This is a genomic window from Mesorhizobium sp. USDA 3734 (assembly GCF_056279665.1).
Window position 1 is genome coordinate 3827224 of sequence record NZ_JBWCCW010000001.1, and the last position, 56841, is coordinate 3884064.

A 56841-nucleotide genomic window follows, 5' to 3' on the forward strand; every position below is an offset into this window, starting at 1 on the left:
TTCGTGCTGTTCACCAACTACCAGTTCTACATCGACGAGTTCGTCGCCCGAGCCCGTGACCTGATGGCAAATGGCGGCGGCGGATATTCCGAGTTCGTCGAGCCCGGCAATGTCATCACCAAGGCCGGGCAAAGCGCGCCCGGTGAAGGCGTCGCGGTCCCCCGCCTGCCACAGATGCCGGCCTATCATCTGAAGAAGCCCGGACATGGCGGCATTACCATGGTCAATATCGGCGTCGGGCCCTCCAACGCCAAGACGATCACCGACCACATCGCGGTGCTGAGGCCGCATGCCTGGGTGATGCTTGGTCACTGCGCCGGCCTGCGCAACACCCAGGCGCTGGGCGACTATGTGCTGGCGCATGCCTATGTGCGCGAGGACCATGTGCTTGACGACGATCTTCCGGTCTGGGTGCCGATCCCGCCGCTGGCCGAGATCCAGGTCGCGTTGCAGGAAGCCGTCGCCGAAGTCACCGGCCTGTCCGGCTATGACTTGAAACGCATCATGCGCACCGGCACCGTCGCCACCATCGACAACCGCAACTGGGAACTGCGCGACCAGCGCGGGCCGGTACAGCGGTTGTCGCAGTCGCGGGCGATCGCGCTCGACATGGAATCGGCGACCATCGCCGCCAATGGCTTCCGCTTCCGCGTACCCTACGGCACGCTGCTGTGCGTTTCGGACAAACCACTGCATGGCGAGTTGAAGCTGCCCGGCATGGCGACCGAATTCTACAAGCGCCAGGTGGCGCAGCACCTGACCATCGGCATCAGGGCTATGGAGAAGCTTGCGGAAATGCCGATGGAGCGGCTGCATTCGCGCAAGCTCAGGAGTTTTTCGGAGACGGCGTTCCAATAGGCCGGTTCCACGCATCGCATGGGCATTTCGTCATCTTGATTGAGCCGCATTTCTGCCGATAAGCAGGCGGCATGGAGAGAGCGAGCTTCGGGACATTGCTGATGTCGGTTGCATTCCTGGCAATGCTCGCCTGTTCGATCGCGCTGGTGGCCGGGTTTTTCGGAACGCTGCATCCAGCCTTCGATTCTTTCTCGCATTTTCGCGTCCATCTTGCCGTGCTGATGGCGCTTTGCGCGCTGCCGCTGCTGGCCACGACATTTCGCCTGCAAGCGGCCGTGGCGCTGCTTTTTGCCGTGGCGGCCTTTGCCACGACCTTGAACACTTTGCCCAGTCCATGGCCGGTTCAGGCTGCCTATGAAGCCAAGAACGAAAATCGTGCGACCTACACGCTGCTGCAGATGAACCTGCGCTACGACAATCCGACGCCGAAGAAGGTGCTGTCCCTGATCGGCCGGACCAATCCCGACGTGATCACCCTAGACGAGGTGTCGGCGATGTGGGCGACCGAGCTTGGCTATATCAGCAGCGCATATCCTTACCGAATCCTCTGCCCTTATCCGAACGGCATATTCGGCGTCGCGCTGCTCTCGCGGCGGCCCTTTGCCGCCGGCACCGAGGCGCGTTGCGAACGGCGCGGCGCCATGGCGACAGCGACCTTCGACTTCGGCGGCATCGACGTCGATGTCGCGGCCATCCATCTCAGCTGGCCGTGGCCACGCGAGCAGTACTGGCAGATCGGCGAACTGACGCAATCGCTCTCCGCGCTCGGGGAGACGGCGATCATGGCGGGAGACTGCAACGCCGTGCCGTGGAGTGCCGCCGTGCGGCGCGTCGCCTCGCTCGGCGGGCTGACCGTCATGCCGTCCGCCGGCCCGACCTGGATCCACATCAAGCTGCCGGATTTCCTGCGGCGCTTCGCCGGCCTGCCGATCGACCAGGTTTTCAGCAAGGGCGGCGTGGCCATTCATTCCGCGACACGGCTGGAAGACACCGGCTCGGACCATCTGCCGGTCATGGTGGAATTCTCGCTCAGGCTGAACCAGCAGAAGCCGGCGGACGAGCATGAGACCGCGACCGTGTCGCTGACACCGGCTGGAAACACGCCAGGCTAGAAGATCAAGGCTTTATCAAAGCGGTGACGAGATGCTCGACATGGCCACCGTCGCGATGCTCGCTGGCGTCGAAAGCGATCTGCTTCGCCTCATATGCGGCATAGGTGGCCCTGATACGCCGCTGCGCTTCGCGACGCGTCTTGTAGCAGGACTGGTCGTCGGCAATCCTGAGGCCGGAGATCGATCTTTCGGTGGCGCGCATCATCTCCCTGGCGAGGCGGCCATGGGTTTCTTCGTGAGCGCGGACGCCGGCGAAGAACCGCGTCCAGCGCTTCTGGAGCGCCGGCGTGGTGATCGAGGCGACATGCGGAAACGTATAGAAGAGATTGAGCGTGCCATTGGCCCGCCGCAGGCGGCAGACGCCATTGTCCTGACCAGCGTCAAGGTCCCAATCCACGGTGTAGCCGGTCTGGGCGATGGCATGCGTCATGAAGCCGTGCTTCGGCCCCTTGCGGTCCATCGCCTGCATCAGCGCCAGACCCGTGGTCCCGGTGATGTCATAGGTCCGCGTCTTGACCAGCACCCTGGTGCCGGCCGAGGCCGCCGGAGCGGAACAGAACAGCGCGCCGATCGCCAAAAGACATGCCAGAACCGCCAAACGCATTGGCCATCTCCGTATCGTCAGGGGATGGAACCATAAGCGCGCGGCAGTTTCAACAGTCCTAATATTCGTCGATCCCCGGCAGACCGGGCCTTCGCCGACATTTTGCTTGCGGCGGCCGAGACGGCCCGATCGGTGCGTGGCTTACATGCCCTGGTAGACCGGGCCTTCGCCGCCTTGCGGCGGCACCCAGTTGATGTTCTGGTTCGGGTCCTTGATGTCGCATGTCTTGCAGTGAACGCAGTTCTGCGCGTTGATGACGAAGCGCACGTCCTTGGCCGCGGGATCGGCGGCGGCGTTGCCGTCCTTGTCCACCCACTCGTAGACGCCGGCGGGACAATAGCGCGTCGAGGGTCCCGCAAAGACGTCGTGCTCGGAACGTTTCTGCAACTCCATGTCGCCGACAAGCAGATGGACCGGCTCGTTTTCCTCATGGTTGGTGTTGGACAGGAACACCGAGGACAGCCGGTCGAAGGTCAGCACACCATCGGGCTTCGGATAGGCGATCTTCTTGTGCTGGGCGGCAGGCTCGAGCGTGGCAAAGTCGGCCTTGCCATGCTTCAGCGTGCCAAAAGGCGAGATCCCGAACAGCGTGTTCAGCCACATGTCGAGGCCGCCGAGACCGACACCGACGATGGTGCCGAAGCGCGACCATAGCGGCTTGACGTTGCGCACCCTCTTCAGATCCTTGCCGATGTCGGTCGCCCGCCAGGCCGCCTCATAGGAGGAAAGCTCGTCATTGGCACGACCGGCGCCGATCGCCTCGGCGACATGCTCGGCCGCCAGCATGCCCGACAGCACGGCGTTGTGCGAACCCTTGATGCGCGGCACGTTGACGAAGCCCGCCGCACAGCCCATCAGCGCGCCACCGGGGAAGGACAGGTTCGGCACCGACTGCCAGCCACCCTCGGTGATGGCGCGCGCGCCGTAGCCGAGCCGCTTGGCGCCCGCGAAGGTGCCTGCGATCGCCGGATGGGTCTTGAAGCGCTGGAATTCCTCGAACGGCGACAGATACGGGTTCTTGTAGTTGAGATGGAGGACGAAGCCGACCGCCACCTGATTGTCCTCGAGGTGGTAGAGGAAGGATCCGCCGCCGGTCTTCATGTCGAGTGGCCAGCCGAAAGAGTGCTGGACCAGGCCCGGCTTGTGGTTCTCCGGCTTGACCTGCCAGAGCTCCTTGAGGCCGATGCCGTATTTGCCGGGCTCACGGCCATCGGAAAGCTTGTATTTGGCGATCAATTGCTTGGCGAGTGAACCGCGCGCGCCCTCGCCGATCAGCACATATTTGCCCATCAGCGCCATGCCGGGTGCGAAACCCGGGCCGTGTGTGCCGTCCTTCTCGACGCCCATGTCGCCGGTGACGACGCCGGTGACGGCGCCTTCTTCATTGTAAAGCAGGCCGGCCGCGGCAAAGCCTGGATAGATCTCGACGCCGAGCGCCTCGGCTTTACCAGCCAGCCAGCGGCAGACATTGCCGAGCGAAACGATGTAATTGCCGTGATTGTTCATCAGCGGCGGCATCAGGATGTTGGGCAGACGGAACGAGCCGGCAGGGCCAAGGACGAGGAAATGGTCTGCCGTGACCGGCGTCTTGAAGGGATGGCCTTCTTCGTCACGCCAGCCCGGCAGCAGTCGGTCGATGCCGATCGGATCGACGACGGCGCCGGAGAGGATATGAGCGCCGACCTCGCCGCCCTTTTCCAGGACGACGACCGAGAGCTCGGGATTGACCTGCTTGAGGCGGATGGCGGCGGCGAGGCCGGCCGGGCCGGCGCCGACGATAACCACGTCGAATTCCATGCTTTCGCGTTCGATGTCGCTCATCAACCCCTCCGCACTGGCTTATCCCATTCGGGTATCTTGCTGGCTCCTGCGCTGCATAGCGCATCAATTGGCGACAGGAAACCGGCGCATACGTGACAATGCGGTTTTGGCCAAAAAGTCGCGCATCGCAAGGCCGGGCGCGTGCTTTTCGTCCGGCATTGCACCGGGCGCTTGCGTTTTTAATTGTTCGACGGCTTGCTTATCGGCCATACTTCACGCCATGCGCATTCCTGGGCCAGCCGGCTTTTCACCGACGCGCTTTCTTTTCCCGCCCGGCCGGACCCGCCGGGCGCTCCTTTTGGCCCTTCTGATGTTGGCGCCGGGTCCCGCCGCCGCTGACGAAGTGAAAGTCTGGGCGGCGGGCGCCTACTCCTTCTCCGACGAACTTGGCGGCTTTCACATCACCGGCGCTTCGGGTATCGGAACGAAGGATGATCCGCTGGTCATCACCGAGGAGCTGAATTCGTCAACGCCGGTGACGCTGACCATCCGCACCACGAAACCCATCCAGACTTTCGGTCCGGCCGGCGAATTCGCCAACGGCATCATGTATATGCGCATCGACGTGCTCAACAACAGCGGCCAGGCCTGGATCGAATTCCAGTTCGAGCTGCAGGAGATTCTGAACCAGCCGAGCGTGTTCGGCGACGGGCTTTCGTTCGACCAGCGCAACAAGACACCGGACAACATCTGGTCGAGCAATTTTGCCGATTTCGATCGCGATTTCGAACCCTATGACCGGCTGCTGTTCAGGAACGGCAAGGTCGACCCGCTGAAAACCGCCAGGTTCGAATTCCTGATAACCGACTACACGCCGCGCTGGACCTTCTATCTGGTGCAGGATCCCCGCATACCGACGGGATAGAGCACGCGGCCAGCCTTGCAAATTGCCGTCATGCGAACGAATGTGCCGGCATGACTGCCGCTTCCCCAAACAACAGACCCGATATCGCCGACCTGCTGGCCTTTTATGCCAGCGTGGGCGTCGACGAGGCGCTTGAAGACCAGCCGGTGAACCGGTTTGCCGAAGTTGCGCCAAAGCCTATGGAGCGCGCGCCGACTGCGGCGCCTTCGGGCGACACCGCTGTACCGCAGCGCTCGACGAATATGTCTCGCCCTGAAGCAGGTGACAGACCAAATGCGCCGCCGATTGCGCGCGCAACATCGGCCACCGTTCCCGACGAGGCGCAAGCGGCGTTGGCGCGTCAATTGGCGACGACGGCAACGACGCTGGACGAGCTTCGCCAGCATATGGCGGCGTTCGAGGGCTGCAATCTCAAGGCCACCGCCAAGAGCCTGGTATTCGCCGACGGCAACCCGGAAGCCGCCGTCATGCTGGTTGGCGAAGCACCTGGCCGCGACGAGGACATAGAGGGCCTGCCCTTCGTCGGCCGTTCGGGCCGGCTGCTCGATCGCATGCTGGCAGCGATCGGGCTCGACCGCACTTCAGTCTATATCGCCAACGTCATTCCGTGGCGGCCGCCGGGCAATCGCACGCCGACGCCGCACGAAACCGAGATCTGCCGGCCGTTCATCGAGCGACAGATCGAGCTGGTCAATCCGAAGGTGCTGATCAACCTTGGCGGGCCCTCAGCCAAGACCTTGCTCAACACCACGGAAGGCATCCTGCGACTGCGCGGCAACTGGCGCGTCCACACGACAGCGTCCGGCATCGCCATTCCGGCCATGCCGACGCTGCACCCGGCCTACCTCCTGCGAACGCCCGCGCACAAGAAGCTGGCGTGGCGGGATTTCCTCGAAGTGAAGGCGAAGCTGCGGGAGGTTGGCTGAGCTTGGAGAGTGGCCAACCTCCGACATGGATGCGGTATCGATAACCTCCGAGGTAATTGAAATACGTCACCTCTCGGCCTAACCATGCCCTCATGACAACAGCCCAAGCCTCCGCCGGTAGCCTCATTCGCGAATGGCGCACGCGCCGGCGCATGTCACAGCTCGACCTCGCGATGGAAGCCGAGATATCGCAGCGGCATCTCTCCTTCGTCGAGAGCGGACGCGCGGCACCCTCGCGGGACATGGTGCTGCATCTGGCCGAGCAGCTGTCGATCCCGCTCAGGCAACGCAACCAGTTGCTGCTCGCCGCCGGCTTTGCCCCCAGCTTCGGCGAGCGCTCGCTCACCGACGCGACGCTAGCGCCTGCGATGGCGGCGGTCGAGATCGTGCTCAAGGGGCACGAGCCTTTCCCGGCACTCGCTGTCGACCGCCACTGGAACCTGGTTTCGGCCAACGCCGCCATCGCTCCCTTCCTTGCCGATGTCAGCGAGGCTTCGCTGCTGACGCCGCCGGTCAACGTGCTTCGCCTCAGCCTGCATCCCGGCGGCATCGCGCCACGCATCGTCAATCTTCAGGAATGGCGAACGCATCTGCTTGAGCGCCTGAAACACCAGAACGACGCGAGCGGCGACCCGGTGCTGGTCGAGTTGGAGCGTGAGCTGAGGACTTATCCGTCCGGCTTGAAAGGCAGCCGGCCGGCGCCGGTCGAGCCGAATGCCATCGTCCACCCGCTCAGGCTGGCGCATGGCGATCAGGTGCTGTCCTTCATCAGCACCATCACCGTGTTCGGCACGCCGCTCGACGTGACGCTGTCGGAACTGGCGATCGAATCGTTTTTCCCGGCCGATGAGCCAACCAGGACGATGCTGGTGCGATTGGCGAAGGAGCGGGCCGAACGGTCGTAATCACCCTTCAGGCAAGGATGCCTTGCGCGTGCGGGTGCGCTCCAGGCCAAGCTGGCGCTCGCGCCAGATGATGAAAATCCCGGCGGCAACGACGATCAGGCCGCCAACAAGCATGTTAATCGTGGCAACATCGCCAAAGACGAGATAACCGACGACGACGCCGAGGATCATCGACGTGTACTCGAACGGCGCTACGACCGAGGCCTCGGCATGGCGATAGGCCGCTGTCATCAGGATCTGGCCGAGGCCGCCGCAGAAACCGGCGGCAACCAGAAGAGCCGCCTGGCGCGGCGTCAGCGCCTGCCAGCCGAATGGCAGCGACAACAGCGACATGACGCTCGCCGTCACCGAAAACCACAGCACTATGGTCGCGGTGCGCTCGCTTTGCACGAGATTGCGCACCAAAAGCATGGCGACGGCCGAGATCGCCGCCGCGACAAGAGCGGCAACAACGCCAAGAACCTCCTGATCGTCGAGCGCCTCGTCGGAACTCAGCAGCGTCAGCTCCGGCCAGGAGATGATCAGCACGCCGACCAGGCCGACCGCGACCGCGCTCCAGCGATAGACGCGGATGGCCTCGCCAAGGAAGATCGAGCTGAACACGACCACCAGCAAAGGCTGTGCATAGTTCAGCGTGATCGCTTCCGGCAGCGGCAGCCGGGTCAGCGCGAAAAAGCCAAGTCCCATGGCGCAGACACCGACAAGGCCACGCGCGATGTGATTGAACGGACGCCTGGTGGTGAACGCAGTGCCGAGTTTTCCCTTGAAGGCCAGAAACGCGATGATCGGGAAGATGGCGAAGAAGGAGCGGAAGAAGACGATCTCGCCCGCCGGAATGGTGCCCGCCGCCTTGATACAGGTCTGCATGCCGACGAAGACCGCCACCGACACGATCTTGAGCGTGATGCCGGTGAGCGTGTTGTGCCCGCCGGCATGGCCACCGGCTGTAACAGCGTCGGGGGCCGGCCCGGCCGTCACTTCGAGTCCAATTTATCCCGACAAAGTCGGGATAGGACTCTAATTTTTTGTTTGACCATGATCTTTTCTGAAAACCGGTTCCCACTTTTCAGGATCATGGTTTAGCCGCTTCCCGGATCGTTGCCCAGATGCGCGCCGGCGTTGCTGGCATGTCGATGTGCCTGACGCCGTAGGCACGCCAGAGCGCGTCGGTCACCGCATTGAGTGCCGCAGGTGTCGAGCCGATGGTGCCGGCCTCGCCTGCCCCCTTGATGCCGAGCGCGTTGGTGGTCGACGGCACGTTGCGGGTCTCGAAATGGAAGAACGGGAAATTGTCGGCGCGCGGCATGGCGTAGTCCATGAAGCTCGCCGTCAGCAGCTGCCCGTCCTCGCCATAGATCGTCTCCTCGGTCAGCGCCTGGCCGATGCCTTGCACGACGCCGCCATGCACCTGGCCGGCGAGCAGCATCGGATTCACGGTGACGCCGAAATCATCGACGATGGTGTAGCGGACGATCTCGGTGGCGCCGGTGTCGGGATCGATCTCGACCTCGCAGATATGGGTGCCGTTGGGATAGGTGCACTCGTCCTGCACGAACTCGCCGAAGCCCTTGAGATCATCTGATGTCTTGGCGGCCTTGGCGATGGCGGAAAAATCGATCGTGCGATCGGTGCCGACGATGCGGGCAACACCATCAGACAGCTCGATGTCGCCGGCTGAGGCCTCCAGCTCGTCGGCGGCGATGCGCCTGATCTTGTTGGCCAGATCCTCGCCCGCGCGGGAGGCCGATACACCCCCCAGCGGAATGGAACGCGAGCCCCCGGTGCCGCCGCCGGCCTTCAGCTCGTCGGTGTCGCCCTGGCGGACATGAATCTTGTCGATGTCGAGATTGAGCTTTTCCGACAGGAACTGCGCATAGGCGGTGGCATGCCCCTGCCCGTTGGTCTGGGTGCCGATCTTCAGCGTCACCGTGCCGTCGCCGTTGAGTTCGACAAAGGCCGGCTCCGAGCCCGGAAAGGCGCAGGCCTCGATATAGGTCGCCATGCCGAGGCCGCGGATTCTTCCGCCGGCTTTCGACTGCGCCAGCCGGGCCGGGAACGCTTTCCATTCGGACCGTTCAATCGCGCGCTCCATATGGCCTTCGAATTCACCATTGTCGTAGAGGCGGCCGGTCTGCGTCCGGTAGGGAAACTGCTCCGGCCGGATGAAGTTGCGGCGGCGGATCTCCTCCACCGGCAGGCCGAGATCATGGGCGCAGGCATCGACAAGCTTTTCCAGCAGGAACGCCGCTTCCGGCCGGCCGGCGCCGCGATAGGCATCGACCGGACAAGTGTTGGTGTAGAGGCCGGTGACCGAGACGTCGAGCGCCTGGATATCATAGACACCGGTCGACATGGTGACACCGATATAGGGAATGAACGGACCATATTGCGAGATATAGGCGCCGATATTGGCGAGCAGGTCCACCTTCATGCCGAGGAAGCGGCCATCCTTGTCCAGCGCCATCTCGGCCGTTACGAAATTGTCGCGCCCTTGCGCATCGGTCAGGAAGTGCTCGGTGCGGTCGCCGGCCCATTTCACCGGGCGGCCAAGCCGCTTTGCCGCCTCCAGCACCAGCGGATATTCGCGGTAGACGAAGCTCTTGGGCCCGAAACCGCCGCCGACGTCAGGCGTGATGACGCGCAACTGATCCTTCTTGATCTTGAACAGGCCGGCCAGGATGTACTGCATGGAATGCACGCCCTGCGACCCCGTGGTCAGCACGAAGCGGTTCTCCTCACCGTTCCACTCGCCGATAGCCGAGCGCGGCTCCATGTAGTTGCAGACCAGCCGGTTGTTGACGAATTCGATGCGGGTGACATGGGCGGCCTTGGCGAAAGCGGCCTTGGTCTTTTTCTTGTCACCCATGTGGTAGGTGAAGGCGCGGTTGGAACCAAGCTCCGGCCAGACCAGCGGCGTGCCTTCGGCAAGTGCCGTTGCCGTCCCGGAGGCCGCATCTTCGCCGTCATAGTCGACGTCGATCAGTTCGGCGGCATCCTGCGCCAAGGCACGGCTGTCGGCGACGACGAAGGCAACGGCATCGCCGACATAGTTGACCCGGTCGCGGCACAGAATCGGGATGTCGCGCGTCGGCGCCTTGGTGCCGTCCGGCTGTTCCTGCATGACGCCGGACTTGAGATCGCCGAGATGAGCCAGGTCCTTGCCGGTCAGCACCAGATGCACGCCGGGTGCCGCCTTCGCCGCCTCGGTCGAACCGATGGTGAAGCTGGCCTTGGCGACGGGCGAGCGCAGGACATAGCCATGCAGGACGCCAGCCGGCTGGATGTCGTCGGTATAGCGGCCCTGCCCCTGGATGAAAGCAGCATCCTCGCGCCGCAGCACGGATGCGCCCATGCCGAATTTCGGTGTGACGACGGTCAATGGGTGCCTCGCGGTGATGACGGGAAAAGGAAGGCCTGAAATAGGCATTGCCTCAGTTTTGTCGAGGGGCTGTTTCGTGTAAAGAGCGCGGACTTCAAATTTCTTGGACCGGCGGAAACAATCCGCCGCCAAGGCTATCGACAGGAAAACCCACGGAATGCGCACGGACACCGGCCAGGTCTTCAAGCTCGAAGACTATCGCCCCAACGACTACCTCATTCCGCAAACCAACCTCACTTTCCGCCTTTCGCCAGACGCAACGCACGTCACCGCCTTGCTCACGGTCGAGCGCCGTGACGGCGTATCCGCGTCGGCTCCGTTGGTGCTCGACGGCGACGGGCTGACGCTCAAGCGCATCGAGATCGACGGCAAGAAGGTAAAACCGGCGGATCTGCTGGCGAGCCCGGACCAGTTGACCATCCTCAAGCCGCCGGCCGCGCGCCGCTTCCAACTGCTGATCGAGACCGAGCTGGCGCCGGCAGGCAACGAAGCGCTGATGGGTCTCTACCGCTCGAGCCATGTCTACTGCACGCAATGCGAGGCCGAGGGCTTTCGCCGCATCACCTATTTCCTCGATCGACCCGACATCCTGTCCGTCTACACGGTGCGCATAGAAGCAATGCGCGACGAGGCGCCGCTGCTCCTGTCCAACGGCAACCCGGTCGACAAGGGCGACCTTGGCGACGGCTGGCACTATGCAGTGTGGCACGACCCCTTCCCCAAGCCGTCCTATCTGTTCGCATTGGTGGCCGGCAATCTCGGCCAGCTCGCCGACAGTTTCGTCACCCTGTCCGGCCGCACGGTCGAGCTCGGCATCTATGTCGAGCCCGGCAAGGAGAAGCTGGCCGGCTACGCGATGGACGCCTTGAAGCGGTCGATGAAATGGGACGAGGAGGCGTTCGGCCGGGAATACGATCTCGACGTCTTCAACATCGTCGCCGTGTCCGATTTCAACATGGGCGCGATGGAGAACAAGGGCCTCAACATCTTCAACGACAAATATGTTCTGGCCGACCAAGAGACCGCGACGGACGCCGATTTCGCCAATATCGAGGCGATCATCGCGCATGAGTATTTCCACAATTGGACAGGCAACAGAATCACTTGCCGCGACTGGTTCCAGCTCTGCCTGAAGGAAGGCCTGACGGTCTTCCGCGACCACGAATTCTCCGCCGACCAGCGCTCGCGCTCGGTCAAGCGCATCGCCGAAGTGCGCACGCTGCGCGCCCACCAATTTCCCGAGGACCAGGGCCCGCTGGCGCATCCGGTGCGGCCGCGCCGCTACCGCGAGATCAACAATTTCTACACGGCGACGGTCTACGAGAAGGGCTCCGAAGTGGTGCGCATGATCCGCACAATTCTCGGGGCCGACGTCTTTCGCGCCGGCATGGACCTCTATTTCGAGCGGCACGACGGTGACGCGGCGACGATCGAGGATTTCATCAAGGTGTTCGAGGATGCGTCCGGCCGCGACCTGTCGCAGTTCGCGCTCTGGTATCATCAGGCGGGAACGCCCAATTTGACGATCAGTTCGACGCACAATCCGGCCGCGCGGGAATTCACGCTCGAAATCGAGCAGTCGGTGCCGCCGACACCCTCCGAAAGCCGCAAGAGGCTGATGCACATCCCCCTCGCTTTCGGCCTGATCGGCGCCGGCGGCAAGCCTGTGGAGTATAGCGGCGTCGAGGGCGCCAGCGTCGAGGACGGCGTCATCCATGTCCGCAAGCGCCGCCACATGGTGCGGTTTTCAGGCGTGACTGAGCGCCCGGCCGTGTCACTCAACCGCGGCTTTTCGGCCCCTGTGACACTGTCCGTCGAGCAGAAAGCCGACGACCAGTTCTTCCTCGCCCGCCATGACAGCGACGCCTTCTCGCGCTGGCAGGCCTTCAACACATTGCTGACCGACGCACTGATCGCCGCCTTCCGAGAAATCCTCGGCGGCAAGCAGCCGGCCTTTGCGCCACGGCTGACCGAACTCGCCGGCGGCATTGCCGGCGACGAGACGCTGGAGCCGGCCTATCGGGCGCTGGCGCTGGCATTGCCCGGCGAAGCCGACATCGCACGCGACATCGGCAGGAATATCGACCCAGATGCCATCTATGCGGCTCGCGAAGCGCTGGCGCTGGCGATCGGCACCGCAAACCGCGATGCTTTTTCGGGCCTCTACGAGGGCCTTGCCGACAAGGCAGCGTTCAGCCCTGACGCGGCGAGCGCCGGACGACGCGCCTTGCGCAACACCCTGCTGGATTATCTGTCGCTGCAGCCGGGTGGAGCGGCACTCGCCGCCGGGCATTTCCAGCCGGCGACCAACATGACCGACCGCGCGGCAGCACTTGCCGTGCTCGCGCATCGTCACCACGGTTCGCCAGAGGCGATCAAGGCGCTGGCGGCCTTCGAGACGGTCTATGGGTCCGACCCGCTGGCCATGGACAAATGGTTCCAGATCCAGGCCAGCGTTCCGGGGCCGCAAACCGTCGACACAGTGAAGGCCCTGACCGGCCACCCGGCCTTCTCGATGGGCAATCCGAACCGGGTGCGCTCGCTGATCGGCACGTTCTCCAGTGCCAACCAGACCGGCTTCCATCGTGCCGACGGCGAAGGCTACTGGTTCTTTGCTCAGACTGTGCTCGAGGTCGAAAGACGCAACCCGCAAGTGGCGGCAAGGCTGGCGACGGCGCTCAGATCCTGGCGTTCGCTCGAACCTGGCCGCCAAGCCAAGGCCCGGGAAGCGCTGCTCTCGATCGCCGGCGCCGAAAACCTGTCGGCGGATCTTCGGGATATAGTGGAGCGCACGCTGGCGTAAGCGTGCGCTCGAGAAGGGGCGTTGAGCCGTTTCGGCGTTATTTTAGTCGATTTTTAATCTTTTTTCGCCGGAGCACTGGACAAGGCGAATCACCTTTGATTCTTTACTGACGATTCGGATGTGCGGCGTTTGCCGGATCAACAAGCAGCATAGGCAAATTCGGGGAGTGCCATTTATGGCGAAGGCGGACGCGTGGGGCGCGCCCGGAGGGACGGCTTTTGCGCATCGTGAGGCGCGAAGCGACGGCCTTGCCGGGAATACGCGGCTCATCGCCGAACCGGCCTACCGGCGGCTTCTGGCCGCCGAGCCGCTGCTGCGCCGATCGATACCCGTCCTCATCATCACCTTCCTGATCGTCATCGCGGCGTTGCGCGTGCTGTCGCTGATGAACGAGCGCGACGATGTCGAGCGCAATGCCAAGGCGATCCTGACGCTGGCGGCGGGCCAGCTGGCCAGTTCGCTCGCCACCACCTCGGATACGGTGCCTGGCGCCATCCAGGACCTGCTGGAGACCACCAGTCGTCAGGGCGCGATGGGTCGCAGCCATGTGCTCGTCATCACCGACAGTGCTTTCAAGATCGTAGCGGTGACACCGCGCTCGGTGCCATGGCAAGGCCATTCGCTCGACGGCCTCGTCGAGGGCGGCCAGCCCTTGTTCATGTTCGGCGATCGCGCCGGCGTCATGGACGTCAACATCGACGGACGCGACTGGTATGCGGCGGTCAGCCTGGCGAATGGCCGAAAGGGTGCGTCGGCGGCCCTGGTGCCGCAGGACGCGGTTTTCGATACCTGGCGCAAGACTGTTTCGCTGAACGTCACCCTGTTCGTACTGACGGCCGGCGTGTTGATCGTCATCCTCTACGCCTATTTCGGCCAGGCGGCGCGCGCACAGGCGGCTGACCGCATCTACCTCGAAGCGCATCAGCGCATCGACATGGCACTGGTTCGTGGCCGCTGCGGCCTGTGGGACTGGGACATGGTGCGCGGCAAGATGTACTGGTCACGCTCGATGTACGATATGCTCGGCTACAAGCCCTGCGACACGATGCTGTCCTTCGGCGAGGTCGATCAGATCATCCATCCCGAGGACGGCGACCTGTTCGAGCTCGCCAACAGGATTGTCGCACGCGAGATCGACCATATCGACCAGGTGTTCCGGATGCGGCATTCCGACGGCCAATGGGTATGGATGCGCGCTCGCGCACAAGTCATCGATCCGGAAGCCCCGGAGATCCAACTGATCGGCATCGCCGTCGATGTCACCGAACAGCGTCATCTGGCGCTGCGTTCCGAGGCGGCCGACCTTCGCCTCAGAACGGCGATCGAGAACATCAACGAATCCTTCGTGCTGTGGGATTCGGCGCAGCGCCTCATCATGTGCAATTCCAAGTACCAGCAGGACAACGGGCTTTCAGACCGCGACGTGATGCCGGGCGTCACGCGTGCGGCATTGGAAGAAAGCATGCTGGCCTTTGCTTCCGAACGGCGGCTTGCCAACACCAGCGGACTGCAAGGCGGCGCCACTTTCGAGCGCCAGCTGGCGGATGGCCGCTGGCTACAGGTCAACGAATTGAAGACCAGGGACGGCGGCATCGTCTCGGTCGGTTCCGACATCACCCAGATCAAGCTGCACCAGGAGAAGCTGGTCGACAGCGAGCGCCGACTGATGGCGACGATCCATGATCTCAGCCTCGCCCGCCGGGCGGAAGAGGAGCGTTCGCGCGAACTGGTCGACCTCAACCGCAAATACATGAAGGAAACCGAACGGGCCGAAGCGGCGAACCGGGCCAAATCCGAATTCCTGGCCAACATGTCGCATGAGTTGCGCACGCCGCTGAACGCCATCATCGGCTTCTCCGAGCTGATGGAACAGGGGCTGTTCGGCCCGCTCGGATCGGAGCGCTACGAGGAATATGCCACCGACATCAACAGCAGCGGCAAATATCTGCTGGGCGTCATCAACGACATTCTCGACATGTCCAAGATCGAGGCCGGCCAGTTCTCGCTGGACCGGGAAGAGATCGACCTTGGCCCGCTGATCAGCGAAACGGTTCGCGTCGTTTCGCTGCAAGCGGCGCAAAAGGCCATCACCGTGGAAACACGCATCGCCGACGCGCTGACGCTGGTCGCCGATCGCCGGGCGATCAAGCAGATCATCATCAACCTTTTGTCCAACGCGGTGAAATTCACCGGCCAGGGCGGCCACATATCGGTCAGGGCCCGCAACACATCCGGCGCCCTGGTGCTGACCATCGAAGACAATGGCTGCGGCATCCCCAAGGATGCGCTCGGCAAGCTCGGACGGCCGTTCGAGCAGGTGCAGAACCAGTTCTCCAAGAGCCACGCCGGGTCCGGCCTTGGCCTCGCCATCTCGCGCTCACTGGCCGAACTCCAGGGCGGCGCGCTGAAGATCCGTTCGACCGAAGGTGTCGGCACGATTGTGTCGGTGCGCATTCCGGTGAAGAAGGCCGCACCGGCCATCAGGGTCGCGGCCTGAGCAGCAGGCTCCGACTAACACCGCCGGAGCCTGCTCCAGTCAGCCTCACTGCATATCGCTATTGTCGCCGTCGTCACTCCATTGACGGTGGCGGCCGAAGCGGCCGCCTTTCGGCAATTCGCTCTTTTCGATCTTGCCGTCATTGTTTCTGTCGAGCATTGCGAAGACTTTCTTCTCACGACTGGTGAGATCGTTTGTGGTCAGCGTGCCGTCGCCCTTGGTGTCGTAGCGGGCGATGATGCGTTTGGCCATCTGCTCGAAACGCGCCTTCTCAAGCGCATCGGCAAGCTGGGCGACGGTCAGCCTGCCGCCATTGTCGGCGACGAGCTTCTTCAGCCGCGCGTTCATGGCGTCGGAAAACTGGTCGAAGGTGATGGTGCCGCCGGAATCGCTCATCGCCTTGTTGAGGCGCATCATCGTGCCCTCGCGCATTTTTTCACTGGCGTTGTTTTCGGCATAGGCCGTGGTGCCGACGGCGCCGGCCAGGGCTACGAAGGCAAGGGCAAGTTTGGTTGACTTTCTCATGGTCTTCTCCTGTTGCATCGTCACCCCCGATGCGGTCCGAGATAGCCGCTTGTCGCGGTCATCCCGTACGAAGCAAAAGATCAAAATCCTTCCTGACCTTTTGCGACGTCTCCTTGAGATGTGCTTCCAGCACACCGAAATCCGGCAGGTCGGTCACCGCCAGAAGCAGGTCCGAAAGCCCCGGCGGAACATCGTCGCGCTCAAAGGCTCCGGTGAGGCACAGCCGCGTCATCTGGGTCAGCGCCAGATAGAGCGCGTAGGCGTCGCCAAGCGCCTGCCTGACCCCGGCATCGGCAAAGCCCGGTGCAAGACGCGACAGGATCTCGGCCGTTCCGGTGGCACGTGCAATTGGCGCGGCCGGGGCACGTGCAATTGGCACGGCCGGGGCACGTGCAATTGGCACGGCCGGGGCACGTGGCCCGGCCTCGACCTGCCCGGTGATGACGGCCACCTGGGCTATGAATTCGAGATCGATGAGGCCGCCGGGGATCAGCTTGATGTCCCAGAGATCGCGCGGCGGCTTTTCTTTTTCGATCATGGCGCGCATGTCCGAGGCCTCGGCCATCACCTTGGCGGCGTCGCGCGGCTGTCCAAGCACCGCCGCCACTTCCGCTTCAACCTCGCCGCACAGGCCGGCGTCGCCGCCAATGGCGCGGGCGCGGGCCAGCGCCATGTGCTCCCAGGTCCAGGCCTCCTGGCGCTGATATTTCTTGAAGGCATCGATATGGGTAGCCACCGGACCCTTGTTGCCGGATGGCCGCAGGCGCAGGTCGAGCTCGTAGAGCACGCCCTCCGCCGTCGGCGCGGACACGGCCGCGATCAGCCGCTGCGTCATGCGGGTGTAGTAATGCGAAGGCGCCAGCGGCTTGTCGCCATCGGACTCTTCGGCATCCGGCGCGTGGTCATAGAGCAGGATCAGGTCGACATCCGATCCAGCGGTCAGTTCGCGGCTGCCGAGCTTGCCCATGCCAAGCAGCGAAACCACGCCGCCGGCAATCGTGCCGTGGCGCGCCGCGAATTCGGCCGTCACCGCCTGCAGCGCCGCCTCGATGGTGAGATCCGCCAGATCGGAAAAGGCGCGGCCGGCCCGAGCCGGATCGATCGAGCCGGCGAGCAGCCTGACGCCGATCAGGAATTTCTGCTCGGAGGCAAAGATGCGCAGCCGGTCGAGCACGTCCTCATAAAGCCGGTCGCCCTCGACAAAGGCGGAAAGCCGCGCCGACAGATAGGCGCGGTCCGGCAATTCGGTCAGCAAAGCCGGGTCCAGCAAGCCGTCGAAAACATGCGGCCGGCGCGTGATGATCGCGGCGAGCCGCGGTGCCGCACCCATGATCGTCGCCAGCAACTTCAGCAGGGCCGGATTGGACTGCAGCAGGGAAAACAGCTGGATGCCGGCCGGCAGGCCGGCGAGAAACTCGTCGAAGCGCATCAGGGCTTCGTCGGCCCGGCGCGTCTGGCCAAAGGAGCGCAGCAGGGCCGGCGTCAGTTCGGTCAGCCTTTCGCGTGCCTCCGCCGACTGGGTGACGCGATAGCGGCCGAAATGCCAGCCGCGGATGACGCGGCAGATGTCACTTGGCCGCTGAAAGCCGAGGCCGTGCAAGGTCTGCAACGTGTCGGGATCGTCGACATCGCCGGTGAAGACCAGATTGCCGATGCCCGTCGAAAGCTCCGGCGCGGTTTCGAACAGTGCCGCGTAATGGCGTTCGACCTGCTGCAGCGAGGCGCGGAACGCCATGGCAAAGGCAGAAGCATCGGCAAAGCCGAGCATGCGGGCGATGCGCTCCAGCCCCTCATCGTCTTCCGGCAGCGTGTGCGTCTGCTCGTCGGCAACCATCTGCACGGCATGTTCGACGCGGCGCAGGAACCAGTACTGGCGGGCCAGCGCGTCGCGCGCATCGGCGGTGATCCAGCCGCGTGCGGCGAGTTGACCGAGCATCGGCACGGTCTCGCGGCCACGCAACTCCGGGAAACGGCCGCCGGCGATGAGCTGCTGGGTCTGAACGAAAAACTCGATCTCGCGAATGCCGCCGCGCCCGAGCTTGACGTTGTGGCCCTTGACCGCAATTTCGCCATGGCCCTTGTGGGCGTGGATCTGGCGCTTGATCGAATGGACGTCGGCAATCGCCGCGTAGTCCATGTATTTGCGCCAGATATAGGGCTGCAACTCCTTGAGGAAGGCCGCACCCGCGGCCAGATCGCCGGCCACCGGACGCGCCTTGATCATGGCGGCACGCTCCCAGTTCTGGCCGCGCGCCTCGTAGTAGCGCAATGCGGCCTCAACCGGGATCGCCAGCGGGGTCGAACCGGGATCGGGGCGGAGCCTCAGATCGGTGCGGAAGACATAACCGTGCTCGGTGCGGTCCTGCAGGATGCGCACCAGGCGGCGCGTCAGGCGCGAGAACAGCTCGGTGGCATCGAGGGGATCAACGACAGCGGGTGCTTCCGGATCGAAGAAAACCACAAGATCGATGTCGGACGAGAAATTCAGCTCATGTGCGCCGAGCTTGCCCATGCCGAGCAGGATCCAGCCCGATTGCTTCGACGGATTGTCGAGATCCGGCAGTCTGAGCTTGCCCTGGCCATGCGCGTCGCGCAGCAGGAAGTCGACAGCGGCGCGGGTGCAGGCATCAGCGAGGTCGCTCAACCGCCGCACCGTCAGCGCCGTTTCGGCTTCGCCGGCAAGATCGGCCAGCGCGATCAGGAAATGCGCCTCGGCCTTCCATTGACGCAGGTCCATCATCAGGCCGGATTCCGAAACCGCCTCGGCCAGATACGCCTGGTCGATGGCGGCGCGGATTGCTTTCAGCCGAGCCTCGACGGGCTGGTCGAAGAGGCCGTCCAGAATCCGCGGCCGGCGACGTGCCGTATCGCGCAGGAACGGCGACAGATCGAAGACGGCCGCGAGGAAATCCTGGCCCTCCCCTTTGCCGGCCAGGAACTTGGCCAGCCGCGCCAGTCCTTCTTCGCGAGCGGTGGAAGCGATCTCGGCCAGCTCTTGCCGCGCACGGTCCTCGTCGAGCGGAGCCAGGCTGATCGCCGGCTTCAGCAGCCATTCGTTCTCCGCCCGCTTCGCAGCCGTACTCATCAGTGATCCTCCCGTACCGGGAAACTCATGACCACGGATAGTCCAGGATTGCCAGGCAAGAGATCAAGCCGGCCATTGTGGAACGTCATCACGGCCTTGGCGAGGCTGAGGCCAAGGCCGGAACCCGGCTGCGAACGGCTCTTCTCCAGCCGCACGAAACGTTCCGTCGCGCGCGCGCGGTCGCCGTCGTCGGGAATGCCGTGGCCATTGTCGGCAACCGACAGCCGGACATATGCACCGACCCGCTCGATAGCCACGCGCACGGCCGGCTGGGCGGTGGCGTCGGTCGAATATTTGATGGCGTTGTCGACGATGTTCGACAGCGCCTGGCCGATCAGTTCGCGGTTGCCGTTGACGAAGGTCGCCTCTCGAACATCCGCCTCGAGCGAGACGCCGGCCTCCTCCGCCACCGGCTCATAGAGCTCGACGACATCGCGCACGGCTTCCGCAAGATCGACGCGGTTGGTGTTCTCCGACGAGTAGCCAGCCTCCAGCCGCGAGATCATCAATATGGCGTTGAAGGTCTTTATCAGCTGGTCGGACTCGGCGATGGTGCCTTCCAGCGCCTGCCGGTAGTCTGATGTCTTGTGCTTGCCGGAAAGCGTCGCTTCGGCCCGGTTGCGCAGCCGGGTCAGCGGCGTCTTCAGATCGTGCGCGATGTTGTCGGAAACCTGCTTCAGGCCCTCGTTGAGCGTGGCGATCCTCGCCAGCATGGCGTTGAGGTTTTCGGAGAGCCGGTCGAACTCGTCACCGGCCCCGGTCACCGGCAGTCGGCCGGAGAGATCGCCGCCCATGATGCGCCGGCTTGCTTCCGACACGCTGTCGATGCGCTTCAGCGCGGCGCGGCCGACAAAGAACCAGATCAGCAATCCGCCAAGCCCCATCATGCCAAGCGCCAGCATCAGCGCGCGGCGGATGACGGCGCGGAACCGCTCCGGCTCGCCGAGGTCGCGGCCGACCAGCATGATCATCTGGTTCGGCAACCGCAGCACCAGCGCAATGGCGTTGTGACCCTTTTCGCCCTGCGCCTGGGCGTCGCTCTGCTCGGGTTGGGTGGTGGTACCTTGCTCGGCGGGCAGATTGCGCAGACGCTCGAGCTCTCCCTCGCCAAAACGCTGATAGGAGAACGGGCTCGAGGTCCAGCCTTCGGTTTCGAGTACGCCCGGTTCCAGGCTCTGTACGTTGCCGGTCAGGATCTGTCCGTTGGCGTCGGCGATCAGATAGAGGTTTGCGCCGGGCTGGCGCGAGCGCGCTTCGACCACGCGGACCAGCACCGGCAGGCCGCCGCGCTGATAGGCGCGAGCCAGACCGAGCACCTCGTCATTGATGGTGTCCTGGGTCTGCGCCGTCAGCATGCGCGCCGACAGGGAGGTCATGTAGAAGACAAGCGCCACCGCGCAGAGCGCGAAGAGCAGGAGGTAGAGCGCCGAAAGCCGCGCTGCCGTCGTCTTCATGATGGCTGGCACGGAAAGAGCCATGCTGCTAGAGTGAAATGCAAGAGTATGGAATCACCATTTCACTCTAACCCATTGTTTACGCATGATGTGTGCCCAAAAAGTCTGCAACTTTTTGGCATCATGCTCTAGCCGCTCTTCAGCATATAGCCGGCGCCGCGAACCGTATGCAGGATGGGCTTGTCGAAGCCCTTCTCGATCTTGCCGCGCAGCCGCGAGACATGAACGTCGATGACATTGGTCTGCGGATCGAAATGATAGTCCCAGACATTTTCGAGCAGCATGGTGCGAGTCACCACCTGGCCGGCATGCCGCATCAGATATTCGAGCAAGCGGAATTCACGCGGCTGCAGGGTGATCTCGCGCGCCGCGCGACGGACCGAATGCGACAGCCTGTCGAGTTCGAGATCACCGACGCGGTAGACGGTTTCCGCTTCCTTGGCGCTGGCGCGGCGGTTCAGCACCTCGACGCGGGCCAGAAGCTCGGAGAAGGCATATGGCTTGGTCAGATAGTCGTCACCGCCGGCGCGCAGGCCGGTGACCCGGTCATCGACCTCGCCGAGCGCCGACAGGATCAGCACCGGCGTCGTGTTGCCTCTGGATCTCAGACCGGCAATGACCGACAGGCCGTCGCGGCGCGGCATCATCCGGTCGATGACCATCACGTCGTAGTCGCCGGCATCGGCGAGCGCGAAGCCGGTTTCGCCGTCACCGGCGACATGCGCGGTGTGACCGGCCTCGGCAAAGGCTTTCTGCAAGTAATCCGCAGCCTCACGATCGTCTTCTATGACGAGAATCTTCATAGGACTGTTATACGCGATTTCGCCGGAAGGTTGAGTGGCAGACATCTGCATTGTGGCCTTTGCCAAGCGCATCGCGATCAAGATGATCCCAAGCCGTGCGCGATAAGTCCTCGCTCCCGATGTTGTTGCATCGCCGCGCTTTTGAATTGTGCGGCAGCGGGCGATGGGAAGCCCGCTGCCGCCGGGGGAAGGCGCGATGACTGACTAACGCGCGCTCCTCCATGCTTTCCCGTGCGGCGGCTCGGGGGTGTTTGAAACTGCCGCACTGGAAAAGTCGAACAGCTTCCGAAACCGAACTCCGGTTCCGGAGCCAGCGTCAGCCCTTGGCGACGGGCAGCGCGACGAAACGATTGGCGTCGTCGCGGGTGATCTGCATCAGCACTGCCTTGCGGCCGGATTTGACTGCTTCGGTCATCGCCTTGGTGACGTCATCGGTGCCGTTCACCTCGGTGGAATTGACAGCGGTGATGACGTCGCCCGGCTGGATGCCGCGATCGGCGGCGTCGCTGTCGGGGTCGACGTCGGTCACCACCAGTCCCTTGCCGTTTTCGGACTTGGTGACGGTTAGGCCGAGATCGGCCAGCGTGTCTGGCTTTGCCGGAGCGGCGGGCTGCTGCTGGTCGGCCGAAGCTTGCTTGTCGCTCGAGGGCAGTTTGCCGAGATCGACCTTGACCGTCTGGCTCTTGCCGTCGCGCCACACGGTGACATCGACCGACTTGCCAGGCGAATAGGCGCCGATCAACCGGGCAAGTTCCTTCGGCGAAGCAACGTCCTTGCCGTCGACCTGGGTGATCACGTCACCAGCAATGATGCCGGCCTTCTTGCCGGGACCATCGTCCTGGGCGCTGGAAACCAGAGCCCCGTTGTTGGACTTCAGCCCGAGCGATTCGGCGATGTCGGAAGTGACCGGCTGGATTTCGACGCCGAGCCAGCCACGCTGTACGGAACCGCTCTTCATCAGGTCCTGAACGACCTGCTTGGCGGTCGAAGCGGGAATGTCGAAGGCGATGCCGACGCTGCCGCCGGACGGCGAGAAGATCGCGGTGTTGATGCCGACGACCTGGCCGTTGAGGTTGAAGGTCGGGCCACCCGAATTGCCGCGGTTGACCGAAGCGTCGATCTGGATGAAGTCGTCATAGGGGCCGGCGCCGATGTCGCGGCCACGGGCCGAGACGATGCCGGCGGTGACGGTGCCGCCGAGGCCGAACGGATTGCCGACGGCCACCACCCAGTCGCCGACGCGAACCTTGGAATCGTCGGCAAAGTCGACATAGGTGAACTTGCCGACGCCATCGACCTTTAGTACCGCGAGATCGGTGCGCGGGTCGGTGCCGATCAGCTTGGCGTCGAGTTCCTTGCCGTCATTCATCACCACGGTGAAGGCCGAGCCTTCCGAAACGACGTGGTTGTTGGTGACGAGATAGCCGTCATCGGAGATGAAGAAGCCGGACCCTTGAGCAACCGGCCGCGGCTGGTCGTTGTTGTGATCGCGGTGGTTGAAGCGGCGGTTACCGCCACCCTGGCCGTTCTGGTCGCCAAAGCCACGGAATTCCTTGAAGAAGCGGCGCAACTGCGGATTGTCGGGCATGTTGTTCATGCCGTCCGGATCGTCGCCCTGGTCCGAGCCGTCATCGGCCACGGGCTGGATCTTGGCCTTGACCTTGACGCTGACGACGGCGGGAGAAACGCGCTCGACGACATCGGCGAAGCCCGGCACCTGCGGCGCCTCGACGCGCACGGCGTCAGCCAGAACAGGGCTGGTTCCACTGGTCAGTGCACCGACGCCGATCGCACCGGCCATGGCGATGGACGCAACGGCAGCCATGAGACGCTTGCGGGTGACGGAATATGAATTGGGGGCAATATTCATGGATTTCTTATCCTCTTTCAAACGGACGCTGCTTGATCGGCATCCTCAGGAAAGAGAATTAGAGAGGCGCACATTACAGCGCCATTTCCGACACATGAAACTTTGGTAATGTTTTGGGGTCAGGGACGCACAAACCCCTTGGTTGCGATGGTCCGATGTACTACCTTGTACACAACTCAGCACAAGGCTTTCATAGATGACGGCAAGCACCACCATGACCATCCGGGTCTCTTCCGAAACCAAGCTGAAACTGGAGCGAATCGCTACCGACACCCGGCGTAGCAAATCGTTCCTCGCCGCCGAGGCAGTCTCGGCCTACGTCGATCGCGAACTCGATATCATTGAAGGCATCAAACGCGGCATGGAAGACGCGGCGGCTGGCCGTGTCGTGCCTCACGACGATGCCATGGCGGAAATCAACGCGGTCATCGAATCGTCGGAAGCCAGGCGCTTGGGCAAGGCGTGAAGCGGTCCGTCGCCTGGTCGCGAGAAGCGCTGGACGATCTTAAGCAGCAAGTTGCCTTTATCGCTCAGGACAATCCTGCAGCCGCCCGACGCCTCGCGGATCGTATTCGTGAAATGGGCCGGGGCCTTGGTGATATGGCGACGGGCCGGCCAGGCCGAGTAACAGGCACCTATGAGAAGCCCATCAGCCGCCTGCCCTACATCATTGCCTATGAGTTGCGCCCGATCGCTGGCCGTCAGAGCGTCGTTATCCTGCGCGTCATTCACACGTCGCGGGACTGGCCCTCGGAGGAATGGCCGAGCTAATTGCCTAGTATCTTGTCCAGCGCCGCCTGCTCTTCGGCGGACAGGGATTTTGTCGCCAGCGTTCGGCGCGACCGCGCGGTCAGCACGATGAAAACGCCGCCCACCAGCAACAGCAGGACAGGTGTGCCCCACAGCAACGCATTGCGCAGGTCGAAACGCGGCTTCAGCAGCACGAACTCGCCGTAGCGGGAAACCACGTAGTCCATGACCTGCTGGTCGGTGTCGCCGGCGATGAGGCGCTGACGCACAAGGATGCGCAGGTCACGCGCAAGGTCGGCATCGGATTCGTCGATCGACTGGTTCTGGCAGACCATGCAGCGCAGGCCTTCCGACAGCGCACGCGCCCTCGCCTCCAGCGCCGGATCGGCCAGCACCTCGTCAGGCTTCACCGCCAGGGCCGTACCGGCAAAGAACAGCGCCAGCAGCAGGACAATCGAGGTCAGCGAGAACCGTGCGTTCATGGCAGGCCCGCGGACGTCACGGCGCTCGCCTGCTTGCGCCGACGCGATGGCGCGCCGACGCGCAAGCGCCGGTCCATAAGCGACATCGCCGCGCCCGCCATCATCATCAGGCCGCCGCCCCAGATCAACGTCACCAGCGGCTTCCACCACAGACGCACGACGACGGACCCGTCTTTGCCCTCGTCGCCGAGCGAGATGTAGAGCTGCGAGAAGCCGATGGTCCTGATGCCGGATTCCGTCGTCGTCATCTGCCGCACCGGAAAAAACCGCTTGGCGGAGCTGATCTCGCCGACAGGACTGCCGCTGACGCCGATCAGTTCGAAGCGGCCGCGGTCCTCTGCGTAGTTCGGTCCCTGGGCCGGATAGAGCCCGACGAAACGCAGCGTGTGGCCGGACAGTTCGACAGTCTCGCCGGCATGCATCGACAGGATCTTTTCGGTGCCGAAGCAGAGCGTGCCGACGATGCCAAGCGTGGTCAGGCCAAGGCCGAGATGAGCGAAGGCAGTGCCGAAAACCGAGCGCGGCAAGCCGAGCAAGCGCCGGACCATGATCCCTGCTCCGACATTGCCGACGCCCGATTTGACCGCGAGGTCGGTGAGCGCGCCAAGGATCAGCCAGACGGCAAGGCCGACGCCCAGGGCTGCGAACACCGAGGCGCCGTCGATGAACAAAGCAGTGACCAGCGTCGCCAGCAGGGCCGCGGCAAAAGCCACCATCAGGCGCTGCGCGACGGCGAAGACATCGCCGCGCTTCCAGGCCAGCAGCGGTCCAAACGGGACCACCAGCAGCAGCGGCACCATCAGCGGTCCGAAGGTGAGGTTGAAGAACGGCGCGCCGACCGAAATCTTGTCCGCTGAAAAGGCTTCGATGGCCAGCGGATAGAGCGTGCCGACGAGCACGGTCGCGGTCGCCGTGGTCAGGAACAGATTGTTGAGCACGAGCGCGCCTTCGCGCGAAATCGGATGGAACAGGCCGCCGGCCGTCAGCCGGGAGGCGCGTAGCGCAAACAGCGCCAGCGAGCCGCCGATGAACAGCGTCAGGATGCACAGGATGAAAACGCCGCGCGTCGGATCGGTGGCGAAGGCGTGCACCGATGTCAACACGCCCGAGCGCACCAGGAAGGTGCCGAGCAGCGACAACGAAAAGGTCAGGATGGCGAGCAGCAGCGTCCAGATCTTCAGCGCCGAGCGCTTTTCCATGACGATGGCCGAATGGAGCAGCGCGGTGCCCGCCAACCACGGCATGAAGGAGGCGTTCTCGACCGGATCCCAGAACCAGAAACCGCCCCAGCCGAGCTCGTAGTAGGCCCAGTACGATCCCATGGCGATGCCGCCGGTCAGGAACATCCAGGCGACCAGTGTCCACGGCCGCACCCAGCGCCCCCAGGACGCGTCGATGCGCCCTTCGATGAGGGCGGCGACCGAGAAGGAAAAGCAGATCGAGAAGCCGACATAACCGAGATAGAGGAACGGCGGGTGGATGGCGAGACCGAGATCCTGCAGAACCGGGTTGAGATCGCGGCCTTCGATGGGCGCCGGATTGAGCCGGATGAACGGATTGGACGTCGCCAGGATGAACAGGAAGAAGGCGGCGCCGATGGCGCCCTGTACGGCAAGCACATTGGCGCGCAGCGTCGCCGGCAGGTTGGAGCCGAAAGCGGCGACGAGGGCACCGAAGAAAGTCAGGATCAGCACCCAGAGCAGCATCGAGCCTTCGTGATTGCCCCAGGTTCCGGTGATCTTGTAGATCAATGGCTGCAGCGAATGCGAATTTTCCCACACGCTCGCCACCGAGAAGTCGGAACTCGCATAGGCGCTCGCAAGTGCTGCGAAGGACAGCGCCGTCAAGGCAAAGCCAGTCAACGCGACCGGACCGCCGACCGCCATCAGGCGCTGGTTGTTCAGGCGTGCGCCAAACAGCGGCACGAGCGTCTGCACCAGCGACAGCGCGAACGCCAGGACCAGGGCGAAATGTCCGGTTTCAACCATGGTGACGCCCGCTATTCACTCTTGCTCTCCTGCCAAACGCCCTTGGCCTTGAGGCCATCCGCCACTTCCTTGGGCATGTAGCGCTCATCATGCTTCGCGAGCACGCTGTCGGCAACAAAGACGCCGTCCGGGCCGAAGGTGCCCTCGGTGATGACGCCCTGCTCTTCGCGGAAAAGGTCGGGGAGGATGCCGGTATAGGTGACCTTGACCGATTTGTGCGTGTCGGTGACCGAAAAGCCGACCGTCGCCCCCTGCCCGCGCTGGATCGTGCCTTTTTCGACCAATCCGCCCAGCCTGATGCGCTGGCCAGGCATGACGCTGGCGGTGGTGAGATCGGCCGGCATGTAGAAATAGGACGCCTTCTGACCAAGCGCGTAGAAGGTCAACCCGGTGGCGGCACCGAGGAAAGCCAGCCCGCCCGCGATCACCGACAATCGTTTCTGTTTGCGCGTCATGTCTGCCTCTACTCCGTCGCCGTCAGGCCAAGCGAGGCGGCAAAGCCGGTGAATTTCTTCGCCTCGTCACTGTCGGCTCCAAAGACGGCAATGGCGCGACCGAGCGCCTCACGCGCCTGACCGGCCTTGCCCAGCACGACGTAAGAACGAACAAGCCGCATCCATCCTTCCGCGTCACGCGGATTCTGTCGCAGTTTGTCGTCGAGGCCGGCGACCATGGTGTTGATCATGGCTTCCCGATCCTGCGGCGACATCGAGGACGCGGCGTCGATATCGCCGGCAGCGGGACCGTTGGTGGTGCCGCCGGAAGCGACTTCGGGGCTGCCGGATTTGGCCAGCGCCTGCTCGACCGCACTGCGCCACGGCGACTCCGGCGGCAGTTTGCCCAGCATCGCCTGCAAGGCTGTGACCGCTTCCTTGGTTCGGCCCTCCTGCGCCAGCGCCATGGCCAGGTAGAAACTGGCCTTCGCATTGGCCGGATCGAACTTCAAGGCCGCCTCGAAGGCATCCTGTGCATCGGCCGAGACAATGCCGCCTGCCGCACTGGCGATCGCCTCGCCGAGACCAGCCTGGCGAACGGCACTGTCGCCATCGAGGCGAATGGCGTTGCGATAGGCTGCCGCCGCATCGGAAAAGCGCTGCATGCGCAGATAGACCGGTGCGAGCACATCCCAGCCCCTGCCATCGGCAGGATTGGCGGCCAGATGGGCTTCGGCCCGCGCCACCAGTTCGTCGACAGAACTGTCGGCCGGATTCTTGGCCAACCGCTCGCTGAGCGGTTGCGACGGCAGGTCGGGAGAGCCGAGCTTGACATAGAGGCCCCAGCTGACCAGCGGGACCGCCAGCACGGCTACGGTTGCCACCAGCCTTGCCGCGACCGACGCTCGCCCGACAGATCCGCCGCCGGCCGTACCCGCATTGTCAAGGCGAAGGATGCGGCGAGCGATCTCGGCACGCGCCTCGGCGGCTTCCGCCGGCTGGATCAAGCCACGCGCGGCGTCGCGATCGAGCTCGGACAACTGGTCGCGATAGACTTCGAGATCGTGATCGCCGCTTGACGACGCGCCCTTCGAGCTGGCGGCCAGCGGCAGCAGCACCGCCAGGCTTGCACCCAGCGTGAGAATTGCGGCTATGACCCAAAACAGCATGGTTCTTCCAATAACGGCAGAGCTCTGCCGTGCCAACACAGGTTTCCTGCGACGCTTTGACGGCAGGTGCGCCGCATGTCCTTGATCAACATCAACCGGCGCGATACCAACCGGCTCCGATTGATTGTCAGGTCAGCGGCGTCCAGCTGCCATCGGCGTTGCGGCAAGCGGTTCCACGCGCCGTGATCCCGGCCCCGCCGGTGAACACCGTCTGCGTGTACTGGCGGCAGTCCTGCGAACCGACGCGATAGGGCTGTGCCGGAACCACCTCGCCGTAGCGCGAAGCCTGGGCGCCCTTCCACGTCACCTTCTGGCCGCTGGTCGTATATTCGAGCGCCTTGTATTCAGCCTCGAGCGCACTGCGCTTCTCCGCCTCGCTCAGGCCGGCGCCGATCGATCCACTGATGAGGCCGCCGCCCATTGCCGAAATGATCGTCGTGGTCACCTTGCCGCTGGAAGGAGGCGTCGAAGCCGGTGTCGGAGCTACGGTGGGGCCCTTGCCGCTCAAGGTGGTGCAGCCGGAAACGGCCAGCAATGCGGAAACAAGGGCGACGCGAATCTTCATGCCAACAACCGGTTTTCTTGAGTTGGAGCCTGCCATGGATGCGCCGGGGGCCGCGTCATCGGAGAAGTCGGCGTGGCCATAGTATTGATATTTGTCGGAAATTTGGCCGGTCCCGGCCGCTACGGGACCAATCGACATGCCGCCAATAACATCTCCCGTCCCCCGATGTCGATTGGCCCTGGTAAACATCACTGAAGGCTCCGCAATCGCACCACCGCCTTCAATCCGCCCATGCCGGACCGTTCGAGCGCCAGGACGCCTCCATACTCGTTGACGAGGTCGGCGACAATGGCCAGCCCCAGACCTGTTCCGGGCTTTGTCTCGTCCAGACGCCGTCCGCGCTTCAGCGCCTCGCGCGCCTTGTCCTCAGGGATGCCCGGGCCGTCATCCTCGATGTTGATCTCGAACAGGCTGGCCGGGTCGTCCTTGCCGGTCAGAGGCACGACCGAGACCAACACCGAACTCTTTGCCCATTTCATCGCGTTTTCGAGAAGATTGCCCAGCAATTCCTCAAGGTCCTCGCGCTCGCCGGCGAAGACGATCTCGGTCGCCGGGAGCGACAGCGACAGGTTTGTCTGCGGGTTGAGCTTCTGCAGAACCCGCACCATGCGCTGCACCAGCGGCGTCACCGGCGTGCGGTAGACGACGCTGTCGCGTTGCGCGGCGACACGGGCGCGCTGGAGATAGTGCTCGACCTGCTTCTGCATGGAAGCAGCCTGTTCGGCGATCAGCTGTCCCTTGGCGCCGCCAAGCGCCCGACCCTCGTTGAGCAGCACCGCCAGCGGCGTCTTCAGCGAATGGGCGAGATTGCCGACCTGGGTTCGCGACCGCTCGACGATACGCCTGTTGTTTTCGATCAACGCATTGGTTTCGTTGGCAAGCGGTTCGATCTCGGCCGGGAAACGGCCGTCGAGCCTCTGCGCAGTGCCCTCACGCACCATGGCAAGCGCGTTCCTGACCCGGCGAAGCGGCTGCAGGCCGAGCAGGATGGCGATCGCGTTGATGGCGATCATGCCGACGCCGAACAGGCTGAGATAGGTCAGCAGGCGGCGCTGGAAGGTGGCGATCTCCTGTTCGAGTTCGCTCTGGTTGCCCATGACGCGGAAACGCGCGGCGCGGTTCTTGGCGTCGAGAACGAATTCGCTCTCGAACACTTCGAGTCGTTCGCCGTCGATGCCTTCGGCCGCGTAGCTGCGCTGGAAGCTGGCGTTGAACGGCACCTCGGCAACGCTCGGTGACGGGATCGTCGTGGTCATCGATGACGAGTGGAGATCGCCATGCACGCCTTCCGAGGCGGGCTCGACCGACCAGTACCAGCCCGAATTCGGCTCCGAGAAGCGGAGGTCGCCGAGGTCTGGCGCGCCGGTCAGCGCACCGCTGTCGGAAATGCCGATGGAGCCGATCAAGTTGAACAGATGCGCGGAAAGCAGGCTATCGAAGCCGCGCTCGCTGGCCTGACGGTAGAGCGTGGTGATGAGGGTGAAAATGATAACGAGCGTCACGATCGCCCAGACCGTGGAAAAGGCGATGACACGGAACGTCAGCGAACGCGGCCACAAACGCAGCGAAAGCGGCGTCCTTGCGGTTGGTTTGAGCGGTTCCGAGTTACGCCTCCGGCTCACGCATGCGGTAGCCCATGCCGCGCACGGTTTCGATCATGTCGATGCCCATCTTCTTGCGCAGCCGCCCGACAAAGACCTCGATGGTGTTGGAATCGCGGTCGAAATCCTGGTCGTAGAGATGTTCGACCAGTTCGGTCCGCGAAACGACCTCGCCCATATGGTGCATCAGATAGGCAAGCAGGCGAAATTCGTGCGACGTCAGCTTCAGCGGCACGCCGTCGACATCGGCCTTGGAGGCCTTGGTGTCGAGACGCAGCGGCCCGCAAGTCAGTTCGGACGAGGCATGGCCGGCTGCGCGCCGGATCAAGGCCCGTAGCCTCGCCAGCACCTCCTCGATGTGGAACGGTTTGGTGACATAGTCATCGGCGCCGGCATCGATGCCGGAGACCTTGTCGCTCCAGCGATCGCGCGCCGTGAGGATCAACACCGGCATCTTGCGGCCGCCGCGCCGCCAGCGCTCGACCACGCTGATGCCGTCCATCTGCGGCAGGCCGATGTCGAGCACGACGGCGTCGTAGGGCTCGGTGTCGCCGAGGAAATGGCCTTCCTCGCCGTCGAAGGCGCGGTCGACGACATAGCCGGCATCGACCAGCGCATCCGATATCTGCCGATTGAGATCCTTGTCATCTTCGACGACGAGTACGCGCATGCGGAGTTCGATACCTGTTGAAGAGCTGGGGTCAGATATAGGCCGATTCCGGCGGCCTGGGAAACGGAGGTCCGTAAGATGGAAGATTGGGTCAGTTCAGCGGAACGACGATTTCGGAACGGCGCGGACGTTGTCCGTCCTTGCCGGGGACGAGCACGACGATGACGCAGACAGGCTGACCGCCGCGTGTCGATTGCGAGGCCTTGGCCAGCGTTCCGCCATTCTGTTCGGCCACCTGCTGGCCGATCGCGTAGCAATCGGACGCCGCCAGCAGGATGGGGCTGGCCTGGTCGGGCGCGACGACCGGCATCGCCATCGCCTGCGACGCAAACAGCCCGGCAGCACAGAGCGCCAGTGTCGCGGTTCGGAAGTGGGAGCGAAGCGTTTTCATGGTCGGCGTTGTAACGCATCGGTGCTGAACGTGAAATGAACGGTGAACGCCGCTGAAACCATCCTCGCCACACCCCTGCAATGCGAGACAACCGACCGGGGATTTCGCCGCCCAACCGGCAAAATCCAGGAAACGACAGTCTAGACCCCGTTTCGACCATATTGAAAGCACATCAGGCATTTTCCTGCGTTATGGCGCGAAAGCGCAGCAGTCCGTGATGGACGAGCAGGTCCTCGTCATGGCGGGCCTCGGCGAATTCCAACGTCAACCGAGTCTGGCCACGAGGGCCAATCACCAGCGCTGCGTCGGCAAGGCGCACCTTGATGGCGGCCATGATGGCAAGCGTTTCGGCTTCGCCATGGGCTTTCGACCAGACATGGAGCGTAATCAACTGGTCATCCGTGTTCTCGGCGCCAGTATCCCAGTCGAAGGCGCTGGTCTGGCCGCAGGTCACGTATGGAAAAGCGGCATTATCCGTTGCCCTTTCGAGCAGTCCAGCACCGCCCAGCAAAGCCGACAGCGATGCATCGCTTTTGAGCCTCAGAAACAGTGCCTGCTGCAAATCGCCGGGCGCGGTCATCGTCCTTTTCCCCTAGTCGTTGTGCTACCGATCATTGCTTTTCGGAAGCCTGCCAGTGTTCTGCATACTTTGTCAGAAATAGCCAATCGACGTGCGGAGACGATGGCGATTCGTCATCGGAATGATGGATGCTGACGATCTCGAAAATACGACTTTGCCAATCGCGCAGCCTAACGATGAAGCTGCGTAGCGCAACCCAGCACCGTGATGATGACGGCACTGCGGCCTGACACAGCGCTCGCCGGCCATGATTGGCAAGCGGGGCATGAATGTGGACACCCGGTTCCTGGTCACCTAACCTTGCCGCATATGGGCGGGTCCGCATGACGGACTGTTTCTTGCCGGCTTTTGATCCACGAAGCGGTGGGCCGCGAGCGTCTTCTTTTGATTTCCGGGGCTGATGATGCTTGATCCAGAAAAGACCAAGGCCGCGTCTCGGTTGTTGGTGGGCCATTGGGACAACGGCACCCGTCTCGACGCCATACCCGAGGCGTTGCGGCCACAAACGCGGATTGAAGGCTACGCTATCCAGTTGCATGTGATGGATCGCTCGGTGGCTCCGCTTTTCGGCTGGAAGATCGCCGCAACCAGTCTGGCCGGACAAAGGCACATCAACGTCGACGGTCCGATGGCCGGGCGTCTCCTGGCCGAAAAAGCGGTTGAGGTCGGCGGGACCGTTTCCCTGGCGACGAGCAAGATGCGCGTGGCCGAGATCGAATTCGCCTTCCGCTTCGGCCGCCAGTTAGCGCCGCGTCCGGCACCCTATGAAATCGCCGAGGTGATGGATGCCGTGGCCGCCTTGCACCCGGCGATCGAAATTCCGGATTCTCGGTATGACGACTTTTGCGCCGTCGGGGCGCCACAGCTCATAGCGGACAATGCCTGTGCCAATCTGTTTGTGATCGGCGAGGCTGTAGAGGACGATTGGCGCGACGTGGATCTCGCAAAACACCCGGTGGTCGGTCTCGTTTCCGGGAAGTCGCAGCACAACGGATCGGGAGCAGCCGTGTTGGGCGACCCTCGTATTGCACTTACCTGGATCGTCAATGAACTGTCGGGGCTGGGCATAGCACTGCAGCCGGGACAGGTGGTGATAACCGGCACCTGCGTGACGCCGATAAGTGTCGAGGCCGGCGACAAAGTCACCGGCGATCTAGGCAGGTTTGGTCGCGTCTCGGTGCGTTTTGTCTAGTGCGCTCGGTGCTGCCTGACCGCAAAGTGTTTCAGAGATGACCAAGGGATTGCAGGATCAGAACGCTTGAAAGACCGAGCAGCGCGATACCATAGAGCCGGTCGATCCACACTGCGTTCGGGCCGGCCAGAAGCCTCGCTGCCCGTGATCCAAGCGTGGCATAAAGCATCAGGACGAAAACATCCGCCGCTGCGATGATGATTGCCAGGACCGCGTATTGCATCGCGATCGGCTCGTTGCTGTCGACAAAGGACGGCAGGACGGCGGGAAAGAACAACCATGCCTCCGGGTTTGTAATCGCCACCACGAAACAGCGAACCATGAGTGCCTTGGTCGAGCGAGCCTTGTCGGGAAAGCCTGGATCGAACGCATGGCGGGATCCGGTGGAGCTGCGAAGCGCGCCGACAGCGATGAAAAGCAGATAGAGGGCGCCGACCATCCTGACAGCTGAAAGATAGAATTCCGAAGCCACCAGAAGCGCTCCGAAGCCAAGCGCCACCGTGCAGATTAGGACGATGTCCGAGAGCACCACACCGGCCATGCCAAAGAAGGCGTGCCTGACCCCGTAGCGTGACCCGTTTGTGATGGCGAGCACGACATCCGGTCCCGGAACCGCCATCCCGAGCACTGATATGAAGGCAAACGTCACCAGCGGCAGGTTTTCCATGGCGCTGGATAGTGTGCCGGCCGCAGGCCTTCCGTAACGTCCTTCACATAGCGGTTGGGACTGTCGCGGATTTCCGTATGAATCGAACCCGTTACGGTTGTCCGCCGCGCTGCCTGGCCACGAAACTGCGCACCGCCAGCACCAGCACCGTGATGATGATCAGGATTACTGAGAGCGCAGCGATCGCCGGGTCGATGTTGTCGCGCAGGCCCATCCACATCAGCCTGGGCAGCGTGATGGCGTTGACCGAGGTGATGAACAAAGTGACGCCGATTTCTTCCCAGGACAGCACGAAGGACAAAAGTGCGGCGGTGACGATGCCGAACTTGATGTTGGGCATGATGATGCGGGTGGCGCGTTCCCAGACCGTGGCGCCAAGGCCGCGCGCGGCGAGGTCGATGCGCCGGTCAAGCTGGCTGAGCGACACCAGCATCAGCACGGTGGCGAAGGGCACGGTCATCACCGAATGCGCCATGGCGACACCGAGCCAGGTGTCGTAGCCGAAGAACGCGCTGAAGCCGGAGATCGAGGTCAGCAGAAAGTAGAGCGTGATTGCCGAGACCACCGGCGGCACCACCATCGGCAGCAGCACGAAGCCGACGAGTGCCGCGGTGAAGCGCGGCTGGAACATCCAGACACCGAGACTGAAGCACAGCGACAGCACGGTCGAGAAAGCGCTGCTGACGATACCGATGCGGATCGAGAGCAGGATCGATTGGAGCCAGCGTGGGTCCTCGATCAGCGCCCGGTAGTGGCGCAGCGACAGTTCGCCCGACGGCATCGCCAGCATGCGGCTCGGCGTCAGCGATACCGGGATGACGGCGAGCAGCGGCATCAGCAGGAACAAAGCCACGAAGGCGGCGATGATCAGCGAGACAGGACCGGGGCGGTAGGTCGGCATCAGATCAACTGCTTCGGTCTGACATAGCGGAACAAAAGCGCCATCAGCGCGCCGACGAACAGCACCAACACGACGCTGATCGCCGCACCCAGGCCCCAGTCCGGGCTCTGGAATATCCTGAGATAGATCAGCTCGGCGATCATGACGCTGCGGCCGCCGCCGAGGATCGCCGGCGTGACGAAGAAGCCGAGCGAAAAGACGAACACGATCATCGCCGCGCCGATGATGCCTGAGCGCGTCATCGGCACGAACACCGTCCAGAAGGTGCGCATGCGGCTGGAGCCGAGGCCTCGCGCGGCCAAGAGCACGCGGTCGTCGAGGCTGCGCATGGCCGATGCCAGCGGGAAGACGGCGAACGGAATGAGGAAATGCGTCATGCCGACGATGACGCCGAATTCGTTGCGCACCAGCGCCAGCGGTTCGGAAATGAAGCCGATCGCCTGCAGCCAGGTATTGATCAGGCCGCGATTGGACAACAGCGCCACCCAGCCGAAAGCACGGGTCAGCACGGAAATCCAGAAAGGAACGAGAATGCAGAACTCGGCGATCAGGCGCTGTGCCGGGGTGCCGCGCACCCAGACGACGGTGATGGCGTAGGCAGCGGCCACCGAAACCACGGTGACGACCGCCGCGATGCGTAGCGTGCGGATGAACACCGATTGGACCAGATCGTCGGTGAGCAGCGCCTCATACTGGCCGAGGCCGGGCGTCGGCAGCGTGAAACTCCATTTGACGACGCCGAGGAACGGCCAGGCATAGGCCAGGACAAGAAACAGGAGCAGCGGCGCCATCAACAGCGCCGCGCCCATCCTGTCGGAGAGATAGGATCTCATTTCGACCCGATTACCCCTGCCCTGGTCAGGCCGAGATGATCTTGGTGTATTCGTCGAGCGCCGGCCCGTAGTTCTTGGCGTACCAATCCATATCAAGCGTGATCTGCTTCTTCATGTTCTCGGGGTCGACCGGATTGATGCGCTTCTTGTCGGCGGGGATCAGCGCGTCGGCGGCCGGGTTTGCAGGGCCTTGGCCAAGCTTGTCGAACATGACCAGCTGCTTTTGCGGATCCTGGGCGCTGGCGATGAACTTCATCGCCGCATCCTTGCCGCCGGGGTTATTCTTGAGCACGGCGAGCGCACCGGGCGAGATCAGGCCCTGGTCCCAGATGAACTTGATCTTGCCGCCGGAATCCTGCTCGATCAGCGAAGCGCGGGTCGACCAGACGATCGCCATGGAGGCCTCGCCATTGAGCAGCACGCTCTGGCTCTCGGCGCCGCCACCCCAATAGGCAACGACATTTTCCTTGAAGGCGGCGATCTTGTCATGCGCGCGCTTGAGATCAAGCGGGTAGAGCGAAGCCGGCGCGATGCCGTCGGCCAGAAGGGCGGCCTCCCAGCTCGACACGCCCCATTTGTAGAGCGAGCGCTTGCCGGGGAATTTCTTCACGTCGAAGAAATCGGCCATGCCGGTCGGCGCGTCCTTGCCGTATTTCTCGGAGTCGTAGGCAATGACATAGGAGAAGAAATAGGTCGAGGCGGCATATTCCCAGCCAAAGCCCTCGCGCATTTTCTTCTTGTCGACGATCGCATAGTCGATCGGCTCGAGAGCGCCCTGGGCGCCGAGCGTGATGGCCGAGAACGGGTCGACGTCGACGAGGTCCCATGTCGGTGCGCCGCTCTTGAACTGCGCGGCGATGGCGCCTTCGGTCGGACCCGATCCGTCCATCTTCACGGTGATGCCGGTGTCCTTGGTGAAGGCCTGGCCGTAGGCCGCGTCATAGGCGGTGATGGCGTCACCGCCCCAGTTGACCAGCACCAGCTCCTTGGCCTGCGCAAAGGCGCCGGTCGAGCGCAGCAGCATCGGCGTGCCGGCCAGCACGAGTGCCGCCAGCTGCGTGAACTGCCGGCGCGAGATCTCGCCGCGACCTGCCTTGGCGGACAGGCTCTCGATGGCTTGTTTCTTGGTATCATGTGTCATGTCAGTTCCCCTTTTTTGTCGTTGATAGTACCGGAAAACGGCGGTGCGCGTGTCCCGCCACACCGTTCGTCATTGTCCTCCATGCGGAAGGAGGAAACCCTTTTCCGCCGGCCAGGTGAGCCAGACGGAATTGCCCTTGCTGAGTGCGGCGGCCGCCACCTCGTTGGGCACCGAGACCGTCACCTTGGCGCCTTGCCGCGTCGTCAGATCAAGCCGCGTCGCAGCACCCAGATAGGTCGAGTTGGTGGCTGTCGCGGCAATGCCGTTTTCGCCGGCTGCCGCCTCGCCTGATATCGACATGTATTCGGGCCGGATCGCCAGGATCGCATCGCCGCGTACCGCTTCGGCCTTGCAGCGCATGCTGACCGCACGGTCTTCGCACAGGCCGGTCGAGCCATTGTCGGCGGGCTTGACACCCTTCAGCGGCAGCATGTTGATCTCGCCGAGGAACTCGGCGACGAAGCGGTTGTCCGGCCGGTCGTAGACCTCGTCGGGCGCTCCGACCTGCAGCAGTTTGCCGTGATTGAAGATGGCGACGCGCGACGACAACGCCAGCGCCTCGCTCTGGTCGTGGGTCACAAAGACGAATGTGGTGCCGGTCTCCTGGTGCAGCCGCTTCATCTCGGCCTGCATCTGGCCGCGCAGGCCCTTGTCGAGTGCCGAGAATGGCTCATCGAGCAACAGCACGCCTGGCTCGAACACCAGCGCGCGCGCCAGCGCCACGCGCTGCTGCTGGCCACCGGACAGTTGCGCCGGCAGCTTTTTCTCGTGGCCCTTGAGGCCGACGCGCTCGATCATCTCGCCGACACGGCGCTTGACGTCGGCCGCCGATTTCTTGCGTACCTTGAGTGGGAAGGCGATGTTGGCTTCGACGCTCATATGCGGGAACAGCGCATAACCCTGGAACACCATGCCGGCGGCGCGTTGCTCGGCCGGCCGGTCGGTGATGTCGACGCCGTCGCTGAACAGCTTGCCTTCGGTCGGCTGCACGAAGCCGGCAAGGATCATCAGGAAGGTGGTCTTGCCCGAACCGGACGGCCCGAGCAGGGTCAGGAACTCGCCACGGCCGATATCGAGCGACAGATTGTCCAACGCACGGAACGAGCCGAAGCTCTTGCCGATCCCGATTGCCTTGATCTCTGCGGCACGGCCGGGTTGCTGCATACTGCCCTTTCCCTAACGCTTGTCGAAATCGTAGGCAGGGTGCCGGCTCACCGCAACCGAATAGTTTTCGCGTGATCGGCAAATTTGATTCATCTATGGCGGGCTGGCCCGCAATATCTCAATACGGCCTGACCGGGTTCTCCGAAAGTTTCGACCTCAGCCAACCCGCGAAAGCATCGAGCACGGGATGCGCCGTCTTGGCATGCTCGGAAACCAGAAAATAGGAGCGTGGCGATTTGATCGCGATGTCGAAAGGTCGTACCAGCCGGCCCTCGCTCAGCGCCCGGCGACTGGTCAACTCGTCGCCCATGGCGATGCCCTGACCGGCAATCGCCGCCGAAAAGACCAGGTTCATGTCGGAAAAGAAGATGCCGCCCTCTGTGTCGGGGTTTTCCACCTTGGACAGGGCCAGCCAGCGCGCCCAGTCCTCGGTATCGCCGAGATGGAGGAGATTGGCGCGCAAAACATCGGCTGGCTTCGAGAATCCACCGACCTTGTTGAGCAGCGTCGGGCTGCACAAAGGCGTGAAGGAAATCTCGCACAGAAGCTCGACCGCCCGGTTCGGCCAATTGCCGACACCAAAGGCGATGAAGGCATCGGCATCAGCATTGCTGACATCATCCAGACGCCGCGGCGTCAGGATGCGCAGCGCGACATCGGGGTACATTTGCCGGAACTCGCCGATATGGGTGCACAGGAACAACGAGGCGAAGCCCGGCGTGCAGCTGATGCTGAACGAGCCGCCAACGCCGGTGCCGGCATGGCGCGTCACCGCGTCGCCCAGCACGGTCAGCGCCTTGCGCACGTCGCTGGCGTAGCGCTGGCCGCGCGGCGTCAGCGCCACGCCCTTGCCGATGCGTTCGAGCAGGTCGAAGCCTAGGTCGCGCTCCAGCAGGCGAAGCTGGTGGCTGACCGCGCTGCGGGTCAGGTGCAACTCGTCGGCGGCGCGCCAGACGCTGCCGTGGCGGGCGAAGCTATCGAGCGCGCGCAGCGCTTGTGTCGATGGTATGCGCAAGGAGCCTCAGGTGAACCGAATTTGCATGAGCCGGGAAAACATATCACTTTTTGGCGAGCCGCTTCACTGCTTTCTTCTCCGGCCATGGAGAAAGCGGCCACCACTTCGGCGCAAGCAACCGCGCTTGCCCATATCGACGGCATCCGGCCGTCGCTGTCGGCGTGGACGCGCACCATTTTCGACTTCGGCGAGACCGCATGGCGGGAATATCAGTCGGCGGCCTGGTATGTGGAGCTGTTGAAACGCGAAGGCTTTTCCGTCGAGGAAGGGTCCGGCGGCATGCCGACCGCCTTCTGTGCGCATTGGACGAACGGCGCCGGGCCGACCGTCGGCCTGTATGCCGAATATGACGCCGTGCCCGGCAATTGCCAGGACCCAGCGACCGTCAAGCGCCCTCGCCCGGGCCTTGGCGACCAGGCCGGCGGCCACACCGATCCGCATTCCGGGCTCGGCATCTCAAGCCTTGGCGGGCTACTGGCGACCAAGGCGGCGATGCAACGCCACGGCATATCGGGCACGCTGCGCTTCACCGGCGAGCCGGCCGAGAAAGTACGCGGATCAAAGCCGATCCATGCCGCCAAGGGCTATTATGACGGCCTTGCCGGCATGATCTCCTTCCATCCCTTCTACATGCTGCCGCTGTGCAACACGGCGCGCTGGGACACGCATTGCGGCGCGGCCTATGCGATGATCTACCGCTTCATCTGCGATGAGCCTGAACACTGGGCGCGCACCGGCGGCGACGGCGCACCGATCCCGCAGGCGCATTCGGCGGTCAGGGCGCCCGGCGCCAACGATGCGCTGATGACGATGTATATGGCCTCCAAGGCGCTGCGCGATTCCATGCTGCCGCATCAGGGCGGCTGGTCGATCAGCGAGGCGATCCTCACCGCCGGTCAGGCGACCGCCGACAACTTGCCGGCCGGCTTGGCCGAAATCCAGTACATGATCCGCGTGCCGACGCTTGCCCAGGCCGAGCAGGTCACCACCGTGCTCGACCGCAATGCGCAAGCGGCCGCCAGTATGAGCGGCTGCCGCTATGAGCGGCATTGGGTGTCTAAGTCGCGGCCCGGTCTCGCCAACCACGCGATGGCCGAGATCGCCTATGGAGCGCTGTCGACGGTCGGCCCGCCCCATTGGGACGAGGCGGCCAAGGCGATCGCCCGCGAAATCCAGGTCAATGCCGGTGGGGTGGCGACCGAAAATCCCTTCATCGATGAGCTGGAGCGGCTGATTTCACCGCAGGAGGCCGAAACCATCCTGCGCCGCGACCTGCCGCCCTCGCAGGTGAACTCAACCTCCGATGACTACACTGACATGAGTTGGCATGCGCCGACGGCGCGTTTCTATGTCGCCCGTCCGGCACTGCGCTCGGCAAATGGCCATCCCTATCCTTCCTGGGTGATGAACGCGCTGGGCGGCATTTCCGCCACCATCGATCCGATGGTGACTTGCGCAGCCAAGACCGTGGCTCTGGCGGCGCTGCGTCTGCTCGAGGACAAAACCGCTCGCGATGCGGCGATGGACGAGTTCGTCACCCGTACCGGCGGCGGCGTCGGCGGTTCGACCTGGATCGCGCCGCTCTGCGATTACGAGCCGCCGATTGGATTTCGCTGGCCCGAATATGTCACCACCCCGCGCGGGCGCGACTGGTGGATACCGAGCAATCAAACACCCCAAGCCACCTCACGAGGAGCACCCCATGACCGTTCATGACCGCATTGTCGCCGAGCCGTTTTCGCTGCAGCGCCGCAACCCGGCCGGCGGCACCAAGCCGCTGACCGCCTGGGGCTTTGCAAACGAGACCGACGTCCTGACCGACGTCCTGCTCGGCTCACCCAATTTCCTGCGCCATCTGTCGACCAGTTCGCTGTCGCGAAAGCATCTGCGCGAGGCGCCCTGCAACGTCCAGATCGCGCAGGCGCAGCACAAGGACCTCGTCGCCGCCTACGAGCATTTCGGCGTCAACATCCACTGGCACGAGCCGACACCGGAATTGCCGATGCAGGTCTATTCCCGTGATTCCAGCGTCATGACGCCCTACGGCGCCTTCATCACCGCAATGGCCAACTGGTGGCGGCGCGGCGAGAATTACGCCGCGATCCGCACCTACGAAAAGCTCGGCATCCCGATCTACGATATGGTCACGGCGGGTACGTTCGAGGGCGGCGACTTCAACGTCATCGAGGACGGTGTGGTGCTGATCGGCTGCGGCGGCGCGCGTACGCAGGAAGAAGGTGCCCGCCAGGTGCAGGCCTGGTTCGACAAGGAAGGCTGGGAAACCCGTATCGCCTTCATCGACGAGTATTACGTCCATATCGACCTGATGGTGGTGCCGATCGCCGAAAAACTGACCGCGGTCTGCCTCGCCTGCACCGAACCTGGCATCGTGGACTGGCTGAAGGGCAAGGGTCACGAGATCATCGACGTGCCGTTCCAGGACACGATGGCGCTCGGCTGCAACTTCATGTCGCTGGGCAAGGACAGGGTGATCGCGCCGACCTCCAGCCAGACCCTGATCGGCCAGCTCAAGGCGCGCGGTTTCGAGGTCGCGGCCGTCGACATGAGCGAGATTTCGAAGACCGGCGGCGGCATCCACTGCATGGCACAGGCGCTGAAGCGCGAGCCGGCCTGAGGCGGCAAAACTCGATGCGGCAGGTCCAGGCGGTGTTCCTGGCCCGCCTTCAGCAACAAACCCGCCGCTGTGTCTTCAGCGCCCTTGTGGCTGCTGAAAAAATGGAGGAATAGTCTCCCGGAACGCATCGCCCTGAAATTGCCGGTTTGCGGTTCTCAGGTCGGGCAATCGCCTAGCCGGATTTCCGAATGGCCAGTCTTGAACCGCGCAAGAGAAGAGGTCCGATCGCCGCCCGGCTGCTGGCGCTCGACGCATGGATCGATTCCTCGCTCTACGAGATCGGTTTCAAGGCGCGCCAGTTCTGGGAATCGGCGACGATCTTCTCGCGGCGCTTCCGCGTCAACGGCTGGCGCCGTGGCATCATCGAACTGTTGAGCGAAGGTTTTACGCTCGGCGCAGGCGGCACTGTGGTGATGCTGGCGCTGGCCATTCCGGCCTTTCAGGACACGGCCGGCGATTGGCGCGCCCAGGGCGACTTCGCCGTCACCTTCCTCGACCGCTACGGCAACGAGATCGGCCAGCGCGGCATCATCCAGCGCGATTCGGTGCCGGTCGACGAGATGCCCGATCATGTCATCAAGGCGGTGCTCGCCACCGAGGATCGCCGCTTCTTCGATCACTACGGCATCGATGTGCTCGGCCTTTCGCGCGCCATCTTCGAGAATGTGCGGGCCAACTCCGTCGTCCAGGGCGGCTCCAGCATCACCCAGCAGCTGGCCAAGAATCTGTTCCTCACCAATGAGCGCACACTGGAGCGCAAGATCAAGGAAGCCTTCCTGTCGCTGTGGCTCGAGGCCAATCTGTCGAAGAAGGAAATCCTGCAGCTCTATCTCGACCGCGCCTATATGGGCGGCGGCACGTTCGGCATCGAGGCGGCCGCCGACTTCTATTTCGGCAAGAGCGTGAAGGACCTGAACCTCGCCGAGGCGGCGATGCTGGCCGGGCTGTTCAAGGCGCCGACCAAATATGCTCCCCACATCAACCTGCCGGCGGCACGTGCGCGCGCCAACGTGGTGCTGTCCAATCTTGTCGACGCCGGCTTCATGACCGAGGGGCAGGTCCTGCAGGCAAGGTTGCACCCGGCCGACGTCGTCGACCGCGGCGAACAGAAAAGTCCGGATTATTACCTCGACTGGGCGTTCGACGAGGTCAAGAAGATCGCCAAACCGGGCCAGCACTCGCTCGTCGCCCACACCACCTTCGACGCCAACATCCAGAAGGCGGCGGAAGAATCGGTGGAGTTCCACCTGCGCCAGTTCGGCAAGGAATATAACGTCAGCGAGGGCGCGGTCGTCGTCATCGAGACCAACGGCGCCGTGCGCGCCATCGTCGGTGGCCGCGACTATGGTGCCAGCCAGTTCAATCGTGCCACCAAGGCGCTGCGCCAGACCGGCTCGTCATTCAAACCCTATGTCTACGCAACCGCGATGGAACACGGCTTCACCCCCAACTCCATCATCTCCGGCGGCCCGATCAGCTGGGGCAGCTGGTCGCCGCACAACTACAGCGGCGGATCGGCGGGCAATGTCACGCTGATCATGGCAATGGCCAAATCGATCAACACCGTGCCGGTGCGGCTGGCCAAGGACTATCTCGGTATTCCGCCGATCAAGGCCATGGCCGAGGCGATGGGCGTGGAATCGCCGCTCGAAGCGCACAAGACCATGGTGCTCGGAACCTCGGGCATGACGGTGATGGACCAGGCGACGGGCTACAGCGTGTTCGCCGACAACGGTTTCGTCGGCTCCCGGCACGGCATCACCCAGTTGGTGACCCGCACCGGCGAGGTGGTTTATGATTTCGCCAAGGATGCGCCGCCGCCACACCGGGTGCTGTCGGAGCAGGCGCTCAAATCGATGAACACCATGCTGGCCGCGGTGCCGGTGATGGGCACGGCGCGGCGGGCCCAACTTCCCAACATCGTCGTCGCCGGCAAGACCGGCACGACGCAGTCCTACCGCGACGCCTGGTTTGTCGGCTTCACCGGGAACTACACGGCGGCCGTGTGGATGGGCAATGACGACTTCACGCCGACCAAGAACATGACCGGTGGCTCGCTGCCGGCGATGGTGTGGCAGCGACTGATGGTCTACGCGCACCAGAACATCGACCTCAAGCCGATCCCGGGCATCGACAAGCCCTTCGTCGACGAGGACATCGCGGCCAAGGCCGAGGAAGCGCAGAAGAAGAGCGACGCGCAGGCGGCAGCGGACGCAGCGGCCGAACGGCCGCCGGTGCTGTCCAGCCGGACCACGCAGACGCTGCGGGACATGACCAGACTGTTCCAGTCGGCGCCCGCCCTCAGTACGCCTCAACCACCTGAGACGCTGTCGGCGCTTTGATTTTCTGACTGGGGTTGAGTCTTTCCGACTGGTCTGGGCGGGCAAATCCATCGGCCCGCTTGCCACAAGGCCCCACGGCGCGATATCCCCGGGCGGCAACTCTTCGGTGTCCCCGGCCCTTCATGCTCAAAAATGCCTTCCTGACGCTGCTTTCGCTTGCCATAGCCATCGTCGGCGGTGGCGGCAGCGTCTGGTATGCGCTGAAAGTCCAGGATGGCGTCGGCGCCATCCGGATCGGCCAATGGACGGCCTTTCCCGATATCGGAACGCCGTCGGCCGATCCCTATTCCAAGGCCCGTGTGGCGCGCGAGGGCGTGCTTGCGCTCGGCCGCGCCGAAGGGCTGTCCTTTGTCGCCGAGCGCGACACGGGCGGCGCCGAGCTCAAGCGCGAATGCACCTACACCATCGAGGGTGGATTTCCGACGGCGCGGTTCTGGACGCTCTATGCCGCCGACCAGTCGCTCGGCGTGGTCGAAACCGGCAAATCCCGGCTGGCGGCGCTGCAATCCTATGGGGTGGTGCGCCAGCCCGACAATTCGGTCATCATTTCCGCCGGCCATCACCCGATGCCGGGCAACTGGCTGCTGACGGATGGCTTCGGCAGGATGTATTTCGTATTGACCTTCTACGACACGCCGATCGCCAGCAGCACCGGCCTGTCGGACGTCTCGCTGCCGCGTATCGTCAAGGCAGGCTGCGATGCGTAGTTTCTATGCGGCGATGCGCAGACTTCTGCATGCCATCCTGCTCGGCCTGCTCGGCGCTGGCATCGTGCACATCGCCGTGCTGCTTCTGGTGCCCGTGTTTTCCGAACGCGATGCCTGGTCGCGGCTGTCCATGGCGTCGGATCTCTACAAGATGACGCGGCTCGATGCCGAGGCCGGTGGCGCGCCCGTGGTGAAATCCGTCGATCCGCTGTTCTACGCAACGGCATGCCGATTCGACCTGGGCGAAGGCATGGTCCGCATCAAGGCGCCTGGACATGTGCCGTTCTGGTCGGTGTCGGTCTATGACCGCAGCGGCCACAACATCTATTCCTTCAACGACCACACCGCGACCGGCGGCGTGCTGGATGCCGTCGTGTTGACGCCGGCGCAGATGATCGACGTGCGCAAGGACCTTCCCGAGGACCTTCAGGGAGCGATCTTTGTCGAAGCGCCGATCGAGGAAGGCATCTTCGTCATCCGCGCCTTCGTGCCCGACGACAGCTGGAAGCCGATCGTATCGCGCTTCTTCGAGCAGAGTTCCTGCGAACTGCAGGACTTCTAGAGCCTGTTCCATCCCGATGGAATCGGGATGGGCTCTATCTTATCGTTTGAGCATGATCTCTGGACAAACGGTTTCCGTTTGTCCGAGAAAACCGGATTCCACTTTTCGGGATCATGCTCTAGTGATGCGGGACCGGCTTGGTCCCTGGCGATCCCGGCTTCTCGGGATCGACCGGCCGCACTTCGCCGGCATGAGACCGCTCGTAGCGGATGCCGGGAAAGATGATCACCGCCGCCGGAATTTCGGCGATCTGCTTTGTCCGATTGCTTGGTGCCGTACGCGGCACGAAAGACAGTACCATGCCCATGGTTCGCGCATTCCTCTCGGTTTCCCCGGAGCACAACGCAACGCCTCCAAATATCATTAAGGCCGGCAGAGGGTTAACGGAGCGTTTACCTAGGATACTGAAATGCCACTAAAATTAGCTGAAATGGGCAAAACGCTTAAAACGAAAACCTAAAACGCCTCGGGCTGGCGATGTTCGGTCAGCCCGCCCATTCATTTATCGCGTCAAAATGGGTTTTTCGGTTCGCTCCCGTCCGGGCCGAAAACCTGCGGCATCAAATAACCGATCTGTGTTTTTGTTTCTGCACAGCCTTCATAAGTCATCGTCGCTGATTGGGCATTGAGGTTAGCTTGAAGCGTGTTCCAGATTTTGTCCTTGGTTTCCTGTGGCAACCCTGAAGAGTCTGACGCCTTCTTAACAACAGCCGAAATCTTGCTGACATCCTCCTCGCTGAATGCGGCGTCGTGTTTATTACAAAAATCGGCCGTGAGATACGCGACGTAATATGGCGCCAACGCGCTGGTTAGCTGTGCGTCTTGCTGGTTTACAGCGGTCTGGTTCTCGTCACCTTCATCGCTTTCATCGGAGGCAACCTGATTAGCCATGCTCACTCGCGTAAACTTGTCGAACGACTGCAAAAACAGCATAGGAAATGTCTGTCGATCATAAGTTCCAAAAGCTTGACCTTGGACTTCGCTCTCATGGAAGCAGTCCATAACCTTGTTATAGATGCTCTTGAATTCCTCCGCAGACGTATTGGTCCCTGATTCACCGAACATCGATTTGAATTCGGTATCATTCAAAGGGAGGCTTATCTTTTTGATCTGCTCACATTTTGGAAGTGTGATTGATGCAAAAGCGGTCGAGCATGACAGCCCTGCGGCAATCAAAACTGCCGCGCCAATTGGTTTTGATTTCATGATTTTCCCCACTGCCCGTCCGTCACAAATCTCATTTTCCTATCGGCATTGCAATCTGCAGATGCGGAGTCGCGAGGATGGCTGTCAGATCGCCGGCCACTCGAAGTCGGTTACAACTTCCAAAGTTTATGACCGAGAGAACCTTGCGGCTGCACAGAGAGTTTCTTTTCGGTGCTTAGAAGGTCGCAAGATGGGCGCGGCGGCATGGTGACATAGATTTCGAGAACACTTTCGTCGTTTGAAATAAAGTTTTCTCGTTATTTAAGTCTCTAAAACGGATGCGTGTTAGATCAACGGCTTAGGTTAACGGAGCGCTAACGGATCGTCGCTAACTTGATCTTTGTTCTTGGCGCTCGCGAAACCGACACAGCCCCGGTCGAGCGTGGCCAAGCTTGTGTCGAGTACGGGCGTATCCTTCGTGTCATCTTCGGACTTCAGGCAAATCGCGGTACGAAAAGACTCGGGAAAGGCCGAAAGGCTGTTCCGCGCCGCGGTGTCGGCGTTCTGCTCGCTCACCCGCCCTTCACGCCGTGAGATCGGCCAGCTCGAAGACCTGACGCTGCCGCTGTTCGACAATGTGTCCGTCGAATCTCGCCGTTACGTGGCGGCCGCCCTTTCCGAATGCGAATATGCCCCCGCCGCGTTGGTGCGCCGTCTCTGCGAGGAACCGGTCGACATTGCCGCGCCGCTGCTCATCCGCTCACGCGCCGTCAGCGACATCGATCTCATCGCGCTGATCGGGCGACATGGCCTGCCGCATGCCCGCGCCATTGCGCGCCGCAAGGGCCTGAACCCGACCATCGCCGATCTGATCAGGGCGCTGGAAAGGCCAACTCTGGTGCGCGTGCGGGAGCCGGAGGCGAAAGCCATCGCAGCAGACGAGATCGTGCCGGTGAGCACGGAAACTGCCTCCGAGGAGCCCGCCCGAGAACAGGCGCTCGGCATCGCAGCCGAGAATGCACGGCGCAGGCTGCGCTCGATGATGCGCCCGGGCGACGAGGCGACAGCGACGAACACCGATCCTTTTACGGGCGCCGACACGTATGTGAAATTGCGCGAGACGGCGCTGACGGGAAACGCCGCGTTCTTCCAGACCGCGCTCGCCGACGCGCTCGATATCGATTTCTCGATCGCACGATCGCTCACCGCCAACCAGAACTACGCGTCGCTGCTTGCGGCACTGCGCTCGCTCGACCTCAGCGAAGACAGGGCCTTCCTGATCACGGTTGCGGTCTATCCCAGTCAATTCCCACATCCGCAGGCTATACGCACCTTCCTCGACCGCTACCGCCTGCTGCATCGCGATGTCGCCCTGGACAAGGTGCGGTACTGGAAAGCGGAAACCCTCTCAAGGGTGGTACGCGACGCCGCACCGGCAAACAGCGATACCCGCACCGCCTCGAACAGCGACGATGCGACTGAGACCTCCGGCCTCAGGGCGTCTTCACGGAAATAAGGTCCTCGACGGGCACAGTGCCGGCCTCGATCTCGACCACCCAGATGTCGGGATCGAATTTTTTCTCCCTTTCCAGCCTGGCATCGAGCACGGCGGCATCGTCACCGGCCCCGAGCAGACTGAAAAACCGGTCGTCGGGCTTGGCCGAATCATAGCTTGTCTGCGGCGCCGGGCCGAACAGGGCAACCTCGCCCAGCCTGCCCCGCGCCAGGACGAAGACAGCGCCGGCTTCGGTTGCGCCGCGCTTGACCACGGCGGCAAATCCGCCGGCGCCGAAAACCCGGCGCAGCAGGGCCGAAACCCACAGATCTGAGGTGACGCGCATGAGACAACTCCGGAAGGCGTGCGGCTATCTATCGATATTTCCGCTGCTCGGCGAGCTGTCATTTCCCAGTCAGTTGGTCAGGCCGATCTCGCGCATCTTGACGTAGACGATCTCATCGGGCTCGCCTGTCTGCGGCAACCCAAACAGCGACTGGAATTCCTTGATCGCCGCCTTGGTGCGCGCGCCGACGACGCCGTCCAGTTGCATGTCGTCATTGCCGAACGCCTTGAGCCCGGCCTGGATCTTGACGATGCGGGCATCGGGCGCTTGCGTCGCGGCATTCGGATCGGCCGCATTCGTCTGCCCCGAATTCGTCTGCAAGGATACCGGAACGGCGACAGGTATATTCGGGCGTGGCTGCGGCCTGGGTACGACGGCCGCCGTCTTCGGCGTCGCGCCCAGTTGATCCAGCAGAAGCGCGTCGATCTCGCCGGACGCGTTGAGCCCGACCTTCTGCTGATAGGCCTGGATGGCCTTGCGCGTGTTAGGCCCGGAAATGCCGTCGACCGTTCCGGAATAGAAATCGAGATCCTTCAGTATGCCTTGCACCTGCTCGACCACCGGATCGCCTTTGATCGGCGCCGGCGTGCCGGATGGCCGCACGATGTTGAATGTCGTCTCCGGTTCGTCAGATGCCGCGCGCGGAAAGCCCTCGATGCTGCGGGTCGCGAAAAACGCGCCGGCATGCGGGAAAGGCTGATACCACAAGGCATTGGCGGAAACGTAGAACAACGTCACCAGGAATGCCGTCGAGCCACCCACCAGGACAGGATTGCGCGAGATCATGCCGCCGACGGCGACGGCGCCGTCCTGAAAGGCATTGCTGCGGCGCTTGACCGCCTTAGGCTGTTTTGCGGAGCGAGCCATTTCTGTCCCCTTTCGCCATGGCCACAGGCATCGTCAGCACGCCGGCCTTCTCCGCCTGATGCCCCTTCGGTCCGTTCACCGGCAGGCTGATGGTCACCGTGGTGCCCTCGCCCGGCATGCTTTCAATGGACATCGTGCCTTCGTGCAGCGCCACCAGGCCCTTGACCAGCGACAGGCCGAGACCGGTCCCCTCGAAACGGCGGGTGTAGTCGTTCTGGATCTGCATGAAGGGCTTGCCGAGATTGGCAAAATCCTCCTCGGCAATGCCGATGCCGGTGTCCCTGACCCAGAAATGCAGGCGCGAACCGATCCGCTTGGCGCCGACGACGACATCGCCGCCATCGGGGGTGAATTTTATCGCATTGGAGACGAGGTTGATGAGCATCTGCTGGACGGCACGCTGATCGGCATTGATGTCGTCAGCGTCCGGCGCGATCTGCGCCTGCAGATGGATGTTCTTGGCCTGCGCCTGCAGCTGCATCATGGATTGGCACATGTCGACCGCTTCCGCGAAGCGGAATGGCTCCGGTTCGGTCGCATAGACGCCTGATTCAATCCTGGACACGTCGAGTATCGAGGTCACGACGGCAAGCAGATGCTGGCCCGAATCCCTCACCAGGCCGACATATTCCTTCTGGCGCGGATCCTTGAAGGCGCCGAACATTTCATGCAGCAGCATGTCCGAAAAGCCGATGATGGCATTCAGCGGCGTGCGCAGTTCATGGCTGACCACCGCCAGGAAGCGCCCCTTCGCCACCTCGGCGGAAGCGGCCGCCTCATTGGCCGCCGCCAGATCCTCGCGCAGCCGGGCAATCTCGTCATTCTCGCGCAGGACAAGCGTGAAGACGTCGCCCTGTTCCTCGGCTCGCACCAGATCGAGCGAGAACGGCCGATAATTGTCAGCGGTCATGCGACTGTCATTCTGGCCATTGCCGTTCTGCGGCAGCCTGATGCGCAATTCGAGCCGGCGCGACAGCGCGCCGTCGCGCATGTCGGCCAGGGCGCTGAGATAGGAGACGCGATCCGACAGATGGACGCGATCGAAGAGGCCGTTGCCGGACAGCAGTTCGGGCGGCAGTTTCAAAAGCGTGCGCGCCTTTGGCGAAGCGTCCAGAACCTCGCCATGACGGGCGACGCGCAAGATCACCGCATCGATGATGTCTTCGAGCCTGTCGGCGGTGTCGATCACATCAGCCGCATCGACCGTGTTTCGAAACGCCGATGCGCGCGGGATCAAGGTAAGCGCCCAGGCCAATGGCACCAGCCAGTGCCACGCCGCGATCTGTGCTCCTGCGAACGGGAACACGGTTCCAGCCAGAGGCTGAGCCAGGATGGCGACAGCGGCCGACACAGCTCCCCACAGTGCTGCACGCCGCGAGGCGCCGATCCACCAGGCTTCGAACGGCAATGCCACGACGAGCATGGCGACAGGCGAACTCAGCCCGCCCGCGGCGGCAATGAGACTGCCGAGAGAGATGCCAGCCATCGCCAGGGCGATCCGGCTTGCTATCGCCATCTTGCCGGTCGCCGCCACCAGCAAGGCGACGAACCAGCAGAGGCCAAAGGCCGCGAAGATGACGGCCATGGTGACGGCGGCGCCCAGGCCCGAAGTGACCAGCGTGACTGCGGCACCCGCGGCAAAGAAAGGAGCGGCGAGCATGACGCCGATGAAGCGGCGCTGGCGCTCGCGGTCGCTCTGCTCAATGATGGATGGATGGACCATACGTTCGCAACCGGCGGCAATCGCGCCAGGCAATTCAACGTATCTGGCCTTGATTGAACTCAACTCAACGCACCCGTAATCGTCGTGGACAGCTCTGCTTTGCAGATCGTTCTGGTTGGCTCTGAAACTCGCATCCAGCGTTTAAGGAATGGATAAGGCAGGGCCGACCAAGGGCCCGGCCTGGGGCAAATATCGGGATGCCGGCAGCCGAAAGCCCGGGCAAATGCAGCCATAGTAAACGGAGGGTTATTCGGCGACCGCGCCCCTCGAGTGACTGAACGCGGTGCCCGGACTCCGAGATTTCAGGAAAAATACAGGAAAAGCATGGAGATAGATGGTTATCTCGGGTTAAGAAAAATCACTCGCATTCGAGACAAACCGATTTGCACAACGGCTCGTTTCGAATTTGCTTAAAATTTGAGGAAAATTGTCGCTTTGCCTGCAAGCCGTCCTTTGCGCCTGTGTGCCAACATCCTGCCTACAAAAGAGGTCATGCCATATGGATGCATGATCCGGTCACGACGAGAGGGCAAGGGCATGGTCTTCCTCATAAGAATGGCTTTCTGGTTTTCGCTGGTGCTGCTGGCGCTGCCGCTGACTGTCGGCCCCGATGAATCGGGCCGCGAAAGCGTCGGGCCGATCCAGGCCTTGTTTGCGGCACGCGAAGCAGTTGGCGATATCGCCGGCATTTGCGAACGCAAGCCCGATGTCTGTGAAACCGGCAAGTCGGCAATGCACACCATCACCGTCCGCGCCAAGGAGACCGCCAAGATCGCAGCAGCGATGCTGGACGACAAGTCCACTGCCGGCCCCGATACATCGACGATGACCGGCAGCGTGCCGGAAGAAATCGTCTTGCCCGAGACAGTCAACCTGCCGGCGCAGAATTAAGCCGTTTCGACGGCGCACCGCGGGCTGTCTGCCCTCTCGACGCCCGCGGTGTCCTTGTTTTTTCCGTGACGCGGAGCCGCCGCGTGACTATATCCGACATTATGACCACCACGATCCAGACGATCCGCGACGACTTCTCGTTCCTTGAGGAATGGGAAGACCGCTATCGCTACGTCATCGAACTCGGCGAGGCGTTGCCGCCGTTTCCTGACGAGCAGCGCAGCCCGCCGCCAACAAGGTGCCGGGTTGCGTCAGCCAGGTCTGGCTGACCACCGAACGCGGATCTGGGGCCGACCCGGTCATCACCTTCACCGGCGATTCGGACGCTCATATCGTGCGTGGGCTGGTCGCGATCATGCTGGCGCTGTTTTCCGGCAGGACCGCCAGCGAAATCCAGAAGACCGATGCGGAAGCGACATTGAAAGAGCTCGGCCTCGACGAGCATCTGTCGCCGCAGCGCGCCAACGGCCTTCGCTCGATGGTCAAGCGTATCAAGCGCGATGCCGAGGCGGCGCTCAAGCAGACCGCCTGAACGCGTTTTACACTCTTCCTAGAATTGCTCTACTCGATCAGCACGTCACGCAGCCCGCAAAATAAAACGGCGCCCGAAGGCGCCGTTTCTCGATTCGATCTGGCTGGCTGCGATTACCGCGCCTTGCGCTTGCGGCCGAGGCCCATCTTCTTGGCGAGCTGAGACCGGGCAGCGGCATAGTTGGGTGCAACCATCGGATAGGTCGGGTCGAGGTTCCACTTTTCGCGATACTGATCCGGCGTCAGGTCATAATGAGTCATCAGATGGCGCTTCAGCGACTTGAACTTCTTGCCGTCTTCGAGGCAGACGATGTAGTCGTCATGAACCGAGCGCTTCGGGTTGACCGCCGGCTTTTGCTTGTCGGCAGGCGGTTGTTCGGCGGTTCCGCCCACACGCCCGAGTGCGGCATGGACATCGGATATCAGGTTCGGCAATTCGCCGACCGGCACGGGATTGTTGCTGACATAGGCGGCCACCACGTCGGCGGTCAATTCGATCAGCGCATCGCTGTTTCTGGAAGGTGTTTCGACAATATCCATGGTCTTCAGGCCCCAACAAGAGTTACTCGATCCGCGCCCTTTTTTACAGGCAGGGCATTGCACGAACTTTGTGCAGGTAGAGCTTCTGCGATTCGTGTCGCGGGCACATCAATGAGCCTGCGCACCAAGTAAGTCAATTCTCCCCTTGCGCTATATTGAACGATGCTGGTCAATTATTCGCGGATCAGCTTCAATCTTTCGTGCATTGTGTAATTTATCGATATTTCGCGCGCTAACCAGCAACGGCTGACGCAACGTCAGTTCTCCGTTACATTCGCGGCAACTCACAAAGCAGGTTTCAATGCTTGATTTTGCTTGGCTATTGCACGCGCAAACCTGGTTGCTCACATCCGTCCCCGAAACCACAGGTTGCTGCACGTCTGTCGCGCGAGCAAGCAGCCGACATGCCTGTCACCCGACCGCTCGTATCCATCGCTGCCGTGTCAATCAATGTGGGGTGATGTATTTGCCGTAAGCCCATCCGGTTACGAAGTTGCCGTTCTGGGCCGGGTCGTGCCAGACTTCGCACCAACGGTAGCGAACCGTCTGTTCCTGCTTCCACGCCGGTTGATTGGCGATGTCGAGCAGGTTTATCCCGCCAGTGCATCGTCCGGTCATCTGCAGAACGGTCCCGTTCGGGTATGCCGCCTGCTTCTGGGACGTGCCCGAAGGGTATTTGCGCACATTGAGCGTGTCGCCGAACGGCACATTGGCCACTTGCCAAGCCGCGAATACGGTCGCATGAGACTGGCCGGCAAAGGCCAGAGTTAACGAAGCAACGGCGAAAGCTGCGGCAGTCCGAGAATAAACAGTCATCATCTCTCCTCCCGGCTCATCTCCTGGAGCCGACACAACCCATAGACTGCAGCTCTTGAACCCGCCCTGATCGGCGTGTTCATTTGCCATTCAAGATACTTCTAAAGCGAGACGCAATGACCAAGACATCCGTATTTCCGATCGTCAGCCCGCCAACGCCCGAGAAGCGGCCGGTTTCCGATACGCATCACGGCATCACGCGAACCGACGACTATGCCTGGCTGCGAGCCGACAACTGGCAGGAGATGTTCCGGGACCCGTCATTGCTCGATGCGGGGATCCGCGCCGAGCTCGAGGCAGAGAATGCCTACCAGTCAAAGCTGATGGCCGACACGGTCGAGCTGCAAAAGCAGCTTTTCAAGGAGATGAAGGGCCGCATCAAGGAAGACGATACTTCCGTGCCGATGAAGGATGGGCCCTATGCCTATGGTTCGTCCTTCAAGCTTGGCGGCGAGCAGCCGCGCTATTTGCGCATGCCGCGCGACGGCGGCGCCGAGCATATCCTGCTTGACGGCGACGCGGAGGCCGCGGGCAAGGCCTATTTCCGTCTTGGCGGCGTCGACCATTCGGCCGACCACGCCAAGCTGCTGTGGGCATTCGACGACAAGGGCTCCGAATTCTACACGCTTCGCGTGCGCGACCTTGCCGATGGCAAGGAGCTTGCCGACCAGATACCCGACACGGGTGGCTCAGGTGTCTGGAACGCCGGCAATGACGGCTTCTTCTATACGCGGCTCGACCCCAACCACCGCCCGTCCAAGGTGCTGTTCCATGCGCTGGGCGACAGCCCGCAAAGCGATCGGCTGATCTATGAGGAAACCGATCCCGGCTTCTTCATGAATGTCGACGGCACCCGCAACAACGAATGGATCATGATCGGCATCAACGATCACGAGACTTCGGAATATCGCCTCTTGAGCGCCAGCGATCCGTTTGCCGAACCGAAACTGGTCTCGCCGCGCGAGATTGGCCTTCAGTACGACCTGGAAGAAGGCGGTGACGTCTTCTTCATCCTGACCAATGCCGATGGCGCCAAGGATTTCAAGATCATGACGGCACCGGCGGGCGATCCGGTCCGCGCCAACTGGCAGGAACTGGTGCCGCATGAACCGGGCCGGCTGATCCTGTCCGTGATCGGCTTCAGGGACCACATGGTCCGGCTCGAACGCAAGGAAGGCCTGCCGCGCATTGTCGTGCGCGACCGCGAGAGCGGCGAGGAGCATCTTCTGTCGCTCGACGAGGAGGCTTTCTCGCTCGGCCTGTCGGGTTCCTATGAGTACGACACCGAGATCATGCGCTTTTCCTATTCGTCGATGACGACACCGGCCCAGGTGTTCGACTACAATATGCGCACCCGCGAGCGGGTGCTGCTGAAGACCCAGGAAGTGCCGTCCGGCCATGATGCGGACCACTATGTCACGCGGCGGCTGATGGCGCCGGCCAGCGATGGCGAACTGGTGCCGATCTCGCTTTTGCACCATCGCGACACGCCGCTGGATGGATCCGCACCTTGCCTGCTTTACGGCTACGGCTCCTATGGCATCACCGTGCCGGCCGCCTTCAACACCAACTGGTTCTCGCTGGTCGACCGCGGCTTTGTCTTCGCTATCGCCCATGTCCGCGGCGGCAAGGACAAGGGCTATGGCTGGTACGACGACGGCAAGCGGGAGAACAAGATGAATACGTTCACCGATTTCATCGCCGTCGCGCGCCATCTGGTCACCGAGCGTTACACGGCGCATGACCGCATCGTGGCGCAAGGCGGTTCGGCCGGCGGCATGCTGATGGGCGCCATCGCCAATATGGCGCCGGATTGCTTTGGCGGCATCGTCGCCGAGGTTCCTTTCGTCGACGTGCTCACCACAATGCTCGACGCAACCCTGCCGCTGACGCCGCCGGAATGGCCTGAATGGGGCAATCCGATCGCATCCGCCGAGGATTACCGGACGATCGCTGCCTACTCGCCCTATGACAATGTCGCGGCACTCGACTATCCGCCGATCCTGGCGCTGGCCGGGCTCACCGATCCGCGCGTCACCTATTGGGAGCCGGCCAAATGGGTGGCGCGGCTGCGCGAGCGCAAGAGCGGCGACAATCCGGTGCTGTTCAAGATCAACATGGATTCTGGCCACGCCGGCGCCTCCGGCCGGTTTTCGCGGCTGGAGGAGATCGCCTACACCTATTCGTTTGCACTGAAGGTGATGGGCAAGGCGGAGCTTACTGGAGAAATCGACGGATGATCGATCTTACCACATTGATTGCTTACGTCGCGGTTGTGCTCGGCTTCGTCTTTATTCCGGGCCCAGCCACGCTCCTTACCATAGCGCGGGCAACCAGTTCGGGAACGAAGGTGGGCATCGCGACCGGTGCCGGGATCGCGGCCGGCGACGTTGTCCACACCGTCATGGCGATGGTCGGCATCTCGGCGATCATCGCCACATCGGCGGCGCTGTTCAGCATCGTAAAGTACATCGGCGCGGCTTACCTGGTTTATCTCGGCATTCGCGCGATCATCGAGAAAACACCGGCCAACCCGGCTGCCGGTGCACTTGCGATCTCCGCCGGCAAGGCGTTTCGACAGGCTATCCTGACCGAAGTGCTCAATCCCAAGACCGCGCTTTTCTTCCTCGCTTTCCTGCCTCAGTTCGTGCGGGCTGAAAACGGCTCGGTGATGCTCCAGTTGACCCAATTGGGGATCATCTTCGTCGCGCTTGGCCTTTTCAGCACGGTCGTCTTTGCGGTGAGCGCCGGTCGGCTCGGCACGTTCCTGCGCCGAAATCCGACGGTGCTGAAGTGGCAAGGCAAGGTTGCTGGCGGCATCTACTGCGCGCTGGGTGTTCGGCTCGCGCTGCAGCAGCGCTGACCTTTTCATCCCTATTCAAAGCAACATCGCCGTCGGTCAGCGGAACGGGTCGCGAACCGACCGCCGCCGTTCCTCGACGGATTTCCAAGGTCATGAATTCTTGATTTGCGTATGATCTCATCCAAGGCTTCATTTCGCGGTCATGCGCCGCGATTTTCTGCTCGCAATTGGTACCATCGCGCGCTACCCAATGCCCGGCTTTTTCAAAGCCGTGACTACCAGTTGCCATCTCGCAAGGGCCCGCCATGCTGCTCGTTGACGTCTATCTCGACAAATCGTCCATCCAGGGCATCGGTGTGTTTGCCAGGGCTCACATTCCGCGCGGCA

Annotated in this window: 52 protein-coding genes and 1 pseudogene (2 of these 53 cut by a window edge); 21 read left to right on the top strand and 32 right to left on the bottom strand. The window is 62.8% G+C overall.

The genetic code is table 11. The features are described from left to right. Both ACZ89F_RS18855 and ACZ89F_RS18860 read left to right on the top strand, forming a co-directional pair. Positions 1–858, top strand: the 3' portion of a protein-coding gene (locus ACZ89F_RS18855) for an AMP nucleosidase (protein ID WP_476093448.1). 606 nt of this gene lie to the left of the window's left edge; 858 of the gene's 1464 nt are visible here — the last part of the coding sequence; its start codon lies off the left edge, out of view; the stop codon is at positions 856–858. A 101-nt stretch (positions 859–959) separates the two neighbouring features. Beyond that, positions 960–1970, top strand: coding sequence for an endonuclease/exonuclease/phosphatase family protein (locus tag ACZ89F_RS18860; protein ID WP_476093450.1), 1011 nt, complete (start codon positions 960–962; stop codon positions 1968–1970). Between the two features lie 4 nt (positions 1971–1974). On the opposite strand, the gene ACZ89F_RS18865 is transcribed toward ACZ89F_RS18860, so the two are convergent. The 3 genes from ACZ89F_RS18865 to ACZ89F_RS18875 form a co-directional block, all read right to left on the bottom strand. Then, a complete protein-coding gene (locus tag ACZ89F_RS18865; RefSeq protein WP_476093451.1) occupies positions 1975–2574 on the bottom strand; it encodes a DUF922 domain-containing Zn-dependent protease in 600 nt (199 codons plus the stop codon). Between the two features lie 141 nt (positions 2575–2715). After that, complete coding sequence (locus ACZ89F_RS18870; protein WP_476093452.1) at positions 2716–4395, bottom strand: electron transfer flavoprotein-ubiquinone oxidoreductase; 1680 nt, start codon at positions 4393–4395, stop codon at positions 2716–2718. Positions 4396–4458: 63 nt separating this feature from the next. After that, on the bottom strand, positions 4459–4605 hold the full coding sequence (locus ACZ89F_RS18875; protein WP_476093454.1) for a hypothetical protein: 147 nt from the start codon (positions 4603–4605) through the stop codon (positions 4459–4461). Between the two features lie 10 nt (positions 4606–4615). On the opposite strand from ACZ89F_RS18875, the gene ACZ89F_RS18880 reads away from it, so the two are divergent. The 3 genes from ACZ89F_RS18880 (at position 4616) to ACZ89F_RS18890 (ending at position 7091) form a co-directional block, all read left to right on the top strand. Further along, entirely contained in the window at positions 4616–5260 is a 645-nt protein-coding gene (locus tag ACZ89F_RS18880) for a hypothetical protein (protein WP_476093455.1), read from the top strand. 50 nt (positions 5261–5310) lie between these two features. Next, entirely contained in the window at positions 5311–6186 is an 876-nt protein-coding gene (locus ACZ89F_RS18885) for a uracil-DNA glycosylase (protein WP_476093457.1), read from the top strand. Between the two features lie 92 nt (positions 6187–6278). Next, positions 6279–7091 (top strand): helix-turn-helix domain-containing protein, encoded by an 813-nt coding sequence (locus ACZ89F_RS18890; RefSeq protein ID WP_476093458.1) that lies wholly within the window; start codon positions 6279–6281, stop codon positions 7089–7091. Here the strand turns inward: ACZ89F_RS18890 and ACZ89F_RS18895 are convergent, their stop codons facing one another. Further along, positions 7092–8069, bottom strand: coding sequence for a DMT family transporter (locus ACZ89F_RS18895; RefSeq protein WP_476093459.1), 978 nt, complete (start codon positions 8067–8069; stop codon positions 7092–7094). A gap of 94 nt (positions 8070–8163) precedes the next feature. Further along, positions 8164–10470: a xanthine dehydrogenase family protein molybdopterin-binding subunit gene (locus ACZ89F_RS18900; protein ID WP_476093461.1), complete on the bottom strand. Its 2307-nt coding sequence runs from the start codon at positions 10468–10470 to the stop codon at positions 8164–8166. Between the two features lie 157 nt (positions 10471–10627). On the opposite strand from ACZ89F_RS18900, the gene pepN reads away from it, so the two are divergent. Together pepN and ACZ89F_RS18910 are read left to right on the top strand one after the other, a co-directional pair. Continuing rightward, entirely contained in the window at positions 10628–13273 is a 2646-nt protein-coding gene (gene pepN / locus ACZ89F_RS18905) for an aminopeptidase N (protein WP_476093463.1), read from the top strand. A 175-nt stretch (positions 13274–13448) separates the two neighbouring features. Beyond that, positions 13449–15770 (top strand): PAS domain-containing sensor histidine kinase, encoded by a 2322-nt coding sequence (locus ACZ89F_RS18910; protein ID WP_476093465.1) that lies wholly within the window; start codon positions 13449–13451, stop codon positions 15768–15770. 45 nt (positions 15771–15815) lie between these two features. Here ACZ89F_RS18910 and ACZ89F_RS18915 read toward each other — a convergent pair whose 3' ends face one another. From ACZ89F_RS18915 to ACZ89F_RS18935, 5 genes are all read right to left on the bottom strand, one after another. Beyond that, on the bottom strand, positions 15816–16295 hold the full coding sequence (locus ACZ89F_RS18915; RefSeq protein WP_476093466.1) for an EF-hand domain-containing protein: 480 nt from the start codon (positions 16293–16295) through the stop codon (positions 15816–15818). A gap of 58 nt (positions 16296–16353) precedes the next feature. Next, entirely contained in the window at positions 16354–19380 is a 3027-nt protein-coding gene (locus tag ACZ89F_RS18920) for a bifunctional [glutamine synthetase] adenylyltransferase/[glutamine synthetase]-adenylyl-L-tyrosine phosphorylase (protein WP_476093467.1), read from the bottom strand. Beyond that, positions 19380–20858 (bottom strand): sensor histidine kinase, encoded by a 1479-nt coding sequence (locus tag ACZ89F_RS18925; RefSeq protein ID WP_476093468.1) that lies wholly within the window; start codon positions 20856–20858, stop codon positions 19380–19382. The genes ACZ89F_RS18920 and ACZ89F_RS18925 overlap by 1 nt, the downstream gene beginning before the upstream one ends. A 104-nt stretch (positions 20859–20962) precedes the next feature. Further along, on the bottom strand, positions 20963–21637 hold the full coding sequence (locus ACZ89F_RS18930; protein WP_476093470.1) for a response regulator transcription factor: 675 nt from the start codon (positions 21635–21637) through the stop codon (positions 20963–20965). A gap of 316 nt (positions 21638–21953) precedes the next feature. After that, the gene (locus ACZ89F_RS18935; protein ID WP_476093471.1) at positions 21954–23507 is read right to left on the bottom strand and encodes a Do family serine endopeptidase; all 1554 of its coding nucleotides are present in this window, start codon (positions 23505–23507) and stop codon (positions 21954–21956) included. A 196-nt stretch (positions 23508–23703) separates the two neighbouring features. Here ACZ89F_RS18935 and ACZ89F_RS18940 point away from each other — a divergent pair, with 196 nt between their 5' ends. Both ACZ89F_RS18940 and ACZ89F_RS18945 read left to right on the top strand, forming a co-directional pair. Next, positions 23704–23973 (top strand): CopG family ribbon-helix-helix protein, encoded by a 270-nt coding sequence (locus ACZ89F_RS18940; protein ID WP_476093472.1) that lies wholly within the window; start codon positions 23704–23706, stop codon positions 23971–23973. Further along, positions 23970–24278 carry a type II toxin-antitoxin system RelE/ParE family toxin gene (locus ACZ89F_RS18945; protein WP_476093474.1) on the top strand — a complete coding sequence of 103 codons (309 nt, stop codon included), beginning with the start codon at positions 23970–23972 and terminating at the stop codon, positions 24276–24278. The genes ACZ89F_RS18940 and ACZ89F_RS18945 overlap by 4 nt, the downstream gene beginning before the upstream one ends. Here ACZ89F_RS18945 and ACZ89F_RS18950 read toward each other — a convergent pair. The 9 genes from ACZ89F_RS18950 to ACZ89F_RS18990 form a co-directional block, all read right to left on the bottom strand. Then, on the bottom strand, positions 24275–24739 hold the full coding sequence (locus ACZ89F_RS18950) for a cytochrome c-type biogenesis protein (RefSeq protein WP_476093475.1): 465 nt from the start codon (positions 24737–24739) through the stop codon (positions 24275–24277). The two genes, ACZ89F_RS18945 and ACZ89F_RS18950, sit on opposite strands and share 4 nt — an antisense overlap. Continuing rightward, positions 24736–26727 carry a heme lyase CcmF/NrfE family subunit gene (locus ACZ89F_RS18955; protein WP_476093477.1) on the bottom strand — a complete coding sequence of 664 codons (1992 nt, stop codon included), beginning with the start codon at positions 26725–26727 and terminating at the stop codon, positions 24736–24738. The genes ACZ89F_RS18950 and ACZ89F_RS18955 overlap by 4 nt, the downstream gene beginning before the upstream one ends. 11 nt (positions 26728–26738) lie before the next feature. Next, a complete protein-coding gene (ccmE, locus tag ACZ89F_RS18960) occupies positions 26739–27182 on the bottom strand; it encodes a cytochrome c maturation protein CcmE (RefSeq protein ID WP_126068495.1) in 444 nt (147 codons plus the stop codon). 8 nt (positions 27183–27190) lie between these two features. Beyond that, positions 27191–28330, bottom strand: coding sequence for a c-type cytochrome biogenesis protein CcmI (ccmI, locus tag ACZ89F_RS18965; protein ID WP_476093478.1), 1140 nt, complete (start codon positions 28328–28330; stop codon positions 27191–27193). A gap of 127 nt (positions 28331–28457) precedes the next feature. Further along, positions 28458–28895 (bottom strand): hypothetical protein, encoded by a 438-nt coding sequence (locus ACZ89F_RS18970; protein WP_476093480.1) that lies wholly within the window; start codon positions 28893–28895, stop codon positions 28458–28460. Between the two features lie 188 nt (positions 28896–29083). Then, positions 29084–30517: an ATP-binding protein gene (locus ACZ89F_RS18975; RefSeq protein WP_476093482.1), complete on the bottom strand. Its 1434-nt coding sequence runs from the start codon at positions 30515–30517 to the stop codon at positions 29084–29086. After that, on the bottom strand, positions 30501–31166 hold the full coding sequence (locus ACZ89F_RS18980) for a response regulator transcription factor (RefSeq protein WP_023812809.1): 666 nt from the start codon (positions 31164–31166) through the stop codon (positions 30501–30503). Before ACZ89F_RS18980 ends, ACZ89F_RS18975 begins: the two co-directional genes overlap by 17 nt. A 91-nt stretch (positions 31167–31257) precedes the next feature. Then, positions 31258–31557: a hypothetical protein gene (locus ACZ89F_RS18985; protein WP_476093483.1), complete on the bottom strand. Its 300-nt coding sequence runs from the start codon at positions 31555–31557 to the stop codon at positions 31258–31260. 172 nt (positions 31558–31729) lie between these two features. After that, positions 31730–32137: a DUF3168 domain-containing protein gene (locus ACZ89F_RS18990; RefSeq protein ID WP_476093485.1), complete on the bottom strand. Its 408-nt coding sequence runs from the start codon at positions 32135–32137 to the stop codon at positions 31730–31732. A gap of 403 nt (positions 32138–32540) precedes the next feature. Between ACZ89F_RS18990 and ACZ89F_RS18995 the strand changes: the two genes are divergently transcribed. Continuing rightward, on the top strand, positions 32541–33329 hold the full coding sequence (locus tag ACZ89F_RS18995; RefSeq protein ID WP_476093487.1) for a 2-keto-4-pentenoate hydratase: 789 nt from the start codon (positions 32541–32543) through the stop codon (positions 33327–33329). Positions 33330–33360: 31 nt separating this feature from the next. Here the strand turns inward: ACZ89F_RS18995 and ACZ89F_RS19000 are convergent, their stop codons facing one another. The 6 genes from ACZ89F_RS19000 to ACZ89F_RS19025 form a co-directional block, all read right to left on the bottom strand. Continuing rightward, positions 33361–33996, bottom strand: a complete 636-nt coding sequence (locus ACZ89F_RS19000) for a LysE family translocator (protein ID WP_476093489.1) — start codon at positions 33994–33996, stop codon at positions 33361–33363. 91 nt (positions 33997–34087) lie between these two features. Then, entirely contained in the window at positions 34088–34897 is an 810-nt protein-coding gene (locus ACZ89F_RS19005) for an ABC transporter permease (RefSeq protein WP_476093491.1), read from the bottom strand. Beyond that, positions 34897–35730: an ABC transporter permease gene (locus ACZ89F_RS19010; protein WP_013532644.1), complete on the bottom strand. Its 834-nt coding sequence runs from the start codon at positions 35728–35730 to the stop codon at positions 34897–34899. Before ACZ89F_RS19010 ends, ACZ89F_RS19005 begins: the two co-directional genes overlap by 1 nt. A 25-nt stretch (positions 35731–35755) precedes the next feature. After that, positions 35756–36871 carry an ABC transporter substrate-binding protein gene (locus tag ACZ89F_RS19015; RefSeq protein ID WP_476093492.1) on the bottom strand — a complete coding sequence of 372 codons (1116 nt, stop codon included), beginning with the start codon at positions 36869–36871 and terminating at the stop codon, positions 35756–35758. Between the two features lie 69 nt (positions 36872–36940). Continuing rightward, a complete protein-coding gene (locus ACZ89F_RS19020) occupies positions 36941–38035 on the bottom strand; it encodes an ABC transporter ATP-binding protein (RefSeq protein ID WP_476093494.1) in 1095 nt (364 codons plus the stop codon). Positions 38036–38153: 118 nt separating this feature from the next. Continuing rightward, the gene (locus tag ACZ89F_RS19025; protein WP_476093496.1) at positions 38154–39050 is read right to left on the bottom strand and encodes a LysR substrate-binding domain-containing protein; all 897 of its coding nucleotides are present in this window, start codon (positions 39048–39050) and stop codon (positions 38154–38156) included. A gap of 84 nt (positions 39051–39134) precedes the next feature. Here ACZ89F_RS19025 and ACZ89F_RS19030 point away from each other — a divergent pair, with 84 nt between their 5' ends. From ACZ89F_RS19030 to ACZ89F_RS19050, 5 genes are all read left to right on the top strand, one after another. Beyond that, entirely contained in the window at positions 39135–40766 is a 1632-nt protein-coding gene (locus ACZ89F_RS19030; protein WP_476093498.1) for a zinc-binding metallopeptidase family protein, read from the top strand. Next, on the top strand, positions 40753–41685 hold the full coding sequence (locus ACZ89F_RS19035) for a dimethylarginine dimethylaminohydrolase family protein (RefSeq protein WP_292642029.1): 933 nt from the start codon (positions 40753–40755) through the stop codon (positions 41683–41685). The genes ACZ89F_RS19030 and ACZ89F_RS19035 overlap by 14 nt, the downstream gene beginning before the upstream one ends. A gap of 188 nt (positions 41686–41873) precedes the next feature. Continuing rightward, on the top strand, positions 41874–44027 hold the full coding sequence (locus tag ACZ89F_RS19040; protein WP_476093499.1) for a transglycosylase domain-containing protein: 2154 nt from the start codon (positions 41874–41876) through the stop codon (positions 44025–44027). Positions 44028–44149: 122 nt separating this feature from the next. Continuing rightward, complete coding sequence (locus ACZ89F_RS19045; RefSeq protein ID WP_476093501.1) at positions 44150–44734, top strand: DUF1214 domain-containing protein; 585 nt, start codon at positions 44150–44152, stop codon at positions 44732–44734. Next, positions 44727–45296 (top strand): DUF1254 domain-containing protein, encoded by a 570-nt coding sequence (locus tag ACZ89F_RS19050; RefSeq protein WP_476093502.1) that lies wholly within the window; start codon positions 44727–44729, stop codon positions 45294–45296. Before ACZ89F_RS19045 ends, ACZ89F_RS19050 begins: the two co-directional genes overlap by 8 nt. Before the next feature lie 118 nt (positions 45297–45414). Here the strand turns inward: ACZ89F_RS19050 and ACZ89F_RS19055 are convergent, their stop codons facing one another. Continuing rightward, entirely contained in the window at positions 45415–45603 is a 189-nt protein-coding gene (locus tag ACZ89F_RS19055) for a hypothetical protein (protein ID WP_476093504.1), read from the bottom strand. Positions 45604–45806: 203 nt separating this feature from the next. Next, positions 45807–46502: a hypothetical protein gene (locus ACZ89F_RS19060; protein ID WP_476093506.1), complete on the bottom strand. Its 696-nt coding sequence runs from the start codon at positions 46500–46502 to the stop codon at positions 45807–45809. 418 nt (positions 46503–46920) lie between these two features. On the opposite strand from ACZ89F_RS19060, the gene ACZ89F_RS19065 reads away from it, so the two are divergent. After that, positions 46921–47958 (top strand): hypothetical protein, encoded by a 1038-nt coding sequence (locus ACZ89F_RS19065; protein ID WP_476093507.1) that lies wholly within the window; start codon positions 46921–46923, stop codon positions 47956–47958. On the opposite strand, the gene ACZ89F_RS19070 is transcribed toward ACZ89F_RS19065, so the two are convergent. The 3 genes from ACZ89F_RS19070 to ACZ89F_RS19080 all read right to left on the bottom strand — a co-directional run bounded on the left by ACZ89F_RS19070 (position 47936) and on the right by ACZ89F_RS19080 (position 50873). Next, complete coding sequence (locus ACZ89F_RS19070; RefSeq protein ID WP_476093509.1) at positions 47936–48283, bottom strand: DUF1491 family protein; 348 nt, start codon at positions 48281–48283, stop codon at positions 47936–47938. The two genes, ACZ89F_RS19065 and ACZ89F_RS19070, sit on opposite strands and share 23 nt — an antisense overlap. A 69-nt stretch (positions 48284–48352) precedes the next feature. Further along, positions 48353–49150 (bottom strand): peptidoglycan-binding domain-containing protein, encoded by a 798-nt coding sequence (locus tag ACZ89F_RS19075; RefSeq protein WP_476093511.1) that lies wholly within the window; start codon positions 49148–49150, stop codon positions 48353–48355. Continuing rightward, positions 49125–50873 (bottom strand): PAS domain-containing sensor histidine kinase, encoded by a 1749-nt coding sequence (locus ACZ89F_RS19080; RefSeq protein ID WP_476093513.1) that lies wholly within the window; start codon positions 50871–50873, stop codon positions 49125–49127. Before ACZ89F_RS19080 ends, ACZ89F_RS19075 begins: the two co-directional genes overlap by 26 nt. A gap of 537 nt (positions 50874–51410) precedes the next feature. Between ACZ89F_RS19080 and ACZ89F_RS19085 the strand changes: the two genes are divergently transcribed. After that, positions 51411–51764, top strand: a complete 354-nt coding sequence (locus ACZ89F_RS19085) for a DUF5330 domain-containing protein (RefSeq protein ID WP_476093515.1) — start codon at positions 51411–51413, stop codon at positions 51762–51764. A gap of 101 nt (positions 51765–51865) precedes the next feature. Further along, positions 51866–52296: pseudogene (locus tag ACZ89F_RS19090) on the top strand (SufE family protein). A 113-nt stretch (positions 52297–52409) separates the two neighbouring features. Here the strand turns inward: ACZ89F_RS19090 and ACZ89F_RS19095 are convergent. Beyond that, entirely contained in the window at positions 52410–52835 is a 426-nt protein-coding gene (locus ACZ89F_RS19095) for a Ros/MucR family transcriptional regulator (RefSeq protein WP_013532660.1), read from the bottom strand. A 447-nt stretch (positions 52836–53282) separates the two neighbouring features. Beyond that, complete coding sequence (locus tag ACZ89F_RS19100; RefSeq protein WP_476093517.1) at positions 53283–53654, bottom strand: SH3 domain-containing protein; 372 nt, start codon at positions 53652–53654, stop codon at positions 53283–53285. Between the two features lie 113 nt (positions 53655–53767). Here ACZ89F_RS19100 and ACZ89F_RS19105 point away from each other — a divergent pair, with 113 nt between their 5' ends. The 3 genes from ACZ89F_RS19105 to ACZ89F_RS19115 all read left to right on the top strand — a co-directional run. Next, complete coding sequence (locus tag ACZ89F_RS19105; protein WP_476093519.1) at positions 53768–55891, top strand: S9 family peptidase; 2124 nt, start codon at positions 53768–53770, stop codon at positions 55889–55891. Next, complete coding sequence (locus ACZ89F_RS19110) at positions 55888–56514, top strand: LysE family translocator (RefSeq protein ID WP_476093521.1); 627 nt, start codon at positions 55888–55890, stop codon at positions 56512–56514. The genes ACZ89F_RS19105 and ACZ89F_RS19110 overlap by 4 nt, the downstream gene beginning before the upstream one ends. A 245-nt stretch (positions 56515–56759) precedes the next feature. Beyond that, a protein-coding gene (locus ACZ89F_RS19115; RefSeq protein WP_378978788.1) for an SET domain-containing protein crosses the window boundary here: on the top strand, positions 56760–56841 show its start. The gene runs 320 nt beyond the window's last position; 82 of the gene's 402 nt are visible here — the first part of the coding sequence; it begins with the start codon at positions 56760–56762; its stop codon lies beyond the right edge, outside the window.

Bases quoted from the DNA above. Each gene is read 5' to 3' on its own strand.
- ACZ89F_RS18890 (WP_476093458.1), top strand. From the start codon at position 6,279: ATGACAACAGCCCAAGCCTCCGCCGGTAGCCTCATTCGCGAATGGCGC.
- ACZ89F_RS19080 (WP_476093513.1), bottom strand. From the start codon at position 50,873: ATGGTCCATCCATCCATCATTGAGCAGAGCGACCGCGAGCGCCAGCGC.
- ACZ89F_RS18955 (WP_476093477.1), bottom strand. From the start codon at position 26,727: ATGGTTGAAACCGGACATTTCGCCCTGGTCCTGGCGTTCGCGCTGTCG.
- ACZ89F_RS19035 (WP_292642029.1), top strand. From the start codon at position 40,753: ATGACCGTTCATGACCGCATTGTCGCCGAGCCGTTTTCGCTGCAGCGC.
- ACZ89F_RS18925 (WP_476093468.1), bottom strand. From the start codon at position 20,858: ATGGCTCTTTCCGTGCCAGCCATCATGAAGACGACGGCAGCGCGGCTT.
- ACZ89F_RS18935 (WP_476093471.1), bottom strand. From the start codon at position 23,507: ATGAATATTGCCCCCAATTCATATTCCGTCACCCGCAAGCGTCTCATG.
- ACZ89F_RS19105 (WP_476093519.1), top strand. From the start codon at position 53,768: ATGACCAAGACATCCGTATTTCCGATCGTCAGCCCGCCAACGCCCGAG.
- ACZ89F_RS18985 (WP_476093483.1), bottom strand. From the start codon at position 31,557: ATGAAAACGCTTCGCTCCCACTTCCGAACCGCGACACTGGCGCTCTGT.
- ACZ89F_RS18915 (WP_476093466.1), bottom strand. From the start codon at position 16,295: ATGAGAAAGTCAACCAAACTTGCCCTTGCCTTCGTAGCCCTGGCCGGC.
- ACZ89F_RS19055 (WP_476093504.1), bottom strand. From the start codon at position 45,603: ATGGGCATGGTACTGTCTTTCGTGCCGCGTACGGCACCAAGCAATCGG.
- ACZ89F_RS19040 (WP_476093499.1), top strand. From the start codon at position 41,874: ATGGCCAGTCTTGAACCGCGCAAGAGAAGAGGTCCGATCGCCGCCCGG.
- ACZ89F_RS19005 (WP_476093491.1), bottom strand. From the start codon at position 34,897: ATGCCGACCTACCGCCCCGGTCCTGTCTCGCTGATCATCGCCGCCTTC.
- ACZ89F_RS19045 (WP_476093501.1), top strand. From the start codon at position 44,150: ATGCTCAAAAATGCCTTCCTGACGCTGCTTTCGCTTGCCATAGCCATC.
- ACZ89F_RS19095 (WP_013532660.1), bottom strand. From the start codon at position 52,835: ATGGATATTGTCGAAACACCTTCCAGAAACAGCGATGCGCTGATCGAA.
- ACZ89F_RS18885 (WP_476093457.1), top strand. From the start codon at position 5,311: ATGACTGCCGCTTCCCCAAACAACAGACCCGATATCGCCGACCTGCTG.
- ACZ89F_RS19085 (WP_476093515.1), top strand. From the start codon at position 51,411: ATGGTCTTCCTCATAAGAATGGCTTTCTGGTTTTCGCTGGTGCTGCTG.
- ACZ89F_RS18980 (WP_023812809.1), bottom strand. From the start codon at position 31,166: ATGCGCGTACTCGTCGTCGAAGATGACAAGGATCTCAATCGGCAGATA.
- ACZ89F_RS19030 (WP_476093498.1), top strand. From the start codon at position 39,135: ATGGAGAAAGCGGCCACCACTTCGGCGCAAGCAACCGCGCTTGCCCAT.
- ACZ89F_RS19000 (WP_476093489.1), bottom strand. From the start codon at position 33,996: ATGGAAAACCTGCCGCTGGTGACGTTTGCCTTCATATCAGTGCTCGGG.
- ACZ89F_RS18860 (WP_476093450.1), top strand. From the start codon at position 960: ATGTCGGTTGCATTCCTGGCAATGCTCGCCTGTTCGATCGCGCTGGTG.
- ACZ89F_RS19020 (WP_476093494.1), bottom strand. From the start codon at position 38,035: ATGCAGCAACCCGGCCGTGCCGCAGAGATCAAGGCAATCGGGATCGGC.
- ACZ89F_RS19060 (WP_476093506.1), bottom strand. From the start codon at position 46,502: ATGAAATCAAAACCAATTGGCGCGGCAGTTTTGATTGCCGCAGGGCTG.
- ACZ89F_RS18865 (WP_476093451.1), bottom strand. From the start codon at position 2,574: ATGCGTTTGGCGGTTCTGGCATGTCTTTTGGCGATCGGCGCGCTGTTC.
- pepN (WP_476093463.1), top strand. From the start codon at position 10,628: ATGCGCACGGACACCGGCCAGGTCTTCAAGCTCGAAGACTATCGCCCC.
- ACZ89F_RS18870 (WP_476093452.1), bottom strand. From the start codon at position 4,395: ATGAGCGACATCGAACGCGAAAGCATGGAATTCGACGTGGTTATCGTC.
- ACZ89F_RS18990 (WP_476093485.1), bottom strand. From the start codon at position 32,137: ATGACCGCGCCCGGCGATTTGCAGCAGGCACTGTTTCTGAGGCTCAAA.
- ACZ89F_RS19015 (WP_476093492.1), bottom strand. From the start codon at position 36,871: ATGACACATGATACCAAGAAACAAGCCATCGAGAGCCTGTCCGCCAAG.
- ccmE (WP_126068495.1), bottom strand. From the start codon at position 27,182: ATGACGCGCAAACAGAAACGATTGTCGGTGATCGCGGGCGGGCTGGCT.
- ACZ89F_RS19010 (WP_013532644.1), bottom strand. From the start codon at position 35,730: ATGAGATCCTATCTCTCCGACAGGATGGGCGCGGCGCTGTTGATGGCG.
- ACZ89F_RS18880 (WP_476093455.1), top strand. From the start codon at position 4,616: ATGCGCATTCCTGGGCCAGCCGGCTTTTCACCGACGCGCTTTCTTTTC.
- ACZ89F_RS18940 (WP_476093472.1), top strand. From the start codon at position 23,704: ATGACGGCAAGCACCACCATGACCATCCGGGTCTCTTCCGAAACCAAG.
- ACZ89F_RS18970 (WP_476093480.1), bottom strand. From the start codon at position 28,895: ATGAAGATTCGCGTCGCCCTTGTTTCCGCATTGCTGGCCGTTTCCGGC.
- ACZ89F_RS19070 (WP_476093509.1), bottom strand. From the start codon at position 48,283: ATGCGCGTCACCTCAGATCTGTGGGTTTCGGCCCTGCTGCGCCGGGTT.
- ACZ89F_RS18930 (WP_476093470.1), bottom strand. From the start codon at position 21,637: ATGAAGATTCTCGTCATAGAAGACGATCGTGAGGCTGCGGATTACTTG.
- ACZ89F_RS18910 (WP_476093465.1), top strand. From the start codon at position 13,449: ATGGCGAAGGCGGACGCGTGGGGCGCGCCCGGAGGGACGGCTTTTGCG.
- ACZ89F_RS18950 (WP_476093475.1), bottom strand. From the start codon at position 24,739: ATGAACGCACGGTTCTCGCTGACCTCGATTGTCCTGCTGCTGGCGCTG.
- ACZ89F_RS19050 (WP_476093502.1), top strand. From the start codon at position 44,727: ATGCGTAGTTTCTATGCGGCGATGCGCAGACTTCTGCATGCCATCCTG.
- ACZ89F_RS18875 (WP_476093454.1), bottom strand. From the start codon at position 4,605: ATGGCCGATAAGCAAGCCGTCGAACAATTAAAAACGCAAGCGCCCGGT.
- ACZ89F_RS19075 (WP_476093511.1), bottom strand. From the start codon at position 49,150: ATGGCTCGCTCCGCAAAACAGCCTAAGGCGGTCAAGCGCCGCAGCAAT.
- ACZ89F_RS18995 (WP_476093487.1), top strand. From the start codon at position 32,541: ATGCTTGATCCAGAAAAGACCAAGGCCGCGTCTCGGTTGTTGGTGGGC.
- ACZ89F_RS18920 (WP_476093467.1), bottom strand. From the start codon at position 19,380: ATGAGTACGGCTGCGAAGCGGGCGGAGAACGAATGGCTGCTGAAGCCG.
- ACZ89F_RS19100 (WP_476093517.1), bottom strand. From the start codon at position 53,654: ATGATGACTGTTTATTCTCGGACTGCCGCAGCTTTCGCCGTTGCTTCG.
- ccmI (WP_476093478.1), bottom strand. From the start codon at position 28,330: ATGCTGTTTTGGGTCATAGCCGCAATTCTCACGCTGGGTGCAAGCCTG.
- ACZ89F_RS19110 (WP_476093521.1), top strand. From the start codon at position 55,888: ATGATCGATCTTACCACATTGATTGCTTACGTCGCGGTTGTGCTCGGC.